Annotated in this window: 52 protein-coding genes and 4 tRNA genes (1 of these 56 cut by a window edge); 22 read left to right on the top strand and 34 right to left on the bottom strand. The window is 72.3% G+C overall.

Translation table 11 applies throughout. From position 1 onward, the window contains the following. The 3 genes from hrpA to ABEE00_RS32165 all read left to right on the top strand — a co-directional run. On the top strand, positions 1-1,639 hold the end of the coding sequence (hrpA, locus tag ABEE00_RS32175) for an ATP-dependent RNA helicase HrpA (RefSeq protein WP_345749302.1). 2,576 nt of this gene lie to the left of the window's left edge; 1,639 of the gene's 4,215 nt are visible here — the last part of the coding sequence; its start codon lies beyond the left edge, outside the window; its stop codon occupies positions 1,637-1,639. 93 nt (positions 1,640-1,732) lie between these two features. Then, positions 1,733-1,807, top strand: a tRNA-Asp gene (locus tag ABEE00_RS32170). Between the two features lie 316 nt (positions 1,808-2,123). After that, a complete protein-coding gene (locus tag ABEE00_RS32165) occupies positions 2,124-2,300 on the top strand; it encodes a DUF6274 family protein (protein ID WP_345749301.1) in 177 nt (58 codons plus the stop codon). A gap of 623 nt (positions 2,301-2,923) precedes the next feature. On the opposite strand, the gene bldC is transcribed toward ABEE00_RS32165, so the two are convergent. Next, complete coding sequence (gene bldC, locus ABEE00_RS32160; RefSeq protein WP_003949541.1) at positions 2,924-3,130, bottom strand: developmental transcriptional regulator BldC; 207 nt, start codon at positions 3,128-3,130, stop codon at positions 2,924-2,926. Between the two features lie 570 nt (positions 3,131-3,700). Further along, a complete protein-coding gene (locus tag ABEE00_RS32155; protein WP_345749300.1) occupies positions 3,701-4,576 on the bottom strand; it encodes a DUF8083 family protein in 876 nt (291 codons plus the stop codon). Between the two features lie 262 nt (positions 4,577-4,838). Here ABEE00_RS32155 and ABEE00_RS32150 point away from each other — a divergent pair, with 262 nt between their 5' ends. Next, entirely contained in the window at positions 4,839-5,981 is a 1,143-nt protein-coding gene (locus tag ABEE00_RS32150; protein ID WP_345749299.1) for a Leu/Phe/Val dehydrogenase, read from the top strand. Between the two features lie 288 nt (positions 5,982-6,269). Beyond that, the gene (locus ABEE00_RS32145; protein ID WP_345749298.1) at positions 6,270-6,527 is read left to right on the top strand and encodes a DUF3073 domain-containing protein; all 258 of its coding nucleotides are present in this window, start codon (positions 6,270-6,272) and stop codon (positions 6,525-6,527) included. A gap of 131 nt (positions 6,528-6,658) precedes the next feature. Here the strand turns inward: ABEE00_RS32145 and purM are convergent, their stop codons facing one another. The 3 genes from purM to ABEE00_RS32130 form a co-directional block, all read right to left on the bottom strand. Then, complete coding sequence (gene purM, locus ABEE00_RS32140) at positions 6,659-7,759, bottom strand: phosphoribosylformylglycinamidine cyclo-ligase (RefSeq protein ID WP_345749297.1); 1,101 nt, start codon at positions 7,757-7,759, stop codon at positions 6,659-6,661. 67 nt (positions 7,760-7,826) lie between these two features. Then, positions 7,827-9,389 (bottom strand): amidophosphoribosyltransferase, encoded by a 1,563-nt coding sequence (purF, locus tag ABEE00_RS32135; RefSeq protein ID WP_345749296.1) that lies wholly within the window; start codon positions 9,387-9,389, stop codon positions 7,827-7,829. A gap of 192 nt (positions 9,390-9,581) precedes the next feature. Beyond that, positions 9,582-10,388, bottom strand: coding sequence for a sterol carrier family protein (locus ABEE00_RS32130; RefSeq protein WP_345749295.1), 807 nt, complete (start codon positions 10,386-10,388; stop codon positions 9,582-9,584). A gap of 80 nt (positions 10,389-10,468) precedes the next feature. Here ABEE00_RS32130 and ABEE00_RS32125 point away from each other — a divergent pair, with 80 nt between their 5' ends. Further along, a complete protein-coding gene (locus tag ABEE00_RS32125) occupies positions 10,469-10,978 on the top strand; it encodes a PH domain-containing protein (RefSeq protein ID WP_345749294.1) in 510 nt (169 codons plus the stop codon). Positions 10,979-11,074: 96 nt separating this feature from the next. Here ABEE00_RS32125 and purL read toward each other — a convergent pair whose 3' ends face one another. From purL to purS, 3 genes are read right to left on the bottom strand one after another with little or no spacing between them, the layout of a single operon-like run. Continuing rightward, positions 11,075-13,366, bottom strand: a complete 2,292-nt coding sequence (purL, locus tag ABEE00_RS32120; RefSeq protein WP_345749293.1) for a phosphoribosylformylglycinamidine synthase subunit PurL — start codon at positions 13,364-13,366, stop codon at positions 11,075-11,077. After that, positions 13,366-14,043, bottom strand: a complete 678-nt coding sequence (gene purQ, locus ABEE00_RS32115) for a phosphoribosylformylglycinamidine synthase subunit PurQ (protein WP_345749292.1) — start codon at positions 14,041-14,043, stop codon at positions 13,366-13,368. Before purQ ends, purL begins: the two co-directional genes overlap by 1 nt. Then, complete coding sequence (purS, locus tag ABEE00_RS32110; protein WP_345749291.1) at positions 14,040-14,315, bottom strand: phosphoribosylformylglycinamidine synthase subunit PurS; 276 nt, start codon at positions 14,313-14,315, stop codon at positions 14,040-14,042. Before purS ends, purQ begins: the two co-directional genes overlap by 4 nt. Before the next feature lie 343 nt (positions 14,316-14,658). Between purS and ABEE00_RS32105 the strand changes: the two genes are divergently transcribed. From ABEE00_RS32105 to ABEE00_RS32095, 3 genes are all read left to right on the top strand, one after another. Continuing rightward, positions 14,659-14,976, top strand: a complete 318-nt coding sequence (locus ABEE00_RS32105) for a histone-like nucleoid-structuring protein Lsr2 (protein ID WP_345749290.1) — start codon at positions 14,659-14,661, stop codon at positions 14,974-14,976. Between the two features lie 136 nt (positions 14,977-15,112). Next, positions 15,113-15,184 (top strand) — tRNA-Gly (locus ABEE00_RS32100). 75 nt (positions 15,185-15,259) lie between these two features. Continuing rightward, positions 15,260-15,332, top strand: a tRNA-Gly gene (locus tag ABEE00_RS32095). Between the two features lie 82 nt (positions 15,333-15,414). On the opposite strand, the gene ABEE00_RS32090 is transcribed toward ABEE00_RS32095, so the two are convergent. Further along, positions 15,415-16,083: a GOLPH3/VPS74 family protein gene (locus ABEE00_RS32090; protein ID WP_345749289.1), complete on the bottom strand. Its 669-nt coding sequence runs from the start codon at positions 16,081-16,083 to the stop codon at positions 15,415-15,417. 384 nt (positions 16,084-16,467) lie between these two features. Here ABEE00_RS32090 and ABEE00_RS32085 point away from each other — a divergent pair. Then, a tRNA-Gly gene (locus ABEE00_RS32085) sits at positions 16,468-16,540 on the top strand. A 60-nt stretch (positions 16,541-16,600) separates the two neighbouring features. Here the strand turns inward: ABEE00_RS32085 and ABEE00_RS32080 are convergent. From ABEE00_RS32080 to purD, 4 genes are all read right to left on the bottom strand, one after another. Then, positions 16,601-17,515, bottom strand: coding sequence for a phosphoribosylaminoimidazolesuccinocarboxamide synthase (locus ABEE00_RS32080; protein ID WP_345749288.1), 915 nt, complete (start codon positions 17,513-17,515; stop codon positions 16,601-16,603). Between the two features lie 302 nt (positions 17,516-17,817). Further along, the gene (locus ABEE00_RS32075; RefSeq protein ID WP_345749287.1) at positions 17,818-19,323 is read right to left on the bottom strand and encodes a N,N-dimethylformamidase beta subunit family domain-containing protein; all 1,506 of its coding nucleotides are present in this window, start codon (positions 19,321-19,323) and stop codon (positions 17,818-17,820) included. 206 nt (positions 19,324-19,529) lie between these two features. Next, on the bottom strand, positions 19,530-21,290 hold the full coding sequence (locus ABEE00_RS32070) for a hypothetical protein (protein WP_345749286.1): 1,761 nt from the start codon (positions 21,288-21,290) through the stop codon (positions 19,530-19,532). Positions 21,291-21,655: 365 nt separating this feature from the next. After that, entirely contained in the window at positions 21,656-22,996 is a 1,341-nt protein-coding gene (gene purD / locus ABEE00_RS32065) for a phosphoribosylamine--glycine ligase (RefSeq protein WP_345749285.1), read from the bottom strand. A gap of 464 nt (positions 22,997-23,460) precedes the next feature. On the opposite strand from purD, the gene ABEE00_RS32060 reads away from it, so the two are divergent. Then, positions 23,461-24,231 carry an SLATT domain-containing protein gene (locus tag ABEE00_RS32060; protein ID WP_345749284.1) on the top strand — a complete coding sequence of 257 codons (771 nt, stop codon included), beginning with the start codon at positions 23,461-23,463 and terminating at the stop codon, positions 24,229-24,231. 57 nt (positions 24,232-24,288) lie between these two features. Here the strand turns inward: ABEE00_RS32060 and ABEE00_RS32055 are convergent, their stop codons facing one another. The 4 genes from ABEE00_RS32055 to ABEE00_RS32040 form a co-directional block, all read right to left on the bottom strand. Continuing rightward, positions 24,289-24,942, bottom strand: coding sequence for a hypothetical protein (locus ABEE00_RS32055; RefSeq protein ID WP_345749283.1), 654 nt, complete (start codon positions 24,940-24,942; stop codon positions 24,289-24,291). Positions 24,943-25,123: 181 nt separating this feature from the next. Further along, complete coding sequence (locus tag ABEE00_RS32050) at positions 25,124-25,810, bottom strand: GntR family transcriptional regulator (protein WP_345749282.1); 687 nt, start codon at positions 25,808-25,810, stop codon at positions 25,124-25,126. A 34-nt stretch (positions 25,811-25,844) separates the two neighbouring features. Then, the gene (locus ABEE00_RS32045) at positions 25,845-27,227 is read right to left on the bottom strand and encodes an aspartate aminotransferase family protein (RefSeq protein WP_451918717.1); all 1,383 of its coding nucleotides are present in this window, start codon (positions 27,225-27,227) and stop codon (positions 25,845-25,847) included. Positions 27,228-27,288: 61 nt separating this feature from the next. Beyond that, entirely contained in the window at positions 27,289-27,948 is a 660-nt protein-coding gene (locus ABEE00_RS32040) for a hypothetical protein (RefSeq protein WP_345749280.1), read from the bottom strand. 114 nt (positions 27,949-28,062) lie between these two features. Here ABEE00_RS32040 and ABEE00_RS32035 point away from each other — a divergent pair, with 114 nt between their 5' ends. From ABEE00_RS32035 to ABEE00_RS32025, 3 genes are all read left to right on the top strand, one after another. Beyond that, the gene (locus ABEE00_RS32035; protein ID WP_345749279.1) at positions 28,063-28,860 is read left to right on the top strand and encodes a response regulator transcription factor; all 798 of its coding nucleotides are present in this window, start codon (positions 28,063-28,065) and stop codon (positions 28,858-28,860) included. Continuing rightward, positions 28,853-30,286: a sensor histidine kinase gene (locus tag ABEE00_RS32030; protein ID WP_345749278.1), complete on the top strand. Its 1,434-nt coding sequence runs from the start codon at positions 28,853-28,855 to the stop codon at positions 30,284-30,286. The genes ABEE00_RS32035 and ABEE00_RS32030 overlap by 8 nt, the downstream gene beginning before the upstream one ends. A gap of 139 nt (positions 30,287-30,425) precedes the next feature. Further along, positions 30,426-31,583 carry an acyltransferase family protein gene (locus tag ABEE00_RS32025; RefSeq protein ID WP_345749277.1) on the top strand — a complete coding sequence of 386 codons (1,158 nt, stop codon included), beginning with the start codon at positions 30,426-30,428 and terminating at the stop codon, positions 31,581-31,583. A gap of 35 nt (positions 31,584-31,618) precedes the next feature. Here the strand turns inward: ABEE00_RS32025 and ABEE00_RS32020 are convergent, their stop codons facing one another. Together ABEE00_RS32020 and ABEE00_RS32015 are read right to left on the bottom strand one after the other, a co-directional pair. Next, on the bottom strand, positions 31,619-32,425 hold the full coding sequence (locus ABEE00_RS32020) for a VTC domain-containing protein (protein WP_345749276.1): 807 nt from the start codon (positions 32,423-32,425) through the stop codon (positions 31,619-31,621). Then, complete coding sequence (locus ABEE00_RS32015) at positions 32,422-32,991, bottom strand: DUF4956 domain-containing protein (protein WP_345749275.1); 570 nt, start codon at positions 32,989-32,991, stop codon at positions 32,422-32,424. The genes ABEE00_RS32020 and ABEE00_RS32015 overlap by 4 nt, the downstream gene beginning before the upstream one ends. Before the next feature lie 193 nt (positions 32,992-33,184). Here ABEE00_RS32015 and ABEE00_RS32010 point away from each other — a divergent pair, with 193 nt between their 5' ends. Next, positions 33,185-35,155 (top strand): protein kinase domain-containing protein, encoded by a 1,971-nt coding sequence (locus ABEE00_RS32010; protein WP_345749274.1) that lies wholly within the window; start codon positions 33,185-33,187, stop codon positions 35,153-35,155. Positions 35,156-35,227: 72 nt separating this feature from the next. Here ABEE00_RS32010 and ABEE00_RS32005 read toward each other — a convergent pair whose 3' ends face one another. Next, positions 35,228-36,904 carry an ABC transporter permease gene (locus ABEE00_RS32005; RefSeq protein ID WP_451918716.1) on the bottom strand — a complete coding sequence of 559 codons (1,677 nt, stop codon included), beginning with the start codon at positions 36,902-36,904 and terminating at the stop codon, positions 35,228-35,230. Beyond that, positions 36,904-37,872 carry an ABC transporter ATP-binding protein gene (locus ABEE00_RS32000; RefSeq protein WP_345749273.1) on the bottom strand — a complete coding sequence of 323 codons (969 nt, stop codon included), beginning with the start codon at positions 37,870-37,872 and terminating at the stop codon, positions 36,904-36,906. The genes ABEE00_RS32005 and ABEE00_RS32000 overlap by 1 nt, the downstream gene beginning before the upstream one ends. Positions 37,873-37,974: 102 nt before the next feature. Between ABEE00_RS32000 and ABEE00_RS31995 the strand changes: the two genes are divergently transcribed. After that, a complete protein-coding gene (locus ABEE00_RS31995; RefSeq protein WP_451918715.1) occupies positions 37,975-38,526 on the top strand; it encodes a GbsR/MarR family transcriptional regulator in 552 nt (183 codons plus the stop codon). A gap of 94 nt (positions 38,527-38,620) precedes the next feature. Here the strand turns inward: ABEE00_RS31995 and ABEE00_RS31990 are convergent, their stop codons facing one another. Beyond that, positions 38,621-39,490, bottom strand: coding sequence for a diacylglycerol kinase family protein (locus ABEE00_RS31990; protein ID WP_345749272.1), 870 nt, complete (start codon positions 39,488-39,490; stop codon positions 38,621-38,623). Between the two features lie 153 nt (positions 39,491-39,643). Here ABEE00_RS31990 and ABEE00_RS31985 point away from each other — a divergent pair, with 153 nt between their 5' ends. From ABEE00_RS31985 to ABEE00_RS31965, 5 genes are all read left to right on the top strand, one after another. Continuing rightward, positions 39,644-40,927, top strand: coding sequence for an adenylosuccinate synthase (locus ABEE00_RS31985; RefSeq protein ID WP_345749271.1), 1,284 nt, complete (start codon positions 39,644-39,646; stop codon positions 40,925-40,927). Positions 40,928-41,125: 198 nt separating this feature from the next. Beyond that, positions 41,126-41,704: a Uma2 family endonuclease gene (locus ABEE00_RS31980; protein ID WP_345749270.1), complete on the top strand. Its 579-nt coding sequence runs from the start codon at positions 41,126-41,128 to the stop codon at positions 41,702-41,704. A gap of 46 nt (positions 41,705-41,750) precedes the next feature. Then, positions 41,751-42,011, top strand: a complete 261-nt coding sequence (locus ABEE00_RS31975; RefSeq protein ID WP_345749269.1) for a hypothetical protein — start codon at positions 41,751-41,753, stop codon at positions 42,009-42,011. Between the two features lie 84 nt (positions 42,012-42,095). Next, positions 42,096-42,572: a hypothetical protein gene (locus ABEE00_RS31970; protein ID WP_345749268.1), complete on the top strand. Its 477-nt coding sequence runs from the start codon at positions 42,096-42,098 to the stop codon at positions 42,570-42,572. A 10-nt stretch (positions 42,573-42,582) separates the two neighbouring features. After that, positions 42,583-42,924, top strand: coding sequence for a hypothetical protein (locus tag ABEE00_RS31965; protein WP_345749267.1), 342 nt, complete (start codon positions 42,583-42,585; stop codon positions 42,922-42,924). A 77-nt stretch (positions 42,925-43,001) separates the two neighbouring features. Here the strand turns inward: ABEE00_RS31965 and ABEE00_RS31960 are convergent, their stop codons facing one another. The 11 genes from ABEE00_RS31960 to ABEE00_RS31910 all read right to left on the bottom strand — a co-directional run bounded on the left by ABEE00_RS31960 (position 43,002) and on the right by ABEE00_RS31910 (position 53,505). Further along, on the bottom strand, positions 43,002-43,715 hold the full coding sequence (locus tag ABEE00_RS31960) for an alpha/beta hydrolase family protein (protein WP_451918714.1): 714 nt from the start codon (positions 43,713-43,715) through the stop codon (positions 43,002-43,004). Further along, entirely contained in the window at positions 43,712-44,938 is a 1,227-nt protein-coding gene (gene kynU / locus ABEE00_RS31955) for a kynureninase (protein ID WP_345749266.1), read from the bottom strand. The genes ABEE00_RS31960 and kynU overlap by 4 nt, the downstream gene beginning before the upstream one ends. Continuing rightward, positions 44,931-45,800, bottom strand: coding sequence for a tryptophan 2,3-dioxygenase family protein (locus ABEE00_RS31950; RefSeq protein WP_345749332.1), 870 nt, complete (start codon positions 45,798-45,800; stop codon positions 44,931-44,933). The genes kynU and ABEE00_RS31950 overlap by 8 nt, the downstream gene beginning before the upstream one ends. A gap of 243 nt (positions 45,801-46,043) precedes the next feature. Beyond that, on the bottom strand, positions 46,044-46,457 hold the full coding sequence (locus ABEE00_RS31945; protein WP_345749265.1) for a DUF3151 domain-containing protein: 414 nt from the start codon (positions 46,455-46,457) through the stop codon (positions 46,044-46,046). Between the two features lie 134 nt (positions 46,458-46,591). Next, positions 46,592-47,620: a class II fructose-bisphosphate aldolase gene (gene fbaA, locus ABEE00_RS31940; protein WP_345749264.1), complete on the bottom strand. Its 1,029-nt coding sequence runs from the start codon at positions 47,618-47,620 to the stop codon at positions 46,592-46,594. A gap of 324 nt (positions 47,621-47,944) precedes the next feature. Then, positions 47,945-48,484 (bottom strand): orotate phosphoribosyltransferase, encoded by a 540-nt coding sequence (pyrE, locus tag ABEE00_RS31935; protein WP_345749263.1) that lies wholly within the window; start codon positions 48,482-48,484, stop codon positions 47,945-47,947. Positions 48,485-48,504: 20 nt separating this feature from the next. Then, positions 48,505-49,335: an aldose epimerase family protein gene (locus ABEE00_RS31930; RefSeq protein WP_345749262.1), complete on the bottom strand. Its 831-nt coding sequence runs from the start codon at positions 49,333-49,335 to the stop codon at positions 48,505-48,507. Positions 49,336-49,496: 161 nt separating this feature from the next. After that, positions 49,497-50,516: an SRPBCC family protein gene (locus tag ABEE00_RS31925; RefSeq protein ID WP_345749261.1), complete on the bottom strand. Its 1,020-nt coding sequence runs from the start codon at positions 50,514-50,516 to the stop codon at positions 49,497-49,499. Between the two features lie 75 nt (positions 50,517-50,591). Next, the gene (locus ABEE00_RS31920; protein ID WP_345749260.1) at positions 50,592-52,337 is read right to left on the bottom strand and encodes a spermidine synthase; all 1,746 of its coding nucleotides are present in this window, start codon (positions 52,335-52,337) and stop codon (positions 50,592-50,594) included. A 90-nt stretch (positions 52,338-52,427) separates the two neighbouring features. Further along, positions 52,428-53,009 (bottom strand): DUF2617 family protein, encoded by a 582-nt coding sequence (locus tag ABEE00_RS31915; protein ID WP_345749259.1) that lies wholly within the window; start codon positions 53,007-53,009, stop codon positions 52,428-52,430. A gap of 259 nt (positions 53,010-53,268) precedes the next feature. Continuing rightward, entirely contained in the window at positions 53,269-53,505 is a 237-nt protein-coding gene (locus ABEE00_RS31910) for a hypothetical protein (RefSeq protein WP_345749258.1), read from the bottom strand. A 192-nt stretch (positions 53,506-53,697) separates the two neighbouring features. Here ABEE00_RS31910 and ABEE00_RS31905 point away from each other — a divergent pair, with 192 nt between their 5' ends. Further along, the gene (locus ABEE00_RS31905) at positions 53,698-54,930 is read left to right on the top strand and encodes a pyridoxal phosphate-dependent aminotransferase (protein WP_451918713.1); all 1,233 of its coding nucleotides are present in this window, start codon (positions 53,698-53,700) and stop codon (positions 54,928-54,930) included. Between the two features lie 31 nt (positions 54,931-54,961). Here the strand turns inward: ABEE00_RS31905 and ABEE00_RS31900 are convergent, their stop codons facing one another. Beyond that, positions 54,962-55,498: a type III secretion system chaperone family protein gene (locus ABEE00_RS31900; RefSeq protein ID WP_345749256.1), complete on the bottom strand. Its 537-nt coding sequence runs from the start codon at positions 55,496-55,498 to the stop codon at positions 54,962-54,964. Positions 55,499-55,942: the final 444 nt, after the last annotated feature.

Below are 55,942 nucleotides of genomic sequence, written 5' to 3'. Positions count from 1 at the left end.
CGTCGTATCCGGCGCCCACTTCGACTCCTGGTGGAAGAAGAAGCGCCGCGAAGAGCCGGACCTGCTCAACTTCGAGAAGTCCATGCTCATCAACGAGCAGGCGCAGCAGGTCACCGAGGCCGACTACCCGGACACCTGGCAGCAGGGCGAGCTCCGCTTCACGGTGACCTACCAGTTCGAGCCCGGCGCCGACGCGGACGGCGTGACCGTGCACATCCCGCTCCAGGTGCTCAACCAGGTCGCCGACGAGGGCTTCGACTGGCAGATCCCGGGCCTGCGCGCGGACTTGGTGACCGAGCTGATCCGCGCGCTCCCCAAGCCCGTCCGACGCCACTGCGTGCCGGCGCCCGACTACGCGCGGCGCTTCCTCGCGGCGGCGCAGTCCCAGGCGGCACAGCCCCGGCAGGAGCCGCTGACGGTCACGCTCGCGCGCGAGCTCAAGCGGATGACCGGCGTGCAGGTCGGCGCGGAGGACTTCGACCTGGCCAAGGTCCCCGACCACCTGCGGATCACGTTCAGGGTCGTGGACGAGCGGCAGCGCAAGCTCGCCGAGTCCAAGGACCTGGAGGACCTGCGGCACCGGCTGCGCAGCCGCACCCAGGAAGCGATCAACAAGGCGTTCGCGTCCTCCGAGCGCTCCCGCGCCCGCAAGGGCGCGAAGGGCGGCAAGAGCGCCGCACAGGCCAACGAGGCGCCGCAGAGCGGCGGTTCGGGTCCGGCGGACGCCCCCGACTCCCTGACAGGGCGTACGGGGCTGACCTCCTGGACGCTCGGCAGCCTCCCCCGCACGTTCGAGACCCGCCGCGCCGGCCAGCCGGTCAAGGCGTATCCGGCCCTCGCCGACGACGGCCAGGGAACCGACACCGTCTCCGTACGGCTCTTCGACACCGAGGCCGAGCAGCAGCGCGCGATGTGGCGCGGCACCCGCAAGCTGATCCTGCGCAACATCCCCTCGGACCCGGCCAAGTTCGCCGCGTCGAAGATGTCCAACCCGCAGAAGCTGGCGCTCTCCCGCTCCCCGCACGGCAGCGTGCAGGCGCTCTTCGAGGACTGCGTGACGGCCTCGGCCGACCACCTGATCGGCGTGCACGGCGGCCCCGCCTGGGACGAGGAGTCCTTCCGCAAGCTCTTCGACGCGGTACGGACCGACCTGGTGGACGCCACCCTGCGCACCGTGAAGCAGGTCCAGGAGGTGCTGGCCGCCTGGCACTCCTGCGAGCAGCGGCTGCGCGGGCTCAACAGCCCGGTGCTGCTCTCCTCGGTGCAGGACGTGCGCCGGCAGCTCGACGAGCTGGTCTGCCCGGGCTTCGTGACCAAGCACGGCGCGGGCCGGCTGCCCGATCTGCTGCGCTATCTGGTGGCCGTGGACCGGCGCCTCCAGCAGCTCCCCAACAACGCCGAGCGGGACCGCTCCCGGATGGCCAAGGTGCAGGAGATGCGCGACGAGTACCTGTGGCTGCTGGAGCAGTTCCCGCAGGGCAGGCCCGTCCCGCAGGCCGCGCTGGACATCCGCTGGATGATCGAGGAACTCCGGGTCAGCTACTTCGCGCACGCCCTCGGCACGGCGTATCCGGTCTCCGACAAACGCATCATGAAGGCCGTGGACGCGGTGGCGCCGCCGGGCGCCGCAGGGTCGTGACGGCCGTAACGGGTCAGTCACGCAACGTGAGTTCGCCTCGGCGGCCGGGCCTGCTGTAAAGTCTCGTCTCGTGCCGAACACGGCGCACCACAAGGTCCTGTGGAGCAGTTTGGAGTGCTCGCCACCCTGTCAAGGTGGAGGCCGCGGGTTCAAATCCCGTCAGGACCGCACGGATAGGCATCACGAAAGGCCCGTCTCCCTCACGGAGACGGGCCTTTCGCCGTTTCCGGCCCGCTCCGGTCCGGTACGCCCGCCCCGCGCCCGCTGCGTACGACCGCCCCGCACCTCGCGCGCCCGCCCGCTGCCGCCGTACGTCCTCCGAAACCCTCCGCGCCCGCGCGGGAGCGCCCTCGCGGGCGCGTGGCGCGTGCGCGAGGAACCGCGCGGCACGGGCCCGCGGCATCTTCGGGACGGATCCGCGCCTTGACGCCCGCACGGGCCGCGAGTACGCCTGCAAGAAGGGCGATCCAGGAGGTGGGGCGGGATGCGGGCCAAGGCGGCTGGCAGGACCCGGCACGAGACGAAGGCGCTGCTGCGCGCGCATCTCGCGGCCGCCACGCGCTACCGGCATGTGACCAGGCACTGTCCGATATGCCACCGACTGCTGCGACTGGCACTGGAATCGGCACAGGCCGAGGACCAAAGTCCCTCATCGAAGTGACCAAAGCGGCCCCCGCGAGCACGCACCGGATGTCACTCTGGAACCCGGACGGACGGCCGACCTGAGCGCCTTCCCCACTATCGCAGGGGTAACCCGCGCTTCAAGAAGTCCCTGCTGTGACGGGTGTCACCGAATCCGCCCCGAGGAATGGGGAACTCAACGGCCCGTCACACCCGGTCAATTTAATATGTGCAATTGCACTGCCCTCTCCCGTGCTCCCTCGCCTCTCCGAGCCGTGCCGCCGCGCTGTCTCTCCGACGGCCTCCAAGTCACCGCGGCGGCGGCCGAGTCGGGCACTCGGGAGGGTCGGACGAACGGCGTTCCGGCAGCTCACGGACCGGTTCGGGCGACGGCACCGCCCGGCGGCCGGCCCCGTGTCCCCCGGTGATCACCGGGCGCACGCAGGGGTTTTCCGGCACAAAAAAAGATCGCGCTGGACCCGGCGGAGTCCAGCGCGACCGACGCACAAGCACTGTTGGGGACAGTGGCCCTGCGTGTGGTGCCAGTTGGGCGTCAACGGGAGTGGGGGCCCGGAAACGCCCTGATTGAGCGGTTTTTCAGCTTCTTTTTCGCCTGAATCAGGCTCTGCGGCCCAATGGTTCAGGCTGCTGCTGCCCGGCCTTTCAGGCCTCGCTACGCTGCTGCGGGATGCCCGCGAGCAGCGCACGCACCTCCGCTTCGCGGTAGCGGCGGTGCCCGCCGAGCGTGCGAATGGACGTGAGCTTGCCTGCCTTTGCCCAGCGCGTGACCGTCTTCGGGTCCACGCGGAACATCGTGGCAACCTCAGCCGGGGTCAGCAGCGGCTCGGCATCAGGGGTGCGAGCGGTCATGAGCGGCCTCCTCGGGAGAACCGAACCATCACGGTTCTTTCCTCTAAATTCTGCACCTTGACCCGCGTTGCCCGAAATGGCGCACGCGAGCCGAGTCGGTTATAGGACGAACGGCTTGTCCTCGGCACTACAACTACACCATCTGTCCAGCCACGACGGCCAAACCGATGGAATTGCCCTCTCAGGTGTTCAACCTCGGCGGAAGCCGATGGACCGTGCCATAGCGGACAGTTACGTCGCCGTGACGATCAGTCACAAGGTGACTGATCGCCACCAGACCCACCAAGGAGCGCAATACCGGCCAATCCGCCCGTAGTTGGACGTATGGAGCCCTCTCCGAGCTCCTTGTCCTATTTTGACACGGGGGGTAGGTCTGCCAGCAAGACCCGGGTTACGTGCTATCCGTCACGCTTGAGGCAATAGCCCGGTTCAGGACCTAGGTCCTGACCACGCTGAACAGGCAGTATGCCCTATTCGTCCGAAGGAGTCCGAATCCGGATCCCAGCATCCGGACCGGTCCGGTCCGTTCCGCTCGCCGGCCGTGACCGGCCGGCCCCTCCGTACGTGCCCTCAGTTGGCGAACTGGAGCTCACGCACCGCGCGCCAGCGGTCCGTCAGCCGCTCGTACGCCGCGCCGGCCCGCTCGCCGTCGCCCTCCCTGAGCGCCGCGATGCCCTCCGCCACATCGGCCGCGGAGTGGTCGGCCGCGAGGCCGTCCTCGGGGATGACGTGCACGAGGCCGCCGTAATCCAGTTCGACGAGTGAGCGCGGATGGAACTCCTCCAGCCAGCGCCCCACATCCACCAGACCCTCGACGAGCGGTCCCTCCTCCAGCTCCTCGCGGAGCACCTTCAGGCCGCGGGCGAGGCGGCGCCGCGCCTCGACCATCGGGGTCCTGTACCGGAGGACGAACTGCTGACCGCTCTCCTCACCCGTTCCCGGCTTCGCAAACTCCTTCTCTTCATCGGAGAAGAGTACGAACCACCGAACCGGAACATGCCACACGGCCGTCCTGATCCACGGCCTGGCGTCCGGATTGCGAGACAGCCACGCCTCGTAGTCCGCCTCGGCCTCCCTGCGGACCACCGGCGGGACGGCCGCGTCCAGCACCGGCTGGGGCAGCGCGATGTCCGCCTCCCCCGCGGCCTGGGTCAGCGCCGAGAGCGCCTGCCAGCCGCGCAGCCGGGTCCGCCAGGGGCAGACGCACGTCACGCCGTCCACCTCGGCCACGAACGCGTCGGCGCTCTCCCGTACGGGCACCGCGACCGGCGGTACGGGCAGCAAGTCGGCCAGTGAGCGCCGGAGTTCGTCCTGCGCCGTGGGGAACCGCTCCCGCTTCGCGTACCGCACCCAGTGCGAGCGCTCCGGCTCCGGGAACGCGGCCAGTGGCTCGTACACCCGCAGATACGCCGTGTACGGGACGATGACCGCCGCCTGCTGGGCCACTCGCTTCTCCTCCGTCGCTCGTGCGGCCGTGCCGTCAGTTGCTTCCCCGTCGCTTCCGGTACCCGTCGTGGCCGTTCAACTGTGCTGCCGATGCCCCGACGGGCGCTCCCGGAGGGACAGTTGACTACCCCGATCGTGGCACCGCAACGATGCCGCAATGCGCAGGGCCTACGCTGCTGTCCGGCCGGCCCCTCAGCACCCCTTGAGGGGGCGCCCGCCGACAACCAGTCACCGCGACACCTCACACACAGGAGTCACCACCGTGACCGACGTACGTCACACCGTCAGCGTCGACGGTCCGAGCGACGCGGGAGTTCTGCGCACCCTGTTCCACTCCGACCAGGGCGGCCACGAACAGGTCGTGCTCTGCCAGGACCGCGCCAGCGGCCTGCGGGCTGTCATCGCCCTCCACTCCACCGCCCTGGGCCCGGCCCTCGGCGGCACCCGCTTCCACGCGTACACGGACGCCTCGACGCACGGCCACACGCCGGACGAGGCCGCCGTTCTCGACGCGCTCAACCTCGCGCGCGGGATGTCCTACAAGAACGCGCTCGCCGGGCTCGACCACGGCGGCGGCAAGGCCGTGATCATCGGAGACCCCGAGCAGATCAAGACCGAGCAACTGCTGCGCGCGTACGGCAGGTTCGTGGCCTCGCTCGGTGGCCGCTACGTCACCGCGTGTGACGTCGGCACCTACGTACAGGACATGGACGTCATCGCGGACGAGTGCCGGTGGACCACCGGCCGTTCACCGGAGAACGGAGGGGCCGGGGACTCCTCCGTGCTCACCGCTTACGGCGTCTTCCAGGGCATGCGCGCGAGCGCCCAGCGGCTCTGGGGCGACCCCACGCTGCGCGGCCGCACCGTCGGCATCGCGGGCGTCGGCAAGGTCGGCCACCACCTGGTCGAGCACCTGCTGGAGGACGGGGCGCAGGTCGTGATCACCGACGTGCGCGCCGACTCGGTGGCCCGTGTCCGCGCCGCGCACCCCGAGGTCGCCGCTGTCCCCGACACCGAGGCGCTGATCCGCGTACCGGGGCTCGATCTGTACGCACCGTGCGCGCTCGGCGGCGCGCTGGACGACGACACCGTCGGGGTGCTCACCGCCAAGGCGGTCTGCGGCGCGGCGAACAACCAACTCGCCCACCCCGGCGTGGAGAAGGACCTCGCGGACCGCGGGATCCTCTACGCGCCGGACTACGTGGTCAACTCCGGCGGCGTGATCCAGGTAGCCGACGAGCTGCACGGCTTCGATTTTCACCGCGCGAAAGCAAAGGCTGCAAAGATCTTCGACACCACGCTGTCGATCTTCGAGCGGGCCGCCGAAGACGGGGTGCCGCCGGCGGCAGCGGCCGATCGCCTCGCGGAACAGCGGATCGCCGCCGGGAAGGGGGCGGGCGACTGACCGTGCCGGCCCCGCCACGACACGTCTGACCTGCGGCGAGAGTCTTCTCACGACCCCTTGGCGAGACGACTCGGAGCGGCAAGGTAAAATCTCGTCTGACCAGCAAAGGGAAGGTCACCGGGCGCGTCGGGACGCTCTCGGGTCGTGCGGGCGACGTACCGTACGGCCGCGGAAGCAGGTACCGTTGAAGCCCTACGGACCGGTCTCTCTGTCGAGAGTCCGCTCTGCACTATGAACGCGTGTCAAGACTCTGGGGCCGTCGAGCCCCGTCGTTGAGGGGGTCGAGCCATGGGGCGCGGCCGGGCCAAGGCCAAGCAGACGAAGGTCGCCCGCCAGCTGAAGTACAACAGCGGTGGGACTGACCTCACGCGCCTGGCCGAGGAGCTGGGCGCATCGACGTCGAACCAGTCGCCGAACGGCGATCGTTTCGAGGGCGATGAGCTGGACGACGACCCGTACGCACAGTACGCGGAGCTGTACAACGACGATGAGGAAGAGGACGAGGACGAGTCCTCGAATTCCTCGTCGCAACGACGTCGCGCTTGACGTCCACCAGCCATGACCCGGTCCGGCACTGCCGGACCGGGTTCTGTGCTGCTCTGTGAGGTCCGCGGGCCTCGTGCACCGGGTGAGGCGCACGGGCTCCGCGAACTTCACGCAGCGCAGCGGCTGTTGACTCAGCGCGCATAGTCGCCCGTCAGGGTCACCGCCTCGGTCTGCGCTGCGCGCTCGCCGATCTCGCCGGCGACCCAGGCGTCCACACCGCGGTCCGACAGGGTGGCCAGCGCCGCGTCGGCGGAGTCCTGCGGGACGACGGCGATCATGCCGACGCCCATGTTCAGGGTCTTCTCCAGTTCCTCGCGCTCCACCCGGCCCTCGGTGCCGACCAGGTCGAAGACGGCGCCGGGCGTCCAGGTCGAGCGGTCCACGGTGGCGTGCAGCCCGTCGGGGATCACGCGGGCCAGATTGGCGGCCAAGCCGCCGCCGGTGATGTGCGAGTACGCGTGGACCTCTGTGGCCGCGTTCAGCGCCAGGCAGTCCAGCGAGTAGATCTTGGTGGGCTCCAGCAGCTCCTCGCCGAGGGTCCGCCCGAACTCCTCCACGCGCTCGTCCAGCGCGCGGCCGGCACGCTCCAGAAGGACGTGCCTGACCAGCGAATACCCGTTGGAGTGAAGGCCGGAGGACGCCATCGCGATCACCGCGTCCCCCGTACGGATGCGATCGGCGCCCAGCATCCTGTCGGCCTCGACCACGCCGGTGCCGGCGCCCGCGACGTCGTACTCGTCGGGGCCCAGCAGGCCCGGGTGCTCGGCCGTCTCGCCGCCGACCAGGGCGCAGCCCGCCAGGACGCAGCCCTCGGCGATGCCCTTCACGATCTGCGAGACGCGCTCGGGCACGACCTTGCCGACGCAGATGTAGTCGGTCATGAACAGCGGCTCGGCGCCGCAGACCACCAGGTCGTCGACGACCATGGCGACCAGGTCGTGCCCGATCGTGTCGTGGATGTCCATGCGCTGCGCGACGGCCACCTTGGTGCCCACGCCGTCGGTGGCCGAGGCCAGCAGGGGCCGCTCGTACCGCTTGAGGACGCTGGCGTCGAAGAGGCCGGCGAAGCCCCCGAGGGAGCCCACCGACTCCGGGCGCTGCGCCTTGCGCACCCACTCCTTCATCAGGCCGACGGCACGGTCGCCGGCCTCGATGTCGACACCCGCCGCGGCGTAGCTGGCGCCGGTGTCCGCGGCCGCGTGGCCGGCGCCTGGACGGGACTGAGAAGGCATGGCGGAGAACCCTTCGGGGTCGGTCGGGGTGATGCTGATGCGGAGGGTGTGCGGGGCGCGGGAGCGGCTACGGGCGCTTGAGCGCGTCGGAGGCGCCCAGGCCCGCGGTCATGCTCTGCACGCCGTCGGCGTCGCTGTGCGACGGCGCCTCGGTCTCCGCTTCCAGGATCTGCTTGCCCAGCAGCTCGGGGTCGGGCAGGTCCATCGGGTACTCGCCGTCGAAGCAGGCGCGGCAGAGGTTGGGCTTGGCGATGGTGGTCGCCTCGGTCATCCCGTCGATGGAGATGTACGCGAGGGAGTCGGCGCCCAGCGACTTGCCGATCTCCTCGACCGAGAGGCCGTTGGCGATCAGCTCGGCGCGGGTGGCGAAGTCGATGCCGAAGAAGCAGGGCCACTTGATGGGCGGCGAGGAGATCCGCACGTGCACCTCGGCGGCCCCGGCCTCGCGGAGCATCCGGACCAGGGCGCGCTGGGTGTTGCCACGGACGATCGAGTCGTCGACGACCACCAGGCGCTTGCCGCGGATGACTTCCTTGAGGGGGTTGAGCTTGAGGCGGATGCCGAGCTGGCGGATGGTCTGGCTGGGCTGGATGAAGGTCCGGCCCACATAGCTGTTCTTGACCAGTCCGCTGCCGTACGGGATGCCGCTGGCCTCGGCGTAGCCGACTGCCGCAGGGGTGCCGGACTCCGGGGTCGCTATGACCAGATCGGCGTCGGCCGGGGATTCCTGGGCGAGCTTGCGGCCCATCTCGACGCGGGAGAGATAGACGTTCCTGCCCGCGATGTCCGTGTCGGGGCGGGCCAGGTAGACGTACTCGAAGACGCAGCCCTTGGGTTTTGCTTCGGCGAAGCGGCTGCTGCGCAGGCCGTCCTCGTCGATGGCGATGAACTCGCCGGGCTCGATCTCGCGGATGAAGGAGGCGCCGCAGATGTCCAGCGCCGAGGTCTCGCTGGCCACCACCCAGCCGCGCTCCAGGCGGCCGAGGACCAGCGGGCGTATCCCCTGCGCGTCGCGGGCCGCGTACAGCGTGTTCTCGTTCATGAAGACGAACGAGAAGGCGCCCTTGACCTGCGGCAGCACCACCGGTGCCGCCTCCTCGACGGTCAGCGCGGTGCCGTCCTCCGCGGTCTGCCCCGCGAGCAGCGCGGTGACCAGGTCGGTGTCGTTGGTCGCGGCGACCTGGGTGGCCCGGCCGTTGCCCGCCGCCGCCTGCTTGGCGACGAGTTCGGCGAGCTCGGTGGTGTTGACCAGATTGCCGTTGTGGCCCAGGGCGAGGGACCCGTGGGCGGTGGCGCGGAAGGTGGGCTGGGCGTTCTCCCAGACCGAGGCGCCGGTGGTCGAATAGCGGGCGTGGCCCACCGCGATATGTCCGCGGAGCGAGCCGAGCGATGTTTCGTCGAAGACCTGGGAGACCAGGCCCATGTCCTTGAAGACCAGGATCTGGGAGCCGTTGCTCACCGCGATGCCCGCGGACTCCTGGCCGCGGTGCTGCAGTGCGTACAGCCCGAAGTACGTGAGCTTGGCGACCTCTTCGCCGGGGGCCCAGACACCGAAGACGCCGCAGGCGTCCTGGGGGCCCTTCTCACCCGGGAGGAGGTCGTGGTTGAGTCGTCCGTCACCACGTGGCACGTCCACGAGTCTAGGACAGGTGGCCCGCTGCTCCGAATCCGGTACGGAGGTTGGACTTCGCATGCGGTGCGGGTGACCGGGCGGCCACGTGGGGTGTACGGCCCGAGCCCTCGCGCCGGCCCCGCACCGCCTCCGTACGAGGTGCTGGTCAGCCCAGTACGGGCAGGTGCTCAACTCAGCACGGGCAGGTGCTCAGCCCAGCACTGGCAGGTGCGATGCCAGGTCGGCGCGCTCCCCTCGGGCCGAGACGGCGCCCCGTTCCACCGCCTCGGCCCACTCCGTACGGCCCGTGGCGAGGCGGAGCCAGGTGAGCGGGTCGGTCTCGACGACGTTCGGCGGGGTGCCGCGGGTGTGCCGCGGGCCCTCGATGCACTGCACCACCGCGAACGGCGGCACCCGCACCTCCACGGCGCCGCCCGGCGACTTCGCGGCCAGCGCGTCGGCGAGCAGCCTGGTGGTGACCGCGAGGGCCTGCCGGTCCAGGTGCACCCGCACACCGGCGGCGCGGGCCAGGTCGTCGCTGTGCACGATGAGTTCGACGAGGCGGGTCACGGTGAAGTCGAGCATCCGCATGGCGCCGAAGCCGTGCGGGATCAGCAGGTCCTCGCGCACGGCCGATTCGAGCACCGGGTCGAGCTGCGCGACCGCCTCGTCGATGCGGCCCGCGCCGTCGGTGACGCGCTCGGCCTCCGCGCGGGTTTCCTCGTCGATCCTGTCCGCGACGTCGGCGGCCCTGCGCGCCCATGTGGGCAGGTCCACTTCGGGCGCTGGCGCCGTGGACTCCGGTACGGCGAGATAGCGCGGCACGATGTCGATCATGAGGGCGATGTGCACCAGCAATGTGTGCACGTCCCAGCCGGGCAGTCCCGCGGGCAGCGCGCGCTGCTGCGCCGTGAGGGCGTGCGCGGCGTCCTGGACTGCCTCGACCTGCGCGATGAGCGCCTTGCGGACCTTGGCGGGGTCGTGGCTGCGGGCGGTGGTGCGTTTGGCAGGCGGCATGGACGCGAGGTTAGCGCTCCCCGCCGACGGCCTCGCGTCCATACGGGGCCGCGCGGGGGGCCTGTGCCACGATGCCCCATATGTCGTTTACGGAGCAGGATCTGGCCGAGGACGAGGAGCTGCTGCACATCACCCGGCAGCACTGGTCCCAGCTGGTCGAGGAGTTCGCGCTGCTGGGGGCGATCTGGCTGGTCACGGCCGTGCTGGTGGGCATGCTGCCGTCCGGGGCACCCTGGGCGCCGTTCGCCTTCTGGGTGCTGGTGCTCGCCGCGCTGGTGGGCTCGCTGCGCTGCTGGCTCTTCCCGGTATTGAAGTGGCGGTACCGCTGCTACGTACTGACCACGAAGCGGATCTACAAGCGCTCCGGCTTCCTGACCAGGAGCAGCCGCAGCATTCCGCTGCTGCGGGTCAACGACGTGAGCTTCCGCGCGACGCCGTGGCAGCGGCTGCTGGGCTACGGCACGCTCTCCGTCCAGTCGGCCTCCGAGCAGGGGACCATGACGCTGCGCCATGTGCCGGAGCCGGACTGGTTCCAGGGGGAGATCTACCGCGCGGTGGACGACGAGCAGAGGGGGCAGCCGCTGCTGTGAGCGGCCGCCCCCTGATGCCTTGCCCGCGCCCCGTACGGGACAGCCCGTAAGGGACGCGCACGGGACCCGTACGGGACAGCCCGTACGGGACTCCGCTCAGCCGAACAGCTCCGGCAGCGTCGCCTCGTACGCCTCGCGCAGCTCGCTCAGCGGGAGCGTGAACTGGCCCTGGACCTCGATGTCCTCGCCGTCCACCACGCCGATGCGGGCCGCCGGCAGGCCGCGGGCCGCGCACATCTCGGTGAAGCGGACCTCCTCGCTGCGCGGGATCGACACCACGGCGCGGCCCTGCGACTCGGAGAAGAGGAACACGAACGGGTCGACGCCCTCGGGCACGACGAGCCGCGCGCCCCTGCCGCCCTTCATGCAGGACTCGGCGACCGCCTGGATCAGGCCGCCGTCGCTGAGGTCGTGCGCGGCGTCCGCCATCCCGTCCCGGGAAGCGGAGATCAGGATCTCGGCGAGCAGCCGCTCCCGCTCCAGGTCGACGGCCGGGGGCAGTCCGCCCAGGTGGCCGTGCACCGCCTCGGACCAGGCCGAACCGCCCAGCTCCTCCCTGGTGTCGCCCAGGAGGTAGAGCAGCTGCCCCTCCTCGGCGAAGGCGATCGGGGTGCGCCGCGCCACGTCGTCGATCACGCCGAGCACGCCGACCACAGGAGTCGGGTGGATGGCGGCCTCGCCGGTCTGGTTGTAGAGCGAGACGTTGCCGCCGGTCACCGGGGTGCCCAGGGTCTGGCACGCGTCGGCCAGGCCGCGCGTCGCCTCGGCGAACTGCCACATGGCGCCCGGGTCCTCAGGCGAGCCGAAGTTGAGGCAGTCGGTGACCGCGAGCGGCTTGGCGCCGGTGGCGGCGACGTTCCGGTACGACTCGGCGAGGGCGAGCTGCGCGCCCGTGTACGGGTCGAGCTTGGCGTACCTGCCGTTGCCGTCGGTGGCCACCGCGACGCCGAGCCCGGTCTCCTCGTCGATGCGGATCATGCCGCCGTCCTCGGGGGTGGCGAGCACGGTGTCGCCGAGGACGTAGCGGTCGTACTGGTCGGTGATCCACGCCTTGGACGCCTGGTTGGGCGAGGACACCAGCTTCAGCACGTCGGCGCGCAGCTCGTCGCCGGTCGAGGGGCGCGGGAGCTTCGCCGCGTCCTCGGCCTGGAGGGCGTCCAGCCACTCGGGGCGCTCGTACGGCCGGTGGTAGACCGGGCCCTCGTGCGCGACCGTGCGCGGCGGGACGTCGACGATCTGCTCGCCGTGCCAGAAGATCTCGAGCTGCTCGCCCTCGGTCACCTCGCCGATGACCGTGGCCAGCACGTCCCACTTCTCGCACAGCTCCAGGAAGCGGTCGACCTTGTCCGGCTCGACCACCGCGCACATGCGCTCCTGGGACTCGCTCATCAGGATCTCCTCGGGGGAGAGCGAGGAGTCGCGGAGCGGCACGGTGTCCAGCTCCACGCGCATCCCGCCGGAGCCCGCGCTGGCCAACTCGCTGGTGGCGCAGGAGAGTCCGGCCCCTCCGAGGTCCTGGATGCCCGCGACCAGGTTCTCCTTGAAGATCTCCAGGGTGCACTCGATGAGCAGCTTCTCCTGGAAGGGGTCGCCGACCTGGACGGCGGGGCGCTTGGCCGGGCCCTCCGAGTCGAACGTCTCGGAGGCCAGCACCGATACGCCGCCGATGCCGTCGCCGCCGGTGCGCGCGCCGTACAGGATGACCTTGTTGCCGGTGCCGGACGCCTTGGCGAGGTGGATGTCCTCGTGCTTCATGACACCCACGCACAGGGCGTTGACCAGCGGATTGCCCTGGTAGCAGTCGTCGAAGACGACCTCGCCGCCGATGTTGGGCAGGCCCAGGCAGTTGCCGTAGCCGCCGATGCCGGCGACGACGCCGGGGAGCACGCGCTTGGTGTCCGGGTGGTCGGCCGCGCCGAAGCGCAGCGGGTCCATGACGGCGACCGGGCGCGCGCCCATCGCGAGGATGTCGCGCACGATGCCGCCGATGCCGGTGGCCGCGCCCTGGTACGGCTCGATGTAGCTGGGGTGGTTGTGCGACTCGACCTTGAAGGTGACCGCGTACCCCTGGCCCGCGTCCACGACGCCGGCGTTCTCGCCGATGCCGACGAGCAGCGCGTCCGTCTCGGGCGCCTTCTCGCCGAACTGCTTCAGGTGCGCCTTGCTGCTCTTGTACGAGCAGTGCTCGGACCACATGACGGAGTACATGGCGAGCTCGGCGCCGGTCGGGCGGCGGCCCAGGATGGAGCGGATGCGCTCGTACTCGTCCTGCTTCAGGCCGAGTTCGGCCCAGGGCTGCTCGGCGTCCGGGGTGCCTGCGGCGTGCTCGACGGTGTCCAGCTTGGTGCTCGCGGTGGTGTGCGCTTCGGTGGTGTGCGCTTCAGTCATCAGGCGTCGACCAGCTTCTTGAGTACCGAGGAGAAGAAGCCGAGCCCGTCGGTGGTCGGCCCCGTCAGCTCCTCGACGGCGTGCTCGGGGTGCGGCATGAGGCCGACCACGTTCCCGGCCTCATTGGTGATGCCGGCGATGTCGCGGCGCGAACCGTTCGGGTTCATGCCGAGATACCGGAACGCCACGCGCCCCTCGGCCTCCAGTTCGTCCAGGGTGCGTTCATCGGCCACGTAGCCGCCCTCGCCGTTCTTCAGCGGGACGGTGATCTCCTGTCCCGCTGTGTAGTCGGCGGTCCACGCGGTGTTCGCGTTCTCCACCCGCAGGCGCTGGTCGCGGCAGATGAAGTGGAGATGGTCGTTGCGCGTCAACGCGCCCGGCAGCAAGTGCGATTCGCACAGCACCTGGAAGCCGTTGCAGATGCCGAGCACCGGCATTCCGTTCTTCGCCTGTTCCACCAGCGTTTCCATCACCGGCGAGAAGCGCGCGATGGCGCCGCAGCGGAGATAGTCGCCGTACGAGAATCCGCCCGGCAGCACGACGGCGTCGACCTGGTGCAGATCCTTGTCGCGGTGCCAGAGCGCGACCGGCTCGGCGCCCGCGAGGCGCACGGCCCGCCGCGCGTCCCGGTCGTCCAGCGACCCCGGAAAGGTGACGACTCCGACCCGCGCGGTCACGCGGCGGCTCCCGCGCCGTCGGCCGCGGGCTCTTCCACTCGGACGGTGAAGTCCTCGATGACCGTGTTGGCCAGGAAGTTCTCGGCGAGATCGCGGATACGGGCCAGCGCTGCGTCGTCGACCGGCCCTTCCACCTCCAGCTCGAAGCGCTTCCCCTGGCGTACGTCCGCGATGCCGTCGTACCCGAGGCGCGGCAGTGCACGCTGCACCGCCTGGCCCTGCGGGTCGAGGATCTCCGGCTTCAGCATGACGTCGACTACGACGCGAGCCACTGGTACTCCCGGTGATGTGGTGATGGGCTGCGTTCGACAGCGTACCGGCCCGGAAAATCTACGCGCGTTGATATCGTGGGGCTCTCCTCCGTGCAACACCGGCGCACGGAACGGGGCAAGACGGCGGCACTGGGAAAACCGGCGAGAAAAAAGTATGGTCCCGATTGCGGGATGACACGCGAGCCGGAATATCCGCGCTTCGCAATGCGATGTCTGCCGCTGTACAAATACAAAGGCATTGATCCCGATCCCCGGATCGCCCGGCGTCCTCGCACGTCAACGCTTGTCCAAGCGGAGTTGTCCGGCGATCTCCTTCGTGATCCAGACGGAAGGACCGATATCCGTGGCGCAGCGCGTAGTGGTGACGCTCTCCGACGACATCGAGGGCGGAGAAGCGGCGGAAACGGTGTCCTTCGGGCTCGACGGCAAGTCGTACGAGATCGATCTGAACGACGCCAACGCAAAGAAATTGCGCGAGGAACTCGCACCATATGTGCAGGCCGGACGAAAGCGGGCGAAGTCCGGCAAGACGTACCGGCACACCGCCGTCGCCCCCGACCCGCGCGCCGTCCGCGCCTGGGCCGAGTCCAACGGCTTCGAGGTGCCGGCGCGCGGCCGCATCCCGAAGAAGGTCTACGAGGCGTTCAACGCCTCGCGCTGACCCGCGACTTGGGGCCCCGGCTCCCGCCGCCGGCGGCCGGGGCCACGCGATTTGCCATCCACCCCGGGTGCTGGGCTAAAGTCGTGGTCAACGCCGCAGGGAACGGGCCGGAAACGGAACGGACCAGGCGGAACGCGCGGGTGTAGCTCAGTAGTAGAGCGCCCTCTTTCCAAGAGGGAGGCGCAGTGTGCAATCCCTGTCACCCGCTCTCGCTGGACCCGACATCGGAAACGATGGGGTACAGTATCGGTCGCGCCACTCGGTGAGAGCCGGGTGGAGGCAGGCGGACGTAGCTCAGTTGGTAGAGCGCAACCTTGCCAAGGTTGAGGTCGCGAGTTCGAGCCTCGTCGTCCGCTCAGCGTGAAGGGCCCGAATCCCTGAGGGATTCGGGCCCTTTTCTTTGTGGCTTTCCTTCTGCGGCTCGGCGGGCTCCGTGACTCAGTACGCGGTGGCCCCGGCGGCTCCCGCGGTGACCGCTGCCGCCGCCTCGCGCTGGACCACCTCGACGGCCCCGCGCACCGCCGGGGCGATCAGGCCGGCCGCCGCGAGCTCCCTGGCGCGCTCGCCGACCGTGCGGGCGTCGGTCTGCGGGAAGGCCCAGCGGTGCAGCCTGGCCGCGTCGGCGAGCACGGCCAGGCAGGCGGTGCGCGCGTCGGCCGGTTCGTCCGCGCAGGTCACCAGGTCCGACAGCCGCTTGCGCAGGGTGCGTTCGGCCCGCTCGGCCGCCTCGCCCGTACGCGGATGGCGCGGCGTGAGCAGCAGCCCGAGGGTCCGGTGCGGCTCGGTACGCAGCAGCCCGGCGGTGGTCAACGCGTCCACAGCGTTCTCGAACGCGCTCCTGCGCAGCTCCCGCACCCAGCGCCGGGTCGGATACGGGTGCTCGCTCGCGGCGATCCGCTCCAGCGCGGCGTCCAGCGGCGGCTGCCCCGTGGGGGTGGCGTCGACGGCCGTGACGGTGCCGTCGGGCACGTCGATGCGGGCGTGCAGGGCGAGTTCGAGCAGCACTCCGCCGGCCGCGGCGAATTCGGTCTTGTAGCGGTCCCTGAAGGCCCCCCGGGAATCCAGAGTGAGCAGCACCAGCTGCTGGTCGAGCGTTGTGACACGCATGGCGGGTCCCCCTGCCCTGTGGCGCCGTACGGCGCGTGATGTCTCGTATGAGGCGCCCGGCGTCGGCCCGGGCCGCGCACGGTGGTCAGCCGTGCGGACTGCCGCCCAGTGGCGGCCGGTTCACGGCCAGCTCACCACAGGATGAACGGGCCGGTCGACGGGACACTGACATTTGTCATGAGGGTTTGTGACGGTGTGCACGGCGCCGGCGGAGGGCGCGGCGGAAGCGCTCCCCGCCGTTCAGGAAACGGTCGGGATGGCCCCGAGGCGCGCGGGGCCAGGCAGCGCCCGGGGATTCGTGACGGTCGTCACTCCCTGGCGGCTCCGGTCGCCCTGGGCATTGGCTATAGTGGACGGCGCACGTCGCGCGGAAATGTGCGGCAGGCGGACGTAGCTCAGTTGGTAGAGCGCAACCTTGCCAAGGTTGAGGTCGCGAGTTCGAGCCTCGTCGTCCGCTCAGCGGAAGCAACGGAGAAGGGCCCCGGTCATCGACCGGGGCCCTTCTCCGTGTGTGTGGTCAGCGCCACTCGACGCCGGTCAGCAGGCGGTACGCCTCCGCGTACTTGGCGCGGGTGGCCTCGACGATCTCCTGCGGGAGGGGCGGCGGGGGCTGCTCGCCGTTCCGGTCCCAGCCGGACTCGGGACCTGACAGCCAGTCGCGTACGAACTGCTTGTCGAAGGAGGGCTGGGCGCGGCCCGGCTGCCACTGGTCGGCGGGCCAGAAGCGGGAGGAGTCGGGGGTCAGCACCTCGTCGGCGAGGACGAGTTGGCCCTCCAGGTCGCCGCTCTCGGCGAAGCCGAACTCGAACTTGGTGTCCGCGAGGATGATGCCGCGCTCCCGCGCGATGTCACGGGCCCGCTGGTAGATCGCGACCGTGCACTGGCGCAGCAGCGCCGCGGTGTCGGGGCCGACCCTGCGGGCGACCTCCTCGTAGCTCACGTTCTCGTCGTGCTCGCCGACCTCGGCCTTGGTGGCCGGGGTGAACAGCACGCCGGGCAGCTCGGAGCCGTCGGTGAGCCCCTCGGGGAGCGCGAGGCCGCAGACCGTGCGGGTCTGCTCGTACTCCTTGAGCCCGGAGCCCGTGAGGTAGCCGCGGGCGACGCACTCGACGGGGACCATGCTCAGCGGGCGGCACACCATGGTCCGCCCCTCCCAGTCGGCGGGCGCGCCCTCCGGGACCTCGGTGCTGATCACGTGGTGCGGCACGATGTCGGCGAGCTGCTCGAACCACCACAGGGAGAGCTGGGTGAGGATCCGGCCCTTGTCCGGGATCTCGGTCGGCAGCACCCAGTCGTACGCGGACGTGCGGTCGCTGGCGACCATGACGAGGTCACCGGCCTCGTTCCGGTACAGGTCGCGCACCTTGCCCGTGTGCAGGTGCACGAGACCCGGCACCTCCACGGGCTCGGGCTTTTCCACGAATCCCGACACAGCTCCTCCGGGGGTTACGGTCCAAACCGAACGGTCGAGCCACTGATTCTTCCGTACGAGGGGGCGGCGCCCGCATGCGCCCCGCAGCCGCCCGTACGCCCCTTCCGCGCCCTGGCCTGCGGCGCCTCGGAACGCGAGGGTCCGGGGCCGGTGGTCCGGTATCCGGTGGGCCGGTGATCCGGTGGACCGGTGATCCGGTGGGCCGGTGATCCGGTGGGCCGGCGGTCTCGCGGCCGGTGATCTCGCGGTCGGCGGTCTCGCAGCCGGCGATCTCCCGGTCGGCGGTCTCGCGGCCGGTGGTCTCAGACGCGGGTGCAGATCCGGTCGAGGAGGTTGGCTGTGGCGCGCTGGACGCGGGGATCGATGTGGCCAGGACGGTCCAGCGCGGGTGACCAGGCGAAGGTGCCGGAGGCGAAGACATAGGCGCCGGAGCGCGCGCGGTAGAGCGAGGTCTCCTGGTGGCGGCGGGAGCCGCGCTCGTCCTCGTACGGCGAGTGGGCGAGGAGCACCCTGGCGGTGTGCTCGGGCAGGCAGGTGCGCGGGAAATACCGGTCGGCCTCCCCCGCGAGCAGGCCCGGCAGCTCGTCGCCCTCGGTCGCGCCGGTGGCCTCCCACAGCCAGTGGTCGGCGTTGCGGACCACGAGGGGGTGCGGCTCGGGGACGCGGCCGGCGTACTGGATGCCGAGCAGGGCCTGCTCGGGCTCGCCCTGGTCGCGCCAGAGCGCCGCGCGGCCGGGGCCGCGGCGCTTGCGGCAGGAGAGCAGGCGGTCGGGGGCGCCGGAGGGGAGGGCGTCCAAGTCGACCTGCCAGTACATGGTGTTGGCCGAGAGGAAGACCAGCGAGGTGCCGTTGTCCCTGGCCTTTTCGACGGCCTGGCGCATGGGCACCGTCCAGTACTCGTCGTGGCCGGGGAAGACCAGGCCGCGGTACTGCGTCGTGTCGATGCGCCCCGCGTGCAGGTCGCGGGCGTCGGCGAACGCGAGGTCGTAGCCGTACCGCTCGGCCCAGCGCACCACGTCGTAGGCGTGGCCCACGTGCAGCGGGAGTCCCGCGCCCGCATACGGGCGGTCGAAGGAGACCGTGGTCGCGGCGTCCGGCTCACCCAGCAGCCGCCCGTCCTCGTCCCACGCGTGATAGAGGCTGGCGCCGGTGTGGCCGTCCTCGGGGAAGAGGTTGTACGCCTGCCACGTGATGTCCGGCATCAGGAGCAGCAGGTCGGCGGGGTCGTTGCTGCGGACCGTGAACGGGATGTGCGAGCGGTATCCCTCGGCGGTGGTGAGCACCGCGACATGGGCGCCGGGCGTCCAGAACTCCGGGATATGCAGCCGCCAGGAGAGCCACCAGTTGTGGCAGGAGACGGTGCGGCCTGCGGTGAGCGGGGGCGGCTGCACGATGCCGGAGAGCCGCGGGCTGGTGCTGACCTTGGCTGCGCCCTCCCCGCCGTAGTGACCGATGCGGTAGACGTCGACGCCGAAGGGCTGGGGCGGATTGACCGTGATCCTGAAGTCCAGTGACTCGCCCGGGAGTACGCCGCCGCCGTGCGCCGCGAAGCCCTTGATCTGGCAGCGCTCGTCGTCCGGGGTGCGCAGGGCCGAGTTGGGCGTGTGCCGGATGCGCTGCGCCGGGATGAGCTGGTCCAGGTCGGCGTCGCCCACATACCAGGGGATGACGCGGCCGTTGTCGAAGTAGTGCTCGCCGCCGCGCAGCCAGGGCAGCGGGCCCTGGCCGAACGGATCGGTCACGGCGTGCGCGAGGGTCCCGGGCTCCCAGCGCCTGATCGGCTCCGTCTCCTTCGTCGCCCTGGTCACTGTCGCGTCCCTCCCTCGGTCAGCGCGGTGCCCCTCCGTGTGCGAGTCCTCCGTGTGCGAGGCCGTTCAGGCATCCCAGGACATCACATGTAGCGAGCATGTCGTCACCGTTCGTCGTTATTTCCTGAGCGGTTCTGCCAACGGCGTGGCCATCTGCGGCACTTCGCGCCCTCTCCCGCCGGGGTGCCGGACGGGGTCCCGGCTCCTCAGACCAGGCGCACCGGCTTGTCGGCGCGGACCCCGACCTCGGCGAGCCAGTCGCGCAGCGGCTGCGCGTCACCGTCCTCGACGAGGTCCAGCACGGGGCGCGTGAGCTCCGCCTTGCGCTCCCCGCCGAGCAGAAGCGCCGGGCCGTCCAGCCAGTCGAGGCCCGGGGCCGCGCCCGCTGTGTCCACGGCGGCGCAGCACACGGCCGCGGTGATGTGGTCGGCCATCAACTCCCGGCCGGTGCGCGGGGGCTGGAGCGGGAGGCCCATGGCGGGGGCGTCGCCGCCCGGTATGTACGGACTGCCGGCGGGGGCGCCGGTGGCCGTGGGGACCGGGCCGCGCGCCTCGTCGCGGGCGGCGGCCGAACTGATCCGCGCGGCCAGCGCGTCGGTGCGGCCGCCGTCCCCGGTCAGCCGCTCCATCACCCGCGCCAGGGTCGGCCCGCACAGGCCGTCGGCGTCGCCAGGGGGGCCGCTCTCCTCCGCGTCGGAGTCGTGAGCGGTGTCCGGCACATACGCCGCTTCCGGCGCGAACGCCGCCTCCGGGGCGGGTGACGGACCTCGTACGGAGGTGTCCTGGGCGGTCTCCTCCGTCGCGTCCAGGGCCTCGAAGAGGCGGGCCGCCTCCATGCGCCAGATGCGGTCCACGACCTCCTCCGGATAGGCCGACCAGTCGACGGGCGACCAGTCGGGGCCGAAGTCCTCGGTGCCGAGGCAGACCCGGGCGGCCAGCAGCGAGACCGAGGCGTCCATCTCGCCCGGCTCCTCCAGCAGGTCGCAGGCGGGGCGCTCGCCCAGCCGTGAGGCGAAGCCCTCGGCGAGCCGGTCGCGCCGGGAGAGCTCGGTCAGCGCGGAGACCACGCCCGCGTCCAGCCGCGCGGGCCAGCGGCCGATGCGCCAGGCGGGCAGCGCGACGCGGGTGAGCAGCCTGTCCCAGCCCGCATACGCCAGGCCGACCTGCTCCTGGGCGACCGCGCGCAGCCCGTGGTCCACGCCGTGCGCCCGCGCCGAGGCGGCCGCGGCGACCCCGCGCTCCATCTCGGCGGCGTGCGGGCCAGCGGAGCGGAGAAGCTGCCGTGCCGCGCGGCCGACGAGGCCGAGCACGGGCCGGAGCGGGGGCGCGGCGCGCTCGCCCACGGCGACGGCGGCGTCCAGGCCGCGCACGAACCGGCGGGCCGCCGCTATGTCGGGGTGCGCCGAGGGCCCGGTGCCCGCGACGACGGGGGCGAGGAGCGCGCGCAGCTCGGCGATCCTCATCCACCACAGGAAGGGCGAGCCGATCACCAGGACGGGGGCCGAGCGGCCCCCGGTGTCGTGGGTGCGGTGCGCGTGCCGCTCGGTCTGCTGGGCCGGATGGGTGCGGTCCTCGAGCCAGCTGTCGCAGTCCGGGGTCAGGGCGATCGCGGAGGGCGCGGGGACGCCGAGGCGGTCGGCCAGGTCGCGCACCAGGCTGTACAGATCAGGTGCGTCGCGCTCCTCGATCGCGACCGTGGGGGACACGGCGGGCCTGGCCCGCACCACCACGGCGGCCACCGCGACCGCGGGCACCAGCACCAGCACGGCGAGCGCGGTCACCGCCCAGCGGACGCCGTCCCAGCCGGGGCCGATGCGCCCCGTGCCCGCGCCGACGGCGAGCACCACGGCGACCGCGGCGGGCAGCAGCGCGGCGCCCAGCGCGGTGCCGCGGATGCGCAGCACCGCCAGCGCGTGTGCGCGGGCCGACCGCGCGTCTGCCTCCTGGCCAACCACGAGCTCCCTCACCCCCAAACGACGTCCCGGAACCGGGCTTCCGGCCCCCGGAGTCCCGGGCATTCCGGCTCTCCCCACTGTGGCACCGAGCACCGACAGCGCAATTGCGCAGAGCCGGCCGACGGAGCGGCGCACGGCCTCGGGCACTGCTCGACGGACCCTGCTCATCCGACTTGCGCGGAACCCTAGTTGGGGGCACAGGCGGCGTCAGCAGTACCGGGAGCCGGTCACCCGATGGAATGGCTTTGGGGAGAGGTCTTGCGTCAGGAGGGGGTGTACGGGGTGCCCGTTATGCGAGTGCCCAGGTGGACGGCCTGCGTACCGGACCCGGTCAGGGCCCGGTACGTCCCCCGCGTACGGGTGCTCGCGGTGCCGCGTCAGGAGCGCTGGTCGGCGGAGCCTTCCGCCTCCTGTGCCGCCGCCTGTGCCGCCGCCTCTTCCGCCGCGCGTGCCGCGATGTCGGTGCGGTGGTGCGAGCCGTCCAGGCGGATGCGGCCGACGGCGGCGTACGCGCGCTCGCGGGCCGCGCCGAGGTCCGGGCCCGTCGCGGTGACCGACAGCACGCGCCCGCCCGAGCTGACGACGCGCCCCTCGGAGTCCAGCGCGGTGCCCGCGTGCAGCACATACGCGTCGGGCCCGTCCTGCTCGGCCACCGCGTCCAGGCCCTCGATCACGTCGCCCTTGCGGGGCGTGCCGGGGTAGTTGTGCGCGGCGACCACGACGGTGACCGCGGCGTCCTCGCTCCAGCGCAGCGGCGGGAGTTCGGCGAGGCGCGAGGTGGCCGAGGCGTGCAGCAGCCCGGAGAGCGGGGTCTTGAGGCGGGCCAGCACGGCCTGGGTCTCCGGGTCGCCGAAGCGGGCGTTGAACTCGATGACCCGCACACCCCTCGAGGTGATCGCGAGCCCGGCGTACAGCAGGCCGGAGAAGGGCGTTCCGCGGCGGCGCAGTTCGTCGACGGTCGGGCGCAGCACGGTGCGCTCGATCTCCCCCACCAGCTCGGGAGAGGCCCACGGGAGCGGCGAATAGGCGCCCATTCCGCCGGTGTTGGGGCCCTCGTCGGCGTCGTACGCGCGCTTGAAGTCCTGCGCGGGGCGCAGCGGTACGACGGTCTCGCCGTCGGTCACGGCGAACAGCGAGACCTCGGGCCCGTCGAGGAACTCCTCGATGACCGCGCGGCCCCCGCCGTCCCCGCCGCCCTGCGCCAGGCAGGCCAGCGCGTGGTCGCGGGCCTCCTTCAGCTCGCCGGTCACGATGACGCCCTTGCCGGCGGCCAGTCCGTCGTCCTTGACCACGTACGGGGGACCGAAGGCGTCCAGCGCGGCGTCCACCTCGTCCGGGGTGGTGCACACATAGCTGCGCGCGGTGGGCACCCCGGCGGCGGCCATGACGTCCTTGGCGAACGCCTTCGAGCCCTCCAGGCGCGCGGCCTCGGCCGAGGGCCCGAACACCGGGATCCCGGCGGCGCGCACGGCGTCCGCGACGCCCGCGACCAGCGGGGCCTCGGGGCCGATCACGACGAGGTCGGCGCGCACGTCGTCGGAGAGCGCGAGCGCGGCGACCGCCTCGCCGTCCAGCGCGTCGACGGAGTGCGCCGTCGCCACCTCGGCGATGCCGGCGTTGCCCGGCGCGCAGTGCAGCGCCGTGACCTCGGGGTCGAGCGAAAGAGAGCGGCACAGGGCGTGTTCGCGGGCGCCGCCGCCGATGACCAGAATCCTCACGCCGTCACCCTATCGACGCCCTCGGGGCGCACCGCCACCTCCCGCCCCGGGGCCGGGGAGCACGCCGCGCCGGCCGCGGCGTACCGGAACGGACCGGGATGTGTGCTCGGGTTTACGGCGGGTTACGTCGGATTTCGTGTATCGGTGGAATGTGGCGGATGTACGGTTCCGAAGGTGCCGCTCGCGGCACCGTGCTCCCCGTCGCCAACGCGGCCGGTGGGGCGGCGAGTTCGGGCCCGTGACCAGGTGCGGGGGCCCGGTGGTGCGGGCGTCCGGGTGGCTCCCGTGCCGTGTCGGGCCACTTTCGAGTGAGGGGCGTAACGGTGTTCTGCCTGACCGGCGACCACTTTTGAGCGGGAAATCCCCGAAGCAAGGCCACTGGGCCGCTTTGGACGGGTAGGAAGGACTTTCCGATGAGGTCGGGAGACCGCTCGGGGCAAGCGGCCTGTTGTAGGGAGTGGCGGGTGAGTCAGCCGGAAATGCGGCCCGAAGGGGCCTCGCGAAAGGCCGGTGCCGGAAGCGGGGACCTGCTGGGCCGCGCTTTCCCGCACGGCGACTGGGGCGAGCCCGCCGAGCGGCTGGACGAGCTGTATCAGTGGGTCGAGGACGGCGCGCTGCGAATGGTCGAGTGGTATCTCGCCGACCGGGTGTGGAAGCGCCGCGCGGCGCGCACGCTGCGGGCCGGCACGGCCGCGTGCGCCGGGTTCGCCGCGCTGCTCCCGGTGCTGGAGCTCACCGGCACGGCGGGCGCCGGACACGGCGGCGGGTTCCTGGCCTGGGGGTATGCGGCGGTGCTCGGCGCCGTCGTGTGCACGGGCGTGGACCGGTATTTCGGGCTGACCTCGGGATGGATGCGGGACGTGGCGACGGCGCAGGCCGTGCAGCGGCGGCTCGAGGCGCTGCAGTACGACTGGGCGTGCGAGAGCATCCGCGAGGTGCTGGGCCCCACCGAGGGCACGGCGGGCGAGGCGGCCGAGCGGTGCCTGGGGGTGCTGCGGCGGTTCGCCGACGACGTGACCGAGATCGTGCGGTCCGAAACGGCCGACTGGATGGTCGAGTTCGCGCCGGGCGGCGCGGCGCCGCTGCGGGTCCAGCAGACGGTGTGGACGGGAGCGCGGCGCAGCCCGTCGGGCGAGGAGCACGGGTCCAGCCCGAACGGCGCCCCGCGGTTCACGCTGCCGCCCGGCGCCCGCCCGAGCATGCCCCGCCAGCGCCCCCCGGAGGGCCCGCGCTGAGTCCCCGTACGAAGCCCCGTACGAGAAGGCCCCGTACGGGGACTCGGCGGCCGGCGGTCAGCTGAAGACGATCATCGAGCCCTGCGCCAGGCTGCGGGTGGCCGCGGCGTGCAGGCCGAGCCAGACATGGCGTTCCCGTCCGAAGGGCCCGTCGCCGTATCCGGGCGGCAGCGCGGCGGGCTCCTCCAGGTCGGTGGGGCGCCGCGGGGGCTCGGGTGTGGCCGGCGGGTTGGAGGGGTCGATGCCCAGGACAGGGGCCACCGCCTCCAGTTCGCGCAGCAGCCCGTGCGAGGAGCCGAGCGGGCCGCCGCCCTCCATGAGCTCCTCGGTGCCCAGCGGCGCGGGGAAGTCCAGCGGCACGTAGGCGCCCGCGTGGTCGTAGTGCCACACCAGGTGCGACTGGCGGGCCGTGGCGTCGAACATCTCCAGCAACTGCTGGTAGTCGCCCCCGAGTTCGTCGACGGGGGTGACCTCCAGGCCGCAGAGCTGGAGCAGGTAGGCGCGGCGCAGGAAGTGCAGCGCCTCGTAGTCGAATCCGGCTGCCGGTGCGACATCGCCCACCAGGCCCGGCATGTACGCATGCACGGGGACCGGCGGCAGGCCCGCCTCGGTGAGGGCCTTGTCGTACGCGGCGATCTCCTCGGCGAAGGGGTTGTCGGGGCTGTGGCACAGCACGTCGACGAGGGGTACCAGCCAGAGATCACACGCCAAGAGTGGCTCCATCCTCGGGATGTCCCGGGTAGCGGGTCGCGGGGTCGCGGGCGAAGACGTCGTCGGGTCGGACGGGCCAGCGTAATGCGGACTTCACCGTACGAACACAGTGCGGTGCGCGGCGCCGTCGCGCCGGTGCCTCACCGTTTCGCGGGGTGCTCCCCCGGTCCGCATCGGCCCGTCATCGGCCTGAGTCTTCCCGCATCCCGCAGTTCTCCACCAGTTCCAGCGCGTGCCGGTTGTAGCCGTCCACGATGCGGTGGGCCGCGCGGGCGTCGCGCTCGTGCACGGCGTCGGCGAGCTCCCTGTGGCCGCTCCACAGGCGCCCCGCGAGGCGCTCGGTGCCGCGCAGCCAGGGCACCGTGAACACCCAGCACTGCACGCGCAGCCTGTCCAGGAAGTCGCAGACGTAGGGGTTGCTGAGCAGGCCGCTCAACTCGCGCCAGTAGCGCAGGTCGTAGCCGATCAGCACGTCGACGTCGCCGGCCAGCGCCGCCCTGCGGGCGGCGTCGGCGCGGCGGCGGACCGACGCCGGGGCCTCAGGGGAGGCCCCGGCACGCGGAGCGGGCAGCACGCCGTCCTCGGCGCCGTGGAAGAGGCCGTCGTAGACGAGCTTCCTGGCCTCGACCATGGCGCGGTAGTCGGCGAGCGTGAACTCGTGCACGCGGAAGCCCTTGTGCTGCTCCACGTCCAGCAGCCCCTGCGCGGAGAGGTCCACCAGTGCCTCGCGCACGGGCGTGGCGGAGACCCCGTACTGCTCGGCGATCTCCTTCACGGTGAAGTCCCTGCCGGTCGGCAGGCGTCCGGCCAGGATCTCGTCGCGCAGTGCGGTGGCGACCTGTGCGCGCAGGGTGCTGCGTTGGATCATCGTCGGCCCGTTCCGCCGTTCCGTGTCCCGCGCGTCAGCCGCCGACGGTGTACGCGTCGGCCGCGCTCAGCGCCTCGTCGAGGACCGCCAGGCCCTCCTTGGCCTCGGCCTCGCTGATGGTGCACGGGGGCACGACGTGGGTGCGGTTGGCGTTCACGAAGGGCCACACGCCGCCGCGCTTGCAGGCCGCCGCGAAGTCCGCCATCGGCTTGTTGGCCTCGCCGCTCGCGCCCTGGGGGACCAGCGGCTCGCGGGTGGCCTTGTCGCGTACGAGGTCGAGCGCCCAGAAGACGCCCAGGCCGCGCACCTCGCCCACCGAGGGGTGGCGCTCGGCCATCTCGCGGAGGGCGGGGCCGATGACCGTCTCGCCGATGTGCGCGGCGTTTTCGACGATGCCCTCCTCCGCCATCGTGTTGATGGTGGCGACGGCGGAACCGCAGGCCAGCGGGTGCCCGGAGTAGGTGAGGCCGCCCGGGTAGGGGCGCTGCTCGAAGGTTTCGGCAATGGCGCCGGAGATGGCGACGCCGCCGAGCGGCACATAGCCGGAGTTGACGCCCTTGGCGAAGGTGATCAGGTCGGGCGTGACGTCGAAGTGGTCGGCGGCGAACCACTTGCCGGTGCGCCCGAAGCCGGCCATGACCTCGTCCAGGATGAAGACGACGCCGTACTTGTCGCAGATCTCGCGGACGCCCTGGAGGTAGCCGGGCGGCGGCACGAGGATGCCGGCGGTGCCGACCACGGACTCCAGGATCACCGCGGCGACCGTGCCGGGGCCCTCGGAGGCGATGGTCTGGTCGAGGTGCGCGAGGGCGCGCTCGGTCTCCTGCTCGTCGTTCTCGGAGTAGAAGGGCGAGCGGTAGGTGTGCGGGCCGAAGAAGTGCGCGGTGCCCGCCGTGCCGTTGTCGGAGGGCCAACGCCGCGCGTCGCCGGTGATGTTGATGGCGGTGCCGGTGGCGCCGTGGTACGAGCGGTAGGCGCTCAGCACCTTGTTGCGGCCGGTGTGCACGCGGGCCATGCGCACCGCGTGCTCCACGGCCTCGGCGCCGCCGTTGGTCCAGAAGATCTTGTTCAGGTCGCCCGGGGTGCGCTCGGCGACGAGCCGCGCGGCCTCGGCGCGCACGTCGACGGCGAAACCGGGCGCCAGGGTGCACATGCGCCCCGCCTGCTCCTGGATGGCCGCGACGACCTTCGGGTGCTGGTGGCCGATGTTGGTGTTGACCAGCTGGGAGGCGAAGTCGAGATAGCGGTTGCCGTCGTAGTCCCAGAAGTAGGAGCCCTCGCCGCCCGCGATGGGGAGCGGGTCGATGAGGCCCTGCGCAGACCAGGAGTGGAAGACGTGCGCGCGGTCCTTCGCCTTGACGGCCTTGCCCGCCTCGGGGTCGGCGGCGATCCCGGCTGGTTGCGTAGTCACTGTCATACCTCAGTTCACTCGCTTCGTGTCCGCACCGGACCCTGGGCGGACCACCCCAGGGTAGAGATCAGTCGTCGTCCCCGTCCTCCGGTACGACAGAGGTGTGGGGTTTCCCATCGGCGCAGCGTACGGCCACGGTGAGGTCGTCGGCGTCGTCGTCGGCCGGTTCCAGCTCGGCCTTGACCGCCTTGTCGGGCCCGTGGTCGACGTCGTCGACGCTGTATCCCTCGGCCGGGATCACGCTCAGCAGCCGCACCTGTTCCTCGGTCTTCTTCCTGCCGTCGTCCTCCTCGACGTGCCGCTCGCAGCGGACCGATGCGGTGCCGGCGCCGCCGGGGAAGCGGACGGTGACGGCGGGGCCCACGAAGGGTGTGCCGGAGGAGGCTCCGGAACTCTGACCGCTTTGAGGGGATTTAGTGCTTTCACCCGATCCCATGGCGCCCTCGCCGCGGGCCGCGCGCTGCTTCTCCTGGACCAGTTCGTGGCGTACGGCCGCGTCGCCGAGGGGCTTGGGGCGCTCGTACCGGCCGCCGGGCTCGGCGTGCGCGAACGACCACGCGCCGAGCACCCCGGCCACCACGACGGAGGCCACCCAGGCGCCCGCGGTCAGCGCGGTGCGGCGACGGCGGCGGCTCCGGGCGACGGGGTCCTCGCCGGGCTGCGCCGCGGGGCCGTCGCCGGGCCGCGCCGCGGGGTCCCCGCCGTGGTCTTCTGCTGAGGCTGGCATGCGGCCAGTCTGCCGGTGCGTCTCCTAACGCCCGGTTAAGGCCCCCACAAAAGCGCTGGCAGAGGGCGGGACGCGGGTGACAGGGCGGTGAACGGCATGGCTAACGTGACAGGCATGTCGCACCTTCTGGTCGTCGAGGACGATCCTCAGCTCCGCGGCGCCCTGATCCGGGCGCTGCGCGACCGCGGCCACGCGGTGGCCACCGCCTCCACCGGGATGGAGGGCCTGGACGCCGCCGTCACGCACAAGCCCGACCTCGTGGTGCTCGACCTCGGGCTGCCGGACGTGGACGGCGCGCGGGTGCTGCGGATGCTGCGCGCGGTCAGCCAGGTGCCGGTGATCGTCGCCACGGCGCGGGACGAGGAGGGGGAGATCGTCGCGGTGCTCGGCGACGGCGCCGACGACTACATCGTCAAGCCCTTCGGCGCGGCCCAGCTCGACGCGCGGGTCAAGGCGGTGCTGCGGCGGCTCGGCAAGGGCGGCACCGAGGCCGAGCCCGAGGCCCCGATCAGGGTGGGCGGGCTCACCGTGGCGCCCTCGGCCCGCGAGGTGACCCTGGACGGCGGGCAACTGGAGCTGACGCCCCGCGAGTTCGACCTGCTCTGCTTCCTGGCCCGCAGGAAGGGCCAGGTGGTCTCGCGCCGCGAGCTGCTGGCCGAGGTGTGGCAGCAGCCGCTGGGCGGGGCCGACAAGACGGTGGACGTGCATCTGTCCTGGCTGCGCCGCAAGTTGGGGGAGACGGCGCAGCAGCCGCGCTATCTGCACACCGTACGGACGGTCGGCGTGAAGCTGGCGGCGCCCGGCGAGGAGGACGAGGCCACGGACGGGAGCGGCGAGGGCGGCGGGGAGAGCGGCGGGGGCACCGGCGGGAGCGCGGGAGACACCGACGCGCTGGGCGGCACCGATGCGTAGCCGCCTCCTCCTGCTGACCGGCGCGACCACCGCCGTGGTGCTCGCGGTGCTGCTGATCCCGCTGGGGCTGCTGACCCGCAGCCACGCCGAGGACCGCGCGATGACCGACGCGACCGAGCGCGGCCAGTCGGTCGCCGCAGTGGTCGCGGGAGCGCTCGGCGGCGGTACGGGAAGCAGCGGTACGGGGCCGGGCGCGGGAACCCCCGGCGGACAGAACGGCGGCGCGGGCGGCGATTCGGGCCGGGACGGCGACGAGGTGATCCGCGGCGTCCTCGACGGCCTCAACGGCACGGACCAGCCCCGCACTTCGGTGGTGCTGCCGAGCGGAACGGTGCTCGGCAGCAAGCCGCAGGGAGTGAGCGCGGAGGCGCGGCAGCTCGCGCAGCGCGGGCGGGCGTTCACCTACGCGCCCGAGTCGGGCGGCCGGGTGGTGATGGTGCCGGTGCTGGGCGGTCCGGGGAAGAGCGGGCAGAGCACGTCGTCCGGCGGCACGGGGCGGCCCGCGATCGTCCAGGTCTCGGTCAGCGAGCAGCAGTTGCACGCCGGTGTGCTGCCCTCCTGGCTCGCCGTCGCGGGGCTCGGGGTCGCGCTGATCCTGCTCGGCCTGGCCTTCGCCGACCGGCTCGCGGCGCGTCTCGTACGCTCGACCCGCCGCCTCGCGGGAGTGGCCGACCGGCTGGCCGGCGGCGACCTGGAGGCCCGCGCCGAACCGCTGGGCCCGCCGGAGCTCAAGCTCGTGGCGGGCAGGCTCAACGAGCTCGGCGAGCGCATCGGGGTGCTGATGGAGGCCGAGCGGGAGCGCGCGGCTGATGTGGCGCATCGGCTGCGTACGCCGGTGGCCGCGCTGCGGCTGGACGCGGAGGGCCTGCGGGACCAGGAGGAGGCGGCCAGGATCGGCGCGAGCGTCGCGGCGCTGGAGCGCAGCGTGGACGACGTGATCCGCACGGCCAGGCGGGCCGGCGCCGAACCGGGCAGCGAGCGCGGCGACCTGGCGGCCGTGGCGCGCGAACGCGCGGACTTCTGGGCCCCGTTGGCCGAGGACCAGGGCCGCGAGGTCGAGGTGAAGGTGCCGGAGCACGCCGTGCCCGTGCCGGTCTCCGACGAGGAGCTGAGCGCGGTGCTGGACGCGCTGATCGGCAACGTCCTCGACCACACCCCTGAGGGCGCCGCCCTGCGGGTGAGCGTCACCGACGAGGGCGAGCTGGCCGTCGCCGACGAGGGCCCCGGCTTCCCCGAGGGCGGCTTCGCCGAGCGCGGCACGAGCGGCGCGGGCTCGACGGGCCTCGGCCTGGACATCGCGCGCCGCACCGCGGAGTCGGTCGGCGGCGGCGTGCGGCTGGGCGCGGGCCCCGGGGGCAAGGGCGCGTGCGTGCGGTGCGCGTTCCGGCCGGAGGGCCACCGGGAGAGCCACCAGGGGGCCGGCTGAGGCTCCGTACGGGCGGGGTCACGAGGCGCGGCCGTACGGAGCAAGCCCGTATGAGAAACGGGTGAGAATCGGCTGAGAACCTGCGTACGGGCCCTTCGCAGCAAATCCGTGGCACACGCAGGCAACTACAGTGAGGCCGATGTTCCACGCCACGCTGCCGGAGGCCGCATCGCGGCGGGCCGCGCCGGAGACGCGGGAGCACGGCCGCCCGCGGGACCCCGCGGCGAAGCGGCGCGATCCCTTCTTCGACAACGCGAAGTACCTGGCCATCGTGCTGGTGGCGATCGGCCACGCCTGGGAGCCGGTCAAGGACGGTTCGCACACCGTCTCCGCGCTCTATCTCTTCGTGTACGCCTTCCACATGCCGGCGTTCATCGTGATCTCCGGCTATTTCTCGCGGAGTTTCGAGGCGACGCCGCAGCAGCTCCGGAAGCTGGTCACCGGGGTGGCCGTGCCCTATGTGCTGTTCAAGCTCGCCTACACCGGCTTCGAGCGGGTGACCGGCGGCGATCCGGGTCAGCCCGTCGCGCTGCTCGATCCGTGGTGGCTGACCTGGTTCCTGGTGGCGCTGTTCGTCTGGCGGCTGACCACCCCGCTGTGGAAGGTCGTGCGCTGGCCCGTCCCGCTCTCGCTGGCCGTCGCGGCGCTCGCCACGGTGTCCCCCGACATCGGCGACGACCTGGACATGCAGCGGGTGCTCCAGTTCCTGCCGTTCTTCGTGACCGGTCTGTTCCTGCGCCCCCGCCACTTCGACCGGCTGCGCACCCGCAGGGCCCGGCAGATCGCCGTACCGGTGCTGGTGGCGGCCGCCGGCTTCGCCTACTGGGCGGCGGAGCACATGAACGAGGTGTGGTTCTACCACCGCGAGAGCGCGCAGGAGCTGGGCGCTCCCTGGTGGGCGGGGCTCGTGATGACCTTCGCGATGTACGGCTGCTCGCTCGTGCTCACGGCGGCCTTCCTCGCCGTGGTGCCGCGCCGCGGCATGTGGTTCTCTGCGCTGGGCGCGGGCACCCTGTACGGCTTCCTGCTGCACGGCTTCGTGATCAAGGGGCCCGAGGCGTGGGGCTGGTTCGGCGCCGCGTGGGTGCACACGCCGTGGGGCATCGCCGTGATCACGGTGCTGGCCGCGTGCGCGGTCACGCTGCTGTGCACGCCGCCGGTGCGCAGGGTGTTCCGCTTCGCGGTCGAGCCGCGCATGGGGTGGGCGTTCCGCGACAACGGGGACGCACGCGAGACCGGGGCCTCGCAGCGCGAAACGGGGGCCTCCGGGAAGGAGACCCCCGCCGCGCGGAGCTGAACCCCGTACGAGGCCCGGCGCTCAGCCCCTGGCGGTCAGCCCGCCGCCACCGTCGCCGGCAGCGCGGGGAACGCCGTGCGCAGAGCGCGGCGCCAGCGGTTGCCGGGGAGCGCGGGGCGGAGCGCGGCCAGCGCCGCGTACTTGGTGAAGTCGGCGGGCCGGAAGCCCATCCGGTGCAGCAGCCGGTCGGCCTCGGTCAGATGGCCGGTCGACTTGGTCTCCACCAGCACGAAGTCGCTCGCGCCGCGCACCGAGAGGTCCCGGTCCGCGCCGTCCCTGCACACCAGCCCGGCGTCGCAGGTGATGCGCTGGCCGTCGGCGACGAGGGTCAGCCGCTGGTACTCGGTGACGAGGGAGGGGGTCAGCCCGGTGGGCGCCTCGATCCCGTACTCCCTGCGCAGGGTCTTCGCCAGGAATCCGGCCGGCTTCTCGCCCAGCGCCGAACCCTCCAGCGGCTGGCGGAACTTGACCGTCTCGCCCCTGCCGCTCTTCAGCTTCAGCTCGAACTGCCGCTCGCCGGAGTCCGCGTACAGCCGCTCACGGATCTTGAAGCGGTGGCGGCGCTCCTGGCGGTGGTCGTGATACGCCCGCAGGCCGACGGTGTCGTAATACACCGAGTGGTAGTTGAACCACCTGCGCCCGTCGATGGACAGGGCGCGGAACGGATCGGCACGGTGCGGGTCGGTCAGCTCACCGGCGAACTCCAGGAAGGCGCGGGCCGGCACCAGGTAGGCGCGGTCGTACCGGGCGAGGAGGGAGGCGCGGGCCAGGACGTCGGGCAGGCCGATGGGGTGCGCGGCCAGTGCGGCGCGGCCGATGGCGCGGACGGCGGGGGCGGTCATGCGGCGGCCTCCAGCGAGCGGTAGCGGACATCCACGACCACGAGGTCGCGTACGTAGTCGACTTCTTGGACCTTCCAGGACAAAGGTTCCCCCAAGTGCTTCCGTATATAAGCCTCAACGTCCGGGGGTTCCGTGACCGCCGCGTCGAAGGTGACGACGGAGCGTCCGGTGCGCGCGAAGAGCCGCGGGTGGTCAGCCGCGTACACCACGGCCAGCGGGATCGCGCAGAGTGCGGCGGACAGCCACAGCGGCAGGTGCGGGAGCCCGGCCAGCAGGCCCAGCACCAGGGTGGTGAAGTAGTACGCCACTTCCTCGTTCTGGATCGACTCGGAGCGCAGCCTGATCATCGACAGCACGCCGAACAGCCCGAACCCCAGGGCCAGTCCGCCGTTCCCGCCGACCCGTGCGAGGGCGGCGACCACCGAGAACAGCGCGACGTTCAGGGCCAGGTAGGCGGGTACGAGGTCCCGGCGGCGGTGCCGCGGGTAGTAGACGCCGAAGGTGAGCACCGACACCGCGGCCAGGTCGAGCACCAGGTGGGCGAGGAGCTGTCCGATCGATTCCATGCAGATGAAGGTAGGGAGTGGGAGGTTAACGCGACCTCCCCTGACCGTTAACGGTCACGACTGGGGCATTTGAGGTCCCGTCGGCGTGTCCGCGGATCGCCACAGGGTTCTCCCCCGCCGCACGCGTACACACCCGCACGCCTATCCTCGGGGGACAACCATCGCTGAGCCACCGCCGGGGGGAGTCGCCCACGTGGAGCCGCTGAATGCCGAGGACCCACGCTGGATCGGCGGGTACAGACTGCTGAGCCGTCTCGGCGAGGGCGGGATGGGCCGCGTCTACCTGGCACGTTCGGACCGCGGCCGCACGGTCGCCGTGAAGGTCGTACGCGCCGAGCTGGCCCGCCAGTCCGACTTCCGCAAGCGGTTCGCGCTGGAGGTCAACGCGGCGCGGAAGGTCGGCGGCGAGTGGACGGCCCCGGTGCTGGACGCCGACACCGAGGCGGCCACGCCCTGGGTCGCGACCGGCTATGTCGCGGGCCCCTCCCTCACCCGGATCGTGGAGGAGCAGTACGGACCGCTGCCCCGGCGCTCGGCACTCGCGCTCGCCTCGGGCCTGGTGCAGGCGCTGCGCGCGGTGCACGGCGCCGGGCTCGTGCACCGCGACCTCAAGCCCTCCAACGTGCTGATCACCATCGACGGCCCGCGGGTCATCGACTTCGGGATCGCGCGGGCGCTGGACAGCGCCGTGCAGTCGGGCGGCGGACTGACCTCGACCGGCGGCCTGGTGGGCTCGCCCGGGTTCATGTCGCCCGAGCAGGTGCGCGGGCAGCCGGTGACGCCGGCGAGCGACGTGTTCTGCCTGGGCGCGGTGCTGGCGTACGCGGCGACGGGGCGGATGCCCTTCGGCACCCAGGACAGCGGCATCCACGCGCTGCTCTTCCGCATCGCCGAGGAGGACCCCGACCTCGGCGGCGTGGACGGCGCGCTGCTGGAGCTCATCACCGCCTGCCTCACCAAGGACCCGGAGGGCCGCCCCGCGGTCGACGAGCTCGCCGAGGGGCTGGACGGCGCGCTGGCCGGCGGCGCCTGGCTGCCGGGGGAGGTCCTGGCCGAACTGGGGCGGCACGCCGTGCAGTTGCTGGACAGCGAGGACCCCGAGGGCGCGACGGGCTCGTTCGGCGGGCTGGCGGCGAACGCCGAAGGCACGGGCGCGGCAGCCGGGTTCGGCCCCGCGGCCCCGACGGGCGCCCCGGGAACGGCCCACGCTCCGGGCGGCCACGGCACCCCGCACCCGGGGTTCGGCGCACCGGCCGGCGCGTACGGCCCCCCGGCCCCCGCCCCGTACCAGGGCGGATTCCCGCCGGGACCGCCCGCAGGATTCGCGGGGCCCGGCGGTACGCCGCCGCCCGGAGGCCCCGGGGGCATCGGCGGTCCAGGGGGCACCCCGCCGCCGGGATCCGTCCCGGCCCCCGGCACCCCGCCGCCCGGCATGGCCAGTCACGGCATGGCGGCTCCCGGCCTCGCGCAGGCCGGTCCCGCCAGACCGCAGGACGTGCGCTCGGGGCGGAGCCTCGCCGGGCCGCTGACCTGGGTGCTCGGGGTGTTCCTCGCGTGGCTGGCGGTGCATCTCATCGTGGACCTGGCGGCGCTGTCGAGCCTGAGCAGCCGTGAGCCCGAGGCGCCGCTCAACACCGAGGGCGGCGTCGGCGGCCTGGGCGTCGCGGGGCGCGCGCTGCGGTTCCTGGGCTGGCCGCTGTTCCTGTGCGTGATGGTGCTGTGGCTGGGGTGGTTCTGGCGGATGCGGCTCAACGCGGAGAGCTTCGCGCCCGGTTGGGTCCGCTACCCGGCGGGCATGGCGCTGGGCTGCTGGTTCATCCCCGTCTGCTACCTCTTCATGCCGAAGCAGATCGCCAACGACATCTGGACGGCCTCCACCCCGGAGGGCGCGGGCCTGACGGCGGGCGCCCCGCACCCGCAGGTGTCGCGCCCGCTGCTGACCGCCTGGTGGACGCTCTGGCTGGCGTTCTTCTTCGTCGCCTTCGCGGGCTTCTTCAGTAGCTGGTACGACGCCGCCACCGTGGACGAGGCGGTGGGCCGGATCTTCCTCGCGGTGTTCATGGCCGTCACGGGAATCCCGGCGACGCTGCTGGCCATCCCCATGGTCCGCCGCCTCACCGCGCTCCAGGACAGCCGCATCGCCTCCGTACCGGCACCGCGCTAGGAAGCGGCCCGGTACGGAGGCGGCGCGGAGGAGCCACGCGGAGGAGTCACCCGAAACCTGTCTGCCCGGCCCTCACTTGAGGTCCAGGTCCCGCCGCCCGAACCCGGCGAGCCCCACCGCCACCAGCGCGGCCGCGAGCAGCGTGAGCACGGCGAGCGGCACCAGGTCCAGGTCCTGCGACGGCAGTCGGGGCACGTGCCCGAAGGGCGACAGGTTGTCCATCCACCCCGGGAACCGGAGCATCCGCCCCAGGTAGCCCGCGACGAACGCGTACACCGGCACCGCCCATGCCGCCTGCACGGCACCCGGCAGCCAGCCGAAGAGCAGCACCGCGACCCCGGCGGTCACCCACAGCGCCGGCGCGTAGGCCAGCGCCGCTCCTGTGAGCGAGAGCACCAGGCCGCCCCTCCCCGCCGAGGCGGCGCCCGCGATGCCGAAGCCGAGGCCGGCGAGGGCCAGCAGGACGGTGCCGCCGACGGCCGCGACCAGGACGTGGCCGAGCACCCAGCGGGTGCGGGACAGGCCGGTGGACAGCAGGGGTTCGGCGCGCCCCGCGGTCTCCTCGCCGCGCAGCCGCACCGCCGCGATCACCACGTACACAGCGGCGACCACCGCGATCACGGTCATCACCGTGGCGGCGAAGGACTCCTCGACCGAACCGCCCGCCTGCGCGAGCGCCTTCCGCACCGCGTCGACGTTCTCCAGCATGTCCTTGACCTGGCCGAGGATGGATCCGTACATCCCGCCGAGCACGAACACCGCGATACCGAAGCCGGTCAGCAGCCCGCGCTGGAGGCGCAGCGCCAGGCCCAGCGGGCTGCCCAGGAACGGCGAGGCGGCGGCCGGGCCCGGGCGCTGCGCGCGCAGCCCGGCCCCCACGTCCCTGCGGGTGCTCAGCACGAATCCGGCCGCCGCCGTCACCGCGCCGAGCAGCACCCCGAGGAGCAGCGGCCACCAGCGGTCGTCGACGTACGGATAGCTGCGCTGCGCCCAGCCGATGGGGGACGCCCAGGACAGCGCGCCGGAGCCGACGTCGCCCGCCGCGCGCAGCACATAGGCGGCGCCGACCACGGCGAGCGCCATGCCGGCCGCGGCGCGCGCGTGCCCGGTGATCTGCACGGTGACGGCGGCGACCCCCGCGAAGGCCAGCCCGGTCGCGGCGTGCGCCGCGCCGTACACCAGCGAGCCGCCCCAGGTGATCCCCGCGAGCCCGAGGCCGCCGAGGCCCAGCGCGAGGAGCAGTCCCAGTACGAGGTTGGCGAGCACCGCGAGCAGCAGGGCGGCGGCCAGCGTGGCGTGCCGTCCGACCACGGTGGAACGCACCAGCTCGGCGCGGTTGGCCTCCTCTTCGGCCCGGGTGTGCCGCACCACGAGCTGCACGCTCATGAGCCCGACCAGCACGGCCATGAAGCCGATCATGCGGTGGCTCAGCATCGCGCCGTAGTCGTAGTCGGTCAGGAAGTGCGCGGGCCCGGTCATCGCCAGTCCCGCAGGGCTGTCGATGGTCTTCGCCATCGCGGCGCGGTCGGCGGCGTGCGGATAGAGCTGCGCGGTGCTGTTGGCGGTGGACACCGTGCCGAGCACCAGCGCCAGGATCCACACCGGCATCCGCACCCGGTCCCTGCGCAGCCCGAAGCGTACGAGGACGCCGGTGCCGGCGAAGGGGTGCCGGGGCCCGGGACGCTCCTCGGCCGGCCGCGGGGCGCGGGTCCCCGCAGCGGTCGGGGCGGAGGTGGACGAGGCGGCCATCACGCGGCCTCCTCCCCGGCGTTGCCGTGCCCGTTGGCGGCGAGCTCGTCGCCGTAGTGCCGCAGCATCAGCTCTTCCAGCGTCGGCGGATGGCTGGTCAGGCCGCGGATGCCGAGCGAGGTCAAGTGCCGTACGGCGCCGTCCAGATGCTCGCCGTCCACCGCGAAGTGCACGCGCTTCCCGTCGGTGCGCACGCTGTGCACGCCGGGCAGCCCGTCCAGGCCCTCCGGCACCCGCTCGGTCTCGGCCTCGACCGTCGTACGGGTCAGGTGCCGCATCTCGCTGAGCGTGCCGGTCTGCACGTTCTTCCCGAGCCTGATGATGCTGACGCGGTCGGCCAGCTTCTCCACCTGGGCCAGGATGTGGCTGGAGAGCAGCACGGTCCTGCCCGCGGCCTTGGCCTGGGTGATCACGTCCTGGAAGACGACCTCCATCAGGGGGTCGAGCCCCGCGGTCGGCTCGTCCAGGAGCAGCAGCTCGGCGTCCGAGGCGAGCGCCGCGACGATGGCCACCTTCTGCCGGTTGCCCTTGGAGTAGGTGCGGCCCTTCTTGGTGGGGTCCAGGTCGAAGCGGTCGATCAGCTCGGCGCGCTTCTTGGGGTCGATGCCGCCGTTGCCCTCGCCCTTGCCGCTTCCGCCCCCGCCGCGCAGGCGCGCGAGCAGGTCGATGGCCTCGCCGCCGGTGAGGTTGGGCCACAGCTCGACGTCGCCCGGTACGTACGCGAGCCGCCGGTGCAGCTCCACCGCGTCGTCCCACGGGTCCCTGCCCAGCAGCCTGGCGCTGCCGGTGTCCGCGCGCAGCAGGCCGAGCAGCACGCGGATGGTGGTCGACTTGCCCGCGCCGTTGGGCCCCAGGAAGCCGTGCACCTCGCCGGCCTCCACCTCCAGGTCGAGGCCGTCCAGGGCACGCGTCCTGCCGAAGGTCTTCACCAGTCCCGAGACGGCGATGGCCGTGCTTGCCGTTGTCATGCTTGTGAAGCTACGCTCGTTTCACAAATTTGTGAAGTTAAGAAAGCGTTAGAGCGTTAGGGTCGTGGGCAGCGACGAGCTGAACAGGGAGAAGCTGAGACGGTGAGTGCAGCGCAGGGGCCCCGGAGGGCCGAACCCGCGTCCGAGGACCGGGAGCGGACGATCGAAGACCGGGAGCGGACGGCCGAGGTGAAGGAGTACGACGAGAACGTCTCCCCGTTCGTCGAGCGCTTCGCGGCCGATCTGACCGAGGCCGGGATGCAGCGGATGGCCTCCCGCGTCTTCGCCTGCCTCCTCGCCTCCGAGGAGGGCGCGCTCAACTCCACGGAGCTGGCCGAGCGGCTGCGGATCAGCCCCGCGGCGATCTCCGGCGCGGTCCGCTACCTCTCCCAGGTCCACATGGTCAGCAGGGAGCGCGAGCCGGGCTCGCGCCGCGAGCGCTACCGCGTGCACGCCGACCTCTGGTACGAGACCTTCACCAACCGCGACCAGCTCCTCTCCCGCTGGCACGCGACCCTGGCGGCGGGCGCCGAACAGATCGGCCCCGACACAGCGGCGGGCCGCCGCATCCAGGAGACCCAGGACTTCTTCGACTTCATGAAGGCCGAGCTGAACGACCTCATGCGGCGCTGGCGCGCGCAGCGGGAGAAGTGAGCTTTCCGCTCAGCTCCTTCGCCGCTCGCGAGCCGCCGGTCACGCTCCCCGTGCCAGGCCCGGCACGCTGTCACCGCCGGCCGGCCCCGCCGGGCTACTCGCCGCCGCGGCGGGAAAGCGTCTCGTTGCCCGGGACGATCATCCGCAGGGCCGCCGGCGCCACCGTCCACGTACGGGCTCCCCGTACGGGTCCGTACTCGGCCCCGCCTCCCGCGCGGTAGCGGAACTCGGGGCCCGCCACGGTGATCCGGCGCGCCAGCGCCCTCCGCACCGGGGGCTGCGCGCCCCGCACGGCGATCTCGGCGAAGCCCGCGCCGCAGCCGTCGGGCGCGACCGACACCTCCTCGACCGGCACGTCCCAGTCGGCCAGCAGCTCGCCGTCCGCCTCGACCCTTATGCGCTGCCGGGGCACCCGCGCACGCGCCGTACCGGCCAGCGATCTGTAGACCCGCTGCCAGGGAGAATCCGCCTCGGAGCCGTTCCCGCGGCCGTCCCCGTAGGGGCCCGTGGCCAGCCGCAGGCTGCCGAGCACCACCCCGCCGCAGTCGTCCACCAGCAGGTCGACGGCCCGCTCGGCGCCGCGCAGCGCCGCACGCGCCGCGCTCACCGCGTCCGCCGGGATCCCGAGGCTGCGCGCGAGCCGCACCCCGCCGGGGGAGTCCCCTACGGGTACGAGGGAGAGCGCGGCCTCGCCCAGCACCCGTTCCCTGTGCAGCAGTTGGACGGCACGCAGCAGGGCGCCGTCGTCGCCGACCACCACGGGCCGCCGGGGCCCGCAGCGACGGGCCAGCACCCGCGCCGCCTCCTCCGCGCTTTCCGGAAGGCACACCTTCGCACCCGGTGCACCCGCACACAGCACGTCCCTGGCGATCCGCACGGACTCCCCGTCCGCTTCCCTCGCCACCGGATCAACGACCACCAGCAGCGGAGCACCGGAGGTCCTCGTGGGGTCTGGAGCCGACACCTCGTTCCTCTCTCAGGTAACCTCTCGGTGCAAGAGCCCCTGTCGCTGTTGCGCCAGGGGCTTCCGCTATCTCGGGGCACCGGTCCGCGGCTCTTGCGATGGCAAAAGCGCCACGCACGTGGGACATGCCCCACCCGGAAGGGGTGTACGCCTGTGCCCGCACTCGTGCTGCTCGGTGCTCAGTGGGGTGATGAAGGCAAGGGAAAGGCCACCGACCTGCTCGGTGGGTCCGTGGACTACGTGGTGCGTTACCAGGGCGGCAACAACGCCGGCCACACGGTCGTCGTCGGCGACCAGAAGTACGCGCTGCACCTCCTCCCTTCCGGAATCCTCTCCCCCGGCTGCACACCGGTCATCGGCAACGGAGTCGTCGTCGACCCGTCGGTCCTGCTCTCCGAGCTGAGCGGTCTGAACGAGCGCGGCGTCGACACGTCCAAGCTGCTCATCAGCGGTAACGCTCACCTGATCACGCCGTACCACACCGAGGTCGACAAGGTGACGGAGCGGTTCCTCGGTAAGCGCAAGATCGGCACCACGGGCCGCGGCATCGGCCCGGCCTACGCGGACAAGATCAACCGCGTGGGCATCCGCGTCCAGGACCTCTTCGACGAGTCGATCCTGGGGCAGAAGGTCGAGGCGGCCCTCGACTTCAAGAACCAGATCCTCGCCAAGCTCTACAACCGCCGCGCGGTGCGCCCCGAGCAGATCACCGAGGAGCTCCTGGGCTACGGCGAGCAGATCAAGGGGTACGTGGCCGACACCGGCCTGATCCTCAACCAGGCCATCGACCAGGACAAGGTCGTCCTCTTCGAGGGGGGCCAGGGCACGCTGCTCGACGTGGACCACGGCACGTACCCCTTCGTCACGTCCTCGAACCCGACGGCCGGCGGCGCCGTCACCGGCTCGGGCGTCGGCCCGACGAAGATCAACCGCGTGATCGGCATCCTCAAGGCGTACACGACCCGCGTCGGCGCGGGCCCGTTCCCGACCGAGCTGTTCGACGCGGACGGCGAGGCGCTGCGCGACATCGGCGGCGAGCGGGGCGTGACCACCGGGCGCGACCGCCGCTGCGGCTGGTTCGACGCGGTGATCGCGCGCTACGCGACGCGCGTCAACGGCCTCACGGACTTCTTCCTCACCAAGCTCGACGTCCTGACCGGCTGGGACCGCATCCCGGTCTGCGTCGCGTACGAGATCGACGGCGAGCGCGTGGACGAACTCCCCAACAACCAGAGCGACTTCCACCACGCGAAGCCGGTCTACGAGTACCTGCCGGGCTGGACCGAGGACATCACGAAGGCCAAGACCTTCGCCGAACTCCCGGCCAACGCCCAGGCGTACGTCCGCGCCCTGGAGGACATGTCCGGCGCCCCGATCTCCGCGATCGGCGTGGGCCCGGGCCGCGACGAGACGATCCAGATCAACTCGTTCCTGTGAACGTCCGCTCCGCGGCATGAACGCCGCCGGGCCCGGGTCCTTTGGGCCTGCGGCCCGGCGGCGTACGTGTTTCGACGACCTGGTCCAGGGTCGCGGCACGCCACACCGGCTCACTCACACGAGTGAGCCGGGAACTGATCCGGCCCGCGCCGCGCCCGCGCTGGACACACTGGCTTCCGCCTGGAAGGGGGGTGCAGCATGACGGTTATGGCCGAGCCCAAGTCTCAGATGTCGGTGGAAGAGTTCGAACGGATCGCTTCCGCCGCACCCGATTCCGTCAGGTTGGAGTTCTTGAACGGACGAATCGGGGGCAAGGTCGTGCCAGACGGCGATCACGGGACGATCCTTGAGTGGCTCATGCACATCTGCATGCAGCACAGGCCCGACCTCTCGCTCAACTGGGAACAAGGCTTGAGGGTCGGGGCCTACCGCAAGGGCTGTGCACGTCCCGACGCCACCCTGGCGCCGAAGTTCTCCTTCGCCGGTCAGGGCGACTGGGCCGACCCCACACCCGTCCTCATGACCGTCGAGGTCACCTCTTACGACTCCGACACCGACAGCCGCGACCGCAAGGAGAAGCCGCGCGCGTACGCGGAAGCCGGTATCCCGGTATACCTGCTGATCGACCGGGACTCCTGCGAAGTGGTCGTGCACAGCGAGCCGGACGGCCCCCGGTACAAGCGCATCGTCCGAGTCCTCTTCGGCGAGGACGCAGAGCTGCCCGACCCCGTGGGCATCACCCTGACCACGGAGATCCTGAAGAACTGGGTGAGCTAGCCCCCGCGCCCCGAAGGTAGTGAAGCGCCGCGAGAGGGGGCGGCGGATGGCTGCAAGGAAACCGCCGACGGAGGAAGAACGCCGCACCGCGCTCCCCCTCGCGCTGGACGGCATCGACACCGGCCCGTACGTGATCCACGGGCACCACATCGGGCACCCCGTCGTGGGTTTCGACGGCGACGTCGCGCTCCACCTCACCACCGCCGAGGCCGAGTTGCTGCACGCGCAGCTCTGCTTCGTACTCGGGCAGGAGCAGCCGGGCTGTCGCCCAACACCCCTCGGGAGCAAGGGTCTTCGCTGGCCATAGGCGCGCGGGCGAAAGTTCTTGACCGTGTACATCGGAACGTGGTCCTCTACAGCCTCACGCACAACGGGGCACAACCGAATACACATGGGGGAACACGTGCGCCTCAGCACGAGCATCAAGTCCGCTCTCGTCGGGGTCGTGGCCGCGGCCGCGCTGGCCATCCCGGCCGGGGCGAGCACGGCGACCGCAGCGTCACCGGCGGAGACCAAGGTGACCGCCACCGGTGTCGGCGTCGAGGGCGTCGCCGCCACCTGCAAGCACAAGAGCCGCAAGCACATCGTGCGCCAGTACTTCCGCGGGCCCGCCAAGTTCACGCTCCGCTGCGGCACCAAGAAGTGGGGCTGGAAGCACATCAAGGCGGGGCACGGCTGGAACAAGACCATGGACAAGCGGATCCGCGCCGCCATCTGGTCCGGCGAGGCCAACGGGCGCGGCGGCTACTCCACGTACGCCAACGCCTGCCCGCGCACGGAGAAGTTCCGCACCCTCCTGGGCACACCGGCGGCACGGAACGACCTGCGCACCGCGTACAGGGTGACCCGCTTCGCCGCCACGTGCTAAGGAAGTGACCATGGCGGAGACACCGGCCGAGCGGGCGCTCGCCCGCTCGTACACCGCGGGCGACGGGCGCGAGACCTACACCGTCACCGGCTTCTCCGCCGCGTACCACGCCGACCGCACCGTGACGCTGACGTACGAACTCACCGTCACGCCGCGCGAAGGCGAAGACGAGCGCTGGGAATGGACACTGCGCTGGGACGACAAGTCCTTCGCCGACGTGTTCACCGCCGACGAGCCGGATCCGGAACGGCTCGACATGCTCGTCCGCCTGGTCCGCAGCCTGATCGAGGAGTGGTGGGCCACCAAGGGCCACAACCGGAAGTCGGCGAAGATGGCCCGCCGGCTGCCATAACGAGAGCACGAGAGCACGAGAGCACACAACGAGGGCCCGCACTCCTCCAGGAGTGCGGGCCCTCACACGTACAACCCCTACCGCCGCAGCGTGCTCACCAGCACATCGAACGCCGCCGTGTTCGGCGTCAGCGGCGCGAAGTGTCCGCAGCCCAGCAGGTGCAGCCGCGTGCCCCAGTCGTTCGCGTAACGCCGCGAAAGCTCCAGGGGTACGTCCGTGTCCCCCGTCCCGTGCAGGATCTCCACCGGTACGCGGGGGAACAGCCGCATCGGGTCCGCCTCGTAGAGACGGGAGGGCACCTGGGCGTCGCCGCCCAGGAAATCCGCCACCGCGCCGTCGCTGAGCCCCAGTTGGTGCGCCCGGCCCAGGTCGGCGACCGGCGCCACGCACACCACCCGCTCCGCCGCGCGCTCCCGCTTGTTCGCCGCCCACAGGGCGAGCTGGCCGCCCGCGGAGTGGCCCAGCAGGACGTCGGGCGGCGGGCCCAGGTGGCCGAGGGCCGTGTCCACGTCCTCGGCCGTCGTGGGCCATCCGCCGTCGCCGCCCACCCGCCGGTACTCGATCAGCGCGACCCGCATCCCGCGCCCCGCCAGCGCCGCGGCGAACGGCGTGAGGTGGGTGCGGTCGTACGCCTCCCGCCAGAAGCCGCCGTGCAGCACGGCGATCCGGGGGCCCGCGCCGCGCGTCCCGTAGTAGTCGATCACCTGCGAGGGATGCTCGCCGTACCGCTCCGTGCGCTCGGGCACCGCCGGGTCCAGCATCAGCAGATCCTTGTATTCGGCGTCGCTCACTCCGCCACCCCCGTCACCTCCCCCAGGACGCGAGCAGCACGCTCGGCGTCGGTGAACGCAGTGTAGAGCGGGGTGAAGCCGAAGCGGAGTACACCGGGGCGCCGGAAATCGCCCACGATGCCCCGCGCCGTCAGCGCCTCCATCGCCGAGCCCGCGTCCACGCCGCCCTCGCAGAGCAGCGAGATCTGGCTGCCGCGCCGTTCGTGCTGCTCAGGGGTCACCGACGTGACCCTGCCCTCGGGCACGTAGGCCCGTACGCAGCGCAGGAAGAAGTCGGTCAGCGCGAGGCTCTTGGCGCGCACCGCCTCGATCGCGACCCCGTCCCACGCCTTCAGCGCCTCCTCCAGGGCCAGGAGGGACAGGATGTCCGGGGTGCCGATCCGGCCGCGCGCCGCGCCCTTCGCCGGGGTGTATCCCGGCTCCATCGCGAACGGGTCGGCATGCGAATTCCAGCCGGGCAGCGGGGTGTCGAACTGCGGCTGGAGCTCCTCGCGTACGTAGAGGAAGGCGGGCGAACCCGGCCCGCCGTTCAGGTACTTGTACGTGCACCCCACGGCGAAGTCCACGCCCGACGCGTCGAGCGCGACGGGCAGCGCCCCCGCCGTATGGCACAGGTCCCACACCGCGAGCGCGCCCGCGCGGTGCACGGCCGCGGTGACGCCGGTCATGTCGTGCAGCTCGCCGGTGCGGTAGTCCGCGTGGTTGACCAGCACCGCGGCGGTCCGCGTACCGACCGCGTCCGGAATGTCCGCGGGCGGCAGCGCACGCACCGTACAGCCGGTCATGCGGGCCGCCGACGAGGCGATATAGCCGTCGGTGGGGAAGGTGCGGCCGTCCACCAGCAGCTCGGTGCGGTCCGGCGAGGCCGCCTGCGCGATCCGTACGGCGCCGACCACGGCCTTGAAGACGTTCACGCTGGTGGAGTCGCCGGCCACGACCTGGCCCCGCGCGGCGCCGATCAGTGGCGCGATCCGCTCGCCGACCCGTTCGGGCGCCTCCCACCAACCGGACTCGCTCCAGGAGCGGATGCCCAGCTCACCCCACTCGCGGGTGATCACATCAGCGATCCGGTCAGCCACTCCGCGGGGCAGCGCGCCCAGCGAGTTGCCGTCCAGATAGACCACGCCGTCGTTCAGCGCGAACTCGGCGCGCTTGTGCGCCAGTTCATCGGCCGCGTCGAGCCGGGCCGCCTCGTCCTTCAGCACCTGCTCCCCCTCAGACATAGCTGCGCGCCGTCCACAGCTCGGGGAAGACCTGCTTGCCCGCGCGCTTCTCCAGCCAGGCCACCCCGGACGAGCCGCCGGTGCCGGTCTTCGCGCCCATCGCCCGCCGCGTCGCGATCAGATGGTCGTTGCGCCATCGCCACACCAGCTCCGCGACCTCGGTCAACGCCTCGCCGAGCCGGATCAGTTCGCCCTCGGGCTCCTCGCCGGCGCGCTCGTAGATCCGCTTCCACACGGCCTCGACCCCGGGATCCCCCTCGTAGCGCCGCGTCACATCGCGCTCCAGCACCTCGGCGGGGATCTCCTCGCCCCGCCGCGCCAGGAAGCGCAGCACCTCGTCGTACAGGCTCGGCTCGTGCAGCGCCTTCTCCAGCTCGTCGTGCACGCGGGGCGCGCCGCGGTGCGGGACCAGCATCGACGCCGACTTCTCCCCGAGCAGGAACTCCATCCGCCGGTACATCGCCGACTGGAATCCGGACCCGTCGCCGAGCGCCGAGCGGTACGCGTTGAACTGCGCGGGCGTCAGGTGCGCCAGCGGCTCCCACGACGCGTTCAGCGACTGCAGCTCGTACGTGGAGCGGCGCAGCGCGGCCAGCGCGCCCGGCACGTCGTCCTGCCGCAGCGACTCGGCCGCGGTGTGCCACTCGTGCACGATGACGGTGAACCACAGCTCCATGACCTGGGTGGTCACCAGGAAGACCATCTCGCCGGGATCGTCGGAGAGCGGGTGCTGGAGGTGCGTGAGCGTATCCGCGCGTACGTAGTCCTCGTACGGGGTCGTGCCGTTGAAGTCCAGCTCCGGCGCGTCGGCCTCCTGGGCAGGAGGGCCGGAAGCCTGGGGCTCGGCGGGGTGCTGGGACATCTCTCGGGACATTGCTGTCCTCCTCGACGTGAAACCACCGGGTAGCGGTCCGCTCCTTCCAGCCGGCAATGTCGGAGCCCCGGTCCCCTCGGATCGCCGTGCCCTGGCACCTGTGGCCTGCGGTACTTCTGACCTGCGGGCACGGAATCCAACAGCATCATCAGGGAGCCGCCCGCGCAAAGGCAAGGGCCGCCGGAGACAGGCTCCGGCGGCCCTGGAAGACCCTCATGACACGATCGACGATCAGGTCAGGGTCGACGCCGCGGTCGGCGAGCTCTCCTTCAGGAAGGTGCTGCACCGCTCGTACTCGTCGTCCTCGCCGATCGTCTGCGCGGCCCGCGCCAGCGCGTGCAGCGCGCGCAGGAAGCCGCGGTTCGGCTCGTGCTCGAAGGGGACGGGACCGTGGCCCTTCCAGCCGTTCCGCCGGAGCGCGTCGAGCCCGCGGTGGTAGCCGGTGCGCGCGTACGCGTACGAGGCGACCACGTTCCCCGCCTCGAAGGCGTCGTCGGCGAGCTGCGCCCACGCCAGGGACGAGGTCGGGTGCTTCGCCGCCACCTCGGACGGGGCGGTCCCGGAGGCGAGCAGCTCGCGCGGCTCGGGGTCGTCCGGGAGATGGGTCGGGGGCGGTCCCCCGAGCAGGTTCTCGTGAATGGCCATGCCCCCAGTTTCGCAGCATGGGACAACACGGCGGACAGCGCTGCCGACCGCACCGGAGAGCACGACGGACAGGCGCCGGACAGCACTGCGGGGCGGGGCCGCCCGGCCCCGCCCCGCACACACCCCGGCGGGTGTTACTTCAGCTTCGTGCCGGTCGAGCGCAGGTCGGCGCAGGCCTTCTGCACGCGCTCGGCCATGCCCTTCTCGGCGGCCTTGCCCCAGCTCCGCGGGTCGTAGACCTTCTTGTTGCCGACCTCGTCGTCGACCTTCAGCACGCCGTCGTAGTTGCGGAACATGTGGTCCGCGACCGGGCGGGTGAAGGCGTACTGGGTGTCGGTGTCCAGGTTCATCTTCACGACGCCGTTCTCCAGCGCGGTGGCGATCTCCGCGTCGGTGGAGCCCGAGCCGCCGTGGAAGACGAAGTCGAACGCGTCGTTGCCGGTCTTGCCGTACTTCTCGCCGACGCCCGACTGGAGCTCCTTCAGCAGCTCCGGCTTGAGCACGACGTTGCCCGGCTTGTAGACGCCGTGCACGTTGCCGAAGGAGGCGGCCAGCAGGTACCGGCCCTTGTCGCCCAGGCCCAGGGCCTCGGCGGTGCGCAGCGCGTCCTCGACGGTCGTGTACAGCTCGTCGTTGATCTCGTGCGTGACGCCGTCCTCCTCGCCGCCGGTCGGGGTGATCTCGACCTCAAGAATGATCTTGGCGGCGGCGGCCTGGGCGAGCAGCTCCTGGCCGATGGCCAGGTTGTCCTTCAGCGTCTCCGCCGAGCCGTCCCACATGTGCGACTGGAACAGCGGGTTCTGCCCCGCGTCCACGCGCTCCTTGGAGATCGCCAGCAGCGGGCGCACGTACCCGTCCAGCTTGTCCTTGGGGCAGTGGTCGGTGTGCAGGGCGATGTTGACCGGGTACTTCTTCGCGACCACGTGCGCGAACTCGGCCAGCGCCACCGCGCCGGAGACCATGTCCTTGCTGTACTGGCCGCCCAGGAACTCCGCACCACCAGTGGAGATCTGGATGATGCCGTCGCTCTCCGCCTCGGCGAAGCCGCGCAGCGCCGCATGGAGGGTCTGGGTCGAGGTGACGTTGATGGCGGGGTAGGCGAACTTGCCTGCCTTCGCCCTGTCGAGCATCTCGTTGTAGACCTCAGGGGTCGCGATGGGCATCTGTCCGCTCCTTGGTGTGCGAGTGCGTAACGGCTCTAACGGCTCTTGGAGTCTTGCGGCTCTGGAGTCGCGGGCTCTGGCCCGGACCGACGGATCGACGTCATCGTCGCCCCCATCTTCCCAGACCGCCCCGAATGCTCCAGCCCCTGCTCCGGCCCCTCATACGGGGGCCGAAAGGGGGTCGTGAGGGGGTTCGGCGGGGGTCACGCCGGGGATCACGGCGGGGCCCTCAACTGCCGCTCCGGGAGCGGGAGATGAGGGCCGCGGGGCACGGCCCGGAGGTTTCACGTGAAACCTCCGCGACCGCCCGCGTACCGCGTGTGATCAGTCCAGACCGAGGTCGGCGAGGCTGTACGCGTAGGTGTACGGCAGCCCCTCGCGCTCCATCGCCGGGGCCGCGCCGCGCTCCACGATCGTCGCCACCGCGACCACCTCGGCGCCCGCCTCGCGCGCGGCCTCGACGGCGGTCAGCGGGGAGTTCCCCGTGGTCGAGGTGTCCTCGACGATCAGCACCCGGCGGCCCGCGATGTCCGGGCCCTCGATGCGGCGCTGGAGCCCGTGCGCCTTGCCGGCCTTGCGGACCACGAAGGCGTCCAGCTTCCGGCCGCGCGCCGCCGCCGCGTGCAGCATCGCGGAGGCGACCGGGTCGGCGCCGAGGGTCAGCCCGCCGACCGCGTCGAAGTCCAGATGCGCGGTGGCGTCCAGCATGACCTGCCCCGCGAGCGGCGCGGACTCCCCGTCCAGGGTCACCCTGCGCAGGTCGATGTAGAAGTCGGCCTCCGCCCCTGAGGACAGAGTCACCTTGCCGTGCACCACGGCCTTGTCCTTGATCTGCCGCAGCAGCTCACCACGCACGTCACTCATGCTTCCGACCCTATCCAGCGCTACGGCGCGAGTGTCCGCCAGCTCCACGTCGTGGAGACCTCCAGCGGGTCTATGGGCGTGACGAGCTGCGGGTGCGAGTTCAGACCGTTCGGCGGCCCGGTCTGCGGCTCGACGCACACCGCCTCAGGCTGCTCGTCGTAGACCACCGCGTACTCCGCGCGGCTGGCGACCTTCAGCTCCAGCTCTCCGGGCCAGGTCAGGGTCACGTCCACGCCGTCGGGCATGCCGAAGCAGTCGTCCCACGGGCCGGGCTGGGGCGCGATCCGCTTGCCGGTCGGCAGGTGGTCCTCGCCGCGCTCCTCCTGCCACTCGGGATCGAAGTCGATGCGTACGTCCTCGCCGCCCCTGCCCAGGTTGCGGAGGAACCACGGGTGCCAGCCCGCCTGCGCGGGGAACGAGTCGTCTGCGGTCTCCACGCCCAGCGTCAGGGTCACGCTGCCGCCGTCCTCGGCCAGCTCGACGTGCTGGGTGACCTTGCCCTCCCAGGGCCACGGATCGGTCAGGTCGATCATGAAAGCGGCGCTGCGCTCCGGGTCGCCCGTGGTGCGGAAGCGGCGCCAGGGCGCGGAGCGCACGGTGCCGTGGATGGCGTGCGGGCCGCTGGTGACGGGGAGCTGGTAGAGCTCGCCGCCGTTGCGGAACCTGCCGTGGTCGGTGCGGCCGCACCAGGGGGCCATGACGAAAGCGCCGTACTTCTCGCCCTGCCGCAGCAGTTCGGTGCCGGCCACGGTGAGAGAGCTGACCCGGCAGCCGTTCCCGGCGTCCACCGTCAGCTCGGTGTCACCGGCGCGGAGCGTGACGCCTCCGGCGGGGGTGGGGGAATCCGTCATACGGCGACCCTAACCGCCCGTACGGCACGCCCGCGCCCCGCACGCGACCCGTACGGGGCACGCGTCATCGCGCCCGTGTGCGGGTGCCGCGCGCACCGGCGAACACCGCCGCAGCGGCCGCCGTGCGCCGCGTGCCGGATCAGCGCCGCGCGGGCTCCAACTCAGCCCCGGCGCCGCAGAGTTCGCGTCAGGACGATCGCGCCCGCCACCACCGCAGCCGCGGCGGGGGCGGCCCAGCGGAGGGTCGCCGTGGTGGCCGCGGCCTCGGGGGCGGGAATGGGTGCGTACCGGCCGCGCGGCGGCGCGTGGTCCACCTCCTCCGCGCTGCGCCCGATCATCGTGCGCCGCGCGTGCGCCGCCTCGGCCGTGACCGGGCGGTCCGCCTCCTCGTCCTCGGCGTCGTCGCCCGCGTCCAGCATCGGGTCGAGCGAGGACGGGGGGATGTCCGCCTCGAAGACGCTGAGGTGCTCGTCGGCCTGCCCGTCGTGGCCCTGCTCGCCCTGCCCGTCCTGCGGCTTGCCGGTGCGGTCCTCCTCGGCCCTGTCCGGGTCGGGGATGCCGGGGATGGCGCGCTCGTTGTCGTCGGGTTCGCCGATGCCGCCGCCGGAGGACGCCTCGGCGGCCGCCTCGGCGTCGTCGTCCGCGTCATCCGCGTCGGCGGCGTCGTCGGCGCGCTCCTCCACCTCGGGCACGGGGCCGGCCTCCGCCGGCGGCGGCACCGCTCCGGGCGGGGTCTTGCCGATGCTCTCGCCGAGCGAGGCGGCGAAGCGCTCCAGCAGCCGCTGCCCGGCGGAGCGGGTCGTCTTCTCGGCGAACTCCGCGAGCCTGCCCGCGCCCTCCGCCGTGCCGGTGCACACCAGGGTCGTGCCCTCGCCGTCGGCGGAGAGCCGCGCCGCCAGGGTGACCGAGACCCGCACGGAGCCGTCGCCGCGCGATTCGGCGCCGGTGCCCTCCGCGTGCAGACCCTCGTCGTCCGGGGTCAGGCGCAGGCTGCCGCGGTACGTGATCGTGGAGCCGCCGATCCTGACGCGCAGCCGCCCCTCGAGCTCACCGGCCGCGGCGTCGCCCGGCGCCCCGGCGTCCAGCAGCAGACCCGGAACGCAGCGCGCCACGCGCTCCCGCTCGGCGAGCGCCGCCCGTACCGACCCGACGGAAAACGGAACGTACACCTCGTGCTCCATAGGCCGGAGCCTACCCACCACACCCCGCACATGTGACCGGTCGCCCGTCATCCGCCGCGTGTCACCGCACGGCCCTCACCGCAGATAGCGGGGGTGCATCAGGGACGAGGGCGGCGGGGGAGCGGTGCGGGAGCGCTCGGCCCGCTGCCGCGCCACGCTCAACTTCCGTTCGGACAGGGCCCTCAGGGGCGGGGACGCGGTGCTGCTCAGCGCCGCGCGGGTGCCGCCGCCCCGGGACGCCAGCACGAACCCCCAGTCGCGCGGCCCCCGTCCGGAGCCGCCGCTGCTGCCGCGCCCGTCCAGCGAGCGGTCGGGCCCCGCGCTGAACCCGGAGACCCTGCCGTCCACCACGTACGGGACCGGGTCGAGGCCCGCGGCGCGGACCGTGGACTCCACCGTCCAGTAGTCGCGCGGCCGCACGCTCGGCGCCCCGGCGTGCACCACCAGCCGGCCGTTCTCGCCCAGTGCCCACGCGACGAGCCCGTAGAACTCCTGCGAATAGAGCTTGGTGCTCGGCGAGATGGCCGGATCGGGCAGATCGGAGATCACGACGTCGTACGGGGCCGAGCGCGGGGAGAAGGCGCGGTCGCGGAGCCTGCCGAAGACGTCGCCGGTCACCAGGCGCACCCGCGGGTCGCGGTACGCGTCGCGGTTGAGGCGGCGCAGGCCCGGGTCGGTGCGCGCCAACTCCGCGACGCCCGGGTCGGATTCGACCACGGTGACCTCCCGCACGCCGCGGTACCGCAGCACCTCGCGCACGGCCAGTCCGTCGCCGCCGCCCAGGACCAGCACCCTGGCGTGCGGTCCGCCGCGCATCGCGGGGTGCACCAGCGCCTCGTGGAAGCGGGCCTCGTCCTCGGAGCTCGCGCGCAGCCGCCCGTCGAGGAACAGCTCCAGCGGCTGGGTGTCCCGGCGCCGCGCGTGCGGGTCGGAACTCCCGTAGGGGCCGGGCTTCCCGTGAGGGTCCGGCTTCCCGTAAGGGGCGGGTCTCCCGTAGGGGTCGGGGCGTGCTCCTCCGGTCAGGACCACCTCCTGTTGATCGGTGTGCCGGGCGACCCGCACGCCCCCGCCGTACACCGCCTGGCGCGCGGCCTCCTCGAACGCGCCGGACCACGCCATTCCGGCGACCAGCAGGGCCAGCACCACGCCGTTCGCGGTGACCAGGCCCCAGCGGGCGCGGGCGCTCACCTCCCGGCGGAAGAGCCACAGGACCACCACCCCGCCGGCCGCCGCGTTCACCACCCCGGTGAGCAGGGCACCGGTCAACTGCCCGCACAGCGGCAGCAGGAGGAAGGGGAAGGCGAGGCCGCCGACCAGCGCGCCCACGTAGTCGGCGGCGAACAGGTCGGCCACGGCGCCGCCCGGGTCCTGCTGCCTGATGCGCTGGATCAGCACCATGAGCAGCGGCATCTCGGCGCCGACCAGCAGACCGATCGCGAAGGAGAAGGCGACCAGCGCGACGCGGGCCTCGCCGAACCACGCGAAGCCCGCGTACAGCGCCATCGCCGAGCCGCCGCCGACCAGCGCGAGCAGGGCCTCCACCGCGCCGAAACCGCTGGCCGCGCGGCACCGCAGCCGCTTGGCGACCAGCGAGCCGACGCCCATCGCGAAGACCATCACGGACAGCACGACGGACGCCTGGGTGACCGAGTCGCCCACCAGGTACGAGGCGAGCGCGACGAGTTCCAGTTCGTATACCAGGCCGCAGGCGGCGCAGACGAAGACCGAGAGCAGCACGCAGACGCGGCCGAGGGCCGGCGGTACGGGCAGGCGCGCGGAGTCCGGCGCCGCAGGACCCCGCACAGGGGTGCGGTCGATCATGGACCGAACGCTACGTGAGCACCTCAGGACGCCTGGTCACCCACACGTGTGGAGTGCGCCGACCCCGTACGGAACCCGCGAAGGCGCAGGTCAGGCCGGTGCCACGCGGCCCGCGCCGGTCCCGCGGGCCCCGCCGCCGACGGCGTCGACCGCGGCCAGCGGGTCGACGGGCCGCATCGCGACGCGGGTCCGCGTGGAGACGAGGCAGCCCTCCTGCGGGTACGAGTGCCAGGTACGCCACTGCACTTGGCCCTCGTTGCGCTGCACCAGCAGCGCGGTGAAGGCGTGCGGCGCACCGGGAAAGGTGCCGGCCAGGCCGTTGGGGTGGTCCGAGACCAGCGCGAGCAGCTCCTGCGCGCGCCCCGCGAACGAGCCGCTGGAGAGGGTCTCCACGCGCGCGGCGAACTCGTACTCCCACCCGCCGACCCGCTTGGAGACGCCCAGCGGCAGCGGTGTGCTGCTGCCCGGCATGCAGGCCACGGTCTCGGAACAGCTTCCGTTCCGCTCCTCGAGAAGCACCTGGTGCGAGGCGCCGAGCAGGCTCAACCGCACGTGCGCGCCGCTCAGTTCGATGTCGAGCGAGGCGAGCGCGGGCATCGGCTCACGGCCCAGCGCCCAGGCCAGATCGCCCGCGCGGGTGTCGGTATAGGGGGTGTGGAGTGTGGTGAGCATGGGTCGGCTCCGCAAGGCACGCAATGGAGGGTGGGCCGGCCCACCCCTCGACACCAGGACCAGGGGTCGTTCGTACGCCGGCTCGTGCCCACGTCAGGTCCGGGATACGAAATCACCGAATCATGGAATGCCGGGCGCCCACAGCGTTTTTACCCATCTTCGCCGGGTTTCCATCCCCGCGGGGGCCGGGCAGCTCAGGTGTTCAAACGCCCCGGCACCCGCGGCAGTTGCGGGCACCGGGGCGTCTCGGCGAGGTGGTTCAGCAGCCACCGCCGCCTCCTCCACCGCCGCAGCCGCCTCCGCCGCCACCGCCGCCGCAGGAGCAGCCGCCGCCACCGCAGGAGTTGCCGCCACCGCCGTCCGACGAGCCGCCACCCGCGTACCAGCCGCCGCCACCGCCGCGGGAGCCGCCGCCCGTGCCGCCCGTGCCCTTCGCCAGCGAGGCGAACAGGACGACGGCGACGCCGACCACCACGATCACCACAAGTCCACCCATGTGCGGATCCCCCTTAACTCGTTGCCTGTTTCCGCACGGCGTTGCCCGTTCCGCGATTCCCGCTCCGCGGGCCCCGCCCGCACGCGTGCGGAGACGCGGGGCGCCGCCCGTGCCGTTCCGCACATGGCCTGGCTCTTGCCCGCACGCGCGCCGCCCAAAGCACAGTTGAGGAAGAACAGAGGTTCCCGGAGGATGACGCACATGACTTCTGCGCGCCCAGGTCCGCACACGCGTCCGCTGCTCAACAGGCGGCTCGCCGAGTTCGGCACCACGATCTTCGCCGAGATGTCGGCGCTCGCCGTCCGCACCGGCGCCATCAACCTCGGCCAGGGCTTCCCCGACACCGACGGACCCGAGGAGGTGCGGGAGGCCGCGGTGCGCGCGCTGCGCGAGGGCCGCGGCAACCAGTACCCGCCGGGCCCCGGCGTCCCCGAGCTGCGCGAGGCGGTCGCCGCGCACCAGGAGCACTGGTACGGGCACCTGGGCGTGCGCTGCGACCCGGAGACCGAGGTGCTGGTCACCGCGGGCGCGACCGAGGCCATCGCGGCCTCGCTGCTCGGACTCGTCGAGCCGGGCGACGAGGTGATCGCGCTGGAGCCGTACTACGACTCGTACGCCGCCTCGATCGCCATGGCGGGCGGCACCCGTGTGCCGGTCACGCTCAGACCGCACACCGGCGAGGAGGCCTCGGGCAGCTTCCGGCTCGACCTGGACGAGCTGCGCGACGCGGTCACCGAGCGCACCCGGCTGATCCTGCTGAACACCCCGCACAACCCCACCGGCACGGTGCTGACCCGCGACGAGCTCGCCGCGATCGCCGAACTGTGCGTGGAGCGTGACCTGTTGGCGGTCACCGACGAGGTGTACGAGCACCTGGTCTTCGACGGGGAGCACCTGCCGCTGGCGTCCTTCCCCGGGATGCGGGAGCGGACGGTGACCATCGGCTCCGCCGGCAAGACCTTCTCGTTCACCGGCTGGAAGGTCGGCTGGGTGACCGGCACGCGGGAGCTGGTCTCCGCCGTGCGCTCGGCGAAGCAGTATCTGACGTTCGTGTCCGCCGGGCCCTTCCAGTACGCGGTCGCCGAGGCGCTGCGGCTGCCGGACGCGTACTTCACGGGGCTGCGGGACGATCTGCGCGCCAAGCGCGACCTGCTGGCGCGGGGGCTCTCGGAGGCCGGGTTCGGGGTGTTCCGGTCATCCGGCACGTACTTCATCACCACGGACATCCGCCCGCTGGGCGAGAGTTCCGGCATCGACTTCTGCCTGTCGCTGCCCGAGCGGTGCGGGGTGGTCGCCGTGCCCACGCAGGTCTTCTACGACCACGAGGCGCAGGGCGCCCCCTTCGTCCGGTTCGCCTTCTGCAAGAAGCAGGAGGTGCTCTCGGAGGCCGCGGCGCGGCTCAAGGGGGCGCCCCAGGCGCCGTAGGGCGAGGGCCGCCGGGGCCCTCCCCAGGGGTTCACTCGTCGTCGGCGGAACCCGACTCCGAACCGGACTCCGCGTCCTTCTCCAGACCGAGGGTCTCCACGAGCCACTTGTCGAACTCGATGGAGGCGCGCACCCAGCTCACGGTGCTGGAGACGAAGTGCTCCAGGGACACACCGGTGCCGATCAGCATCTGCGCCTCGCCGATGAGGCGGACGGTGCCGTCGTCGTGGGTGTGGCTGTAGACCTTGGGCCACAGGGTGCGGCGGTTCCAGTCGTCCATCGTCTCGAGGATCTTCGGCTTGTCCTCGATCGGGTGCGGACGGTCGTAGAAGGTACGGACGGAGAAGACCTGCTGGTCCTCCTCACCGCGGAACATGAAGTAGGTGCGGAACTCCTCCCACGGCGCCGCGAGGTCTCCCTCTTCGTCGACGACGTACTTGAGCTCCATCTGGTCCAGGAGCTGCTTCACCAGGTCCTGGTCCGGGAGGATGGGCCCGGAGGGTGCACCCTCTTGCGGGTCGGGCTGCTGGTCCCCGAAATTCGGGATCGAGGACGGGTCGATGCTCACCGTGGACTTCCCTTCGTACGGAATTCCGCCATCCTCCCCCACGACCGGCCCGTCATGGCAAGCCCGACGGCCAGGGCTCCCGCCCTGGCCTGAAACAACGCGCCTGTGGCCCTTTCCGCCGTATGCGCGGCGGCCCGCTGCGCGCTTCCGCCTCCGCCTCCCCACCCACGAGCTGTGGGCAATCGTTCCGCGGGGCGGAACGGGTGGGCACAGCGGACCGCAGGGGGGGGGGGGGGGGGGGGGGGGGGGGGGGGGGGGGGGGGGGGGGGCGGGGGGGGGGGGGGGGGGGGGGGGGGGGGGGGGGGGGGGGGGGGGGGGGGGGGGGGGGGGGGGGGGGGGGGGGGGGGGGGGGGGGGGGGGGGGGGGGGGGGGGGGCGGGGGGGCGGGGGGGGGGGGGGCGGGGGCGGGGGGCCGGCGGGGGGGGCGGGGGGGGCGGGGGGGAGG

The organism is Streptomyces odontomachicola, assembly GCF_039605595.1.
GTDB lineage: Bacteria > Actinomycetota > Actinomycetes > Streptomycetales > Streptomycetaceae > Streptomyces.
The sequence above is the reverse complement of the archived record's forward strand: the minus strand, read 5'-3'. Positions and strand labels throughout refer to the sequence as shown.

Bases quoted from the DNA above. Each gene is read 5' to 3' on its own strand.
- ABEE00_RS32165 (WP_345749301.1), top strand. From the start codon at position 2,124: ATGCGGGCCAAGGCGGCTGGCAGGACCCGGCACGAGACGAAGGCGCTG.
- bldC (WP_003949541.1), bottom strand. From the start codon at position 3,130: ATGACCGCTCGCACCCCTGATGCCGAGCCGCTGCTGACCCCGGCTGAG.
- ABEE00_RS32145 (WP_345749298.1), top strand. From the start codon at position 6,270: ATGGGGCGCGGCCGGGCCAAGGCCAAGCAGACGAAGGTCGCCCGCCAG.
- purM (WP_345749297.1), bottom strand. From the start codon at position 7,759: ATGCCTTCTCAGTCCCGTCCAGGCGCCGGCCACGCGGCCGCGGACACC.
- ABEE00_RS32130 (WP_345749295.1), bottom strand. From the start codon at position 10,388: ATGCCGCCTGCCAAACGCACCACCGCCCGCAGCCACGACCCCGCCAAG.
- ABEE00_RS32125 (WP_345749294.1), top strand. From the start codon at position 10,469: ATGTCGTTTACGGAGCAGGATCTGGCCGAGGACGAGGAGCTGCTGCAC.
- purL (WP_345749293.1), bottom strand. From the start codon at position 13,366: ATGACTGAAGCGCACACCACCGAAGCGCACACCACCGCGAGCACCAAG.
- ABEE00_RS32090 (WP_345749289.1), bottom strand. From the start codon at position 16,083: ATGCGTGTCACAACGCTCGACCAGCAGCTGGTGCTGCTCACTCTGGAT.
- ABEE00_RS32050 (WP_345749282.1), bottom strand. From the start codon at position 25,810: ATGATCCAACGCAGCACCCTGCGCGCACAGGTCGCCACCGCACTGCGC.
- ABEE00_RS32045 (WP_451918717.1), bottom strand. From the start codon at position 27,227: ATGACAGTGACTACGCAACCAGCCGGGATCGCCGCCGACCCCGAGGCG.
- ABEE00_RS32040 (WP_345749280.1), bottom strand. From the start codon at position 27,948: ATGCCAGCCTCAGCAGAAGACCACGGCGGGGACCCCGCGGCGCGGCCC.
- ABEE00_RS32035 (WP_345749279.1), top strand. From the start codon at position 28,063: ATGTCGCACCTTCTGGTCGTCGAGGACGATCCTCAGCTCCGCGGCGCC.
- ABEE00_RS32030 (WP_345749278.1), top strand. From the start codon at position 28,853: ATGCGTAGCCGCCTCCTCCTGCTGACCGGCGCGACCACCGCCGTGGTG.
- ABEE00_RS32025 (WP_345749277.1), top strand. From the start codon at position 30,426: ATGTTCCACGCCACGCTGCCGGAGGCCGCATCGCGGCGGGCCGCGCCG.
- ABEE00_RS32020 (WP_345749276.1), bottom strand. From the start codon at position 32,425: ATGACCGCCCCCGCCGTCCGCGCCATCGGCCGCGCCGCACTGGCCGCG.
- ABEE00_RS32015 (WP_345749275.1), bottom strand. From the start codon at position 32,991: ATGGAATCGATCGGACAGCTCCTCGCCCACCTGGTGCTCGACCTGGCC.
- ABEE00_RS32005 (WP_451918716.1), bottom strand. From the start codon at position 36,904: ATGGCCGCCTCGTCCACCTCCGCCCCGACCGCTGCGGGGACCCGCGCC.
- ABEE00_RS32000 (WP_345749273.1), bottom strand. From the start codon at position 37,872: ATGACAACGGCAAGCACGGCCATCGCCGTCTCGGGACTGGTGAAGACC.
- ABEE00_RS31980 (WP_345749270.1), top strand. From the start codon at position 41,126: ATGACGGTTATGGCCGAGCCCAAGTCTCAGATGTCGGTGGAAGAGTTC.
- ABEE00_RS31975 (WP_345749269.1), top strand. From the start codon at position 41,751: ATGGCTGCAAGGAAACCGCCGACGGAGGAAGAACGCCGCACCGCGCTC.
- ABEE00_RS31970 (WP_345749268.1), top strand. From the start codon at position 42,096: ATGGGGGAACACGTGCGCCTCAGCACGAGCATCAAGTCCGCTCTCGTC.
- ABEE00_RS31965 (WP_345749267.1), top strand. From the start codon at position 42,583: ATGGCGGAGACACCGGCCGAGCGGGCGCTCGCCCGCTCGTACACCGCG.
- kynU (WP_345749266.1), bottom strand. From the start codon at position 44,938: ATGTCTGAGGGGGAGCAGGTGCTGAAGGACGAGGCGGCCCGGCTCGAC.
- ABEE00_RS31950 (WP_345749332.1), bottom strand. From the start codon at position 45,800: ATGTCCCAGCACCCCGCCGAGCCCCAGGCTTCCGGCCCTCCTGCCCAG.
- ABEE00_RS31945 (WP_345749265.1), bottom strand. From the start codon at position 46,457: ATGGCCATTCACGAGAACCTGCTCGGGGGACCGCCCCCGACCCATCTC.
- fbaA (WP_345749264.1), bottom strand. From the start codon at position 47,620: ATGCCCATCGCGACCCCTGAGGTCTACAACGAGATGCTCGACAGGGCG.
- pyrE (WP_345749263.1), bottom strand. From the start codon at position 48,484: ATGAGTGACGTGCGTGGTGAGCTGCTGCGGCAGATCAAGGACAAGGCC.
- ABEE00_RS31930 (WP_345749262.1), bottom strand. From the start codon at position 49,335: ATGACGGATTCCCCCACCCCCGCCGGAGGCGTCACGCTCCGCGCCGGT.
- ABEE00_RS31925 (WP_345749261.1), bottom strand. From the start codon at position 50,516: ATGGAGCACGAGGTGTACGTTCCGTTTTCCGTCGGGTCGGTACGGGCG.
- ABEE00_RS31920 (WP_345749260.1), bottom strand. From the start codon at position 52,337: ATGATCGACCGCACCCCTGTGCGGGGTCCTGCGGCGCCGGACTCCGCG.
- ABEE00_RS31915 (WP_345749259.1), bottom strand. From the start codon at position 53,009: ATGCTCACCACACTCCACACCCCCTATACCGACACCCGCGCGGGCGAT.
- ABEE00_RS31910 (WP_345749258.1), bottom strand. From the start codon at position 53,505: ATGGGTGGACTTGTGGTGATCGTGGTGGTCGGCGTCGCCGTCGTCCTG.
- ABEE00_RS31905 (WP_451918713.1), top strand. From the start codon at position 53,698: ATGACGCACATGACTTCTGCGCGCCCAGGTCCGCACACGCGTCCGCTG.